Below are 48,591 nucleotides of genomic sequence, written 5' to 3' on the forward strand. Positions count from 1 at the left end.
ATAGTTGAACAGTTTGATGATACGTATATACTTGCAAAAATGAACGATTCTCTGGTAATTATTGATCAACATGCAGCACATGAAAGGATTATTTATGAGCAACTAAAGTTCAATGATAAAATAACATCTCAAGAACTAATTTCCCCTATTACATTAGATTTGACCCCAAAAGAAAAAGAAGTGATTGAAGAGTACATTCCTTATTTAGAAAAGGAAGGTTTTGAAATTATTGAATTTGGTCCTTCTAGCTATGCTGTAAGTTCAGTACCACAGATATCATATGCTCTTGAAGATCCGAAATCTGTTCTTGATATTATATCTGATTTGATTCAAGACGGCATTGTTAATGACGATACTACAATACGTGAAAGTATAATCAAAAAAATGGCATGTAGAGGAGCTATTAAGTCCGGAGCAAAGTGTAATTTTCAACAAATGAAGTCTTTATTATCTCAACTAGCACTAATGAGTGATCCTTTAACATGCCCTCATGGAAGACCAACGATCATAGCATTTGATCGTGATGAAATAGATAAAATGTTTAAAAGAAAATAATTGAATACACTGCATTTATATCTTAAAAGAGGAAACTAGATAGCATGATAGATCCAGTGAATAAATCTGAAATTCCAGATGAGTGGATAGAAATTTCTTCAATGGAGTCAACAAAATTGATTGAAGGTATTAATAAAGGTATTTATGTACTTCTGAGCAATGGTTCAATCTTGAATAGAGGCTATACAACAGGAACCACGGCAGCTATTGCTGCGAAAGCAGCAGTCTTATCACTAAAAAGTGAAGTAAATCATGTATCAGTTCCTACTCCTGTAGGAATTAGAGCTTCTATGGCTGTAAAAAGCACAAATGGCTATGCATCTGTAAAAAAACCATTTAATGACCATGAATCAGACATAACAAAAGAATTGGAGTTTGAGGCTAGAGCCATAGAGACTGATGAGATTCAGGTAGATGCTGGACGTGGAATTGGAATTGTTTATCGTGATGGATTACAAATAGATAAGGGCAATCCTGCAATTAATCCAGTACCCATGAAACAAATAAAGGCTGCAATTAAAGAAGCTGTAGATGAAATTGGAATTTCAGGTGCAAAAGTGACAATTTCTCTTCCCAAAGGTGAAGAAATCGCTAAGAAAACCCTTAATTACAAAGTAGGAATCAAAGGCGGGATATCAATTGCAGGAACAACTGGATTTGTAGAACCATGGAATGACCATTTAGGTGAAATGAAGGTAGATTTAATTAAAGAATCTTCAAAGGTTGTTTTGACTACAGGAAGACTTGGCATTCGCTATTCAAATATTTTATTTCCAGACCACACTGTAGTTTTAGCTGGTAATCGTATTTCTGAAGCGTTGAAAGTAGCCTCTGGCGATGTAATAATCTGCGGATTGCCTGGTTTGATTTTAAAATGGGGGTATCCTGAGATTCTAGAGAATACGCAATATGCATCAGTAGCTGAAATGATTGCAAATGATTTAAAATCTGAACAAATATTAAAAGGATTTCAGCTAACAGCTAAGAAGGCAGAAAATGCTAGAGTTGTAATCGTTAATAGACAAGGAACCATTATATTAGATAGTGAGGAGCTAAAATGATTGTAGTGGGTATTGGTGTGGGACCCGGTATGCTCACAGAAGAAGCCATAGATGCTATAAGAAATGCAAATATAATATATGGATCAAAGCGATCTATCGAAATGGTTCGAGAATATATCACATGTGAATCAAAAGTGATAAAAAACTATAGAAACTTTGAGGATTTACCAAAGGATGCAGTAGTTTTATCTACTGGCGATCCTATGTTTTCAGGGCTTGGAAAATATGCATCTGAAAGTGACTATATAATTCCTGGAATTTCGTCACTTCAAATTACTTGCTGTAGATTAGGTGTAAGTATTGATCAAAAATTCGTTGCTATAACTTCCCATGGACGTAATCCAGCTGCTGCAAAAGAAGCTTTTATTCAAGAGCTAAATCTTGGGAAAACAATATTTTTATTACCTGCAGATAATTTTGGGGTACCTGAGATTGTTAAGATAATTAAGGATTCATCCTCTGATGCAGCTATACATGTATGTGAAAATATTGGTTATACCGATGAAAGAATTGCCTCTGGAACTATAGAGCATCCTCCAGAAGTTAAATCTAAACTCTATAGTATTATGGTAATTCCTAAATAATTCCTCTTTAACTAGAAAAATCTTTTTAACAATTATTAGCTTATTACAGGAATTATTTGCACAATTAAAGCAAATATTAATAAAATAGTAGATATTAAGTAATCATTTCTATTCATACTAAAGGTAACAAATAAATTAGGATTTCCTGTGTAACCTCTAGCAATCATTGATCTATATACTCTTTCTCCTCTATCATAACTTTTTATCAATAACATTCCTATCATATTTCCAATAGCCGAGAAACTATACATGTCAAGTTTAAATTTAAATCCACGAGCATACATAGCAGTTCTAAGAGTTGATAGCTCATCTATTAAAACAAAGATATATCTATAGGAAAAAGAGATAACTTGAACCATTACGTTTGGTATTTTAAGCATATACATTGCTTTTATTATTTCATCGAATTTGCTAGTTGATAACAATAAAAATGCAATCATTAAAGCTGCTAAAGCTCTTAAGAAGATAAGTGCACCTAACTCAACTCCTTGATTGGTAACATTAAGATATTTTAAATCAACAATAATATTACCTTCAACTGTAAATGCCATCACAATAATTATTGTGAAAACAAAAAATGCTGGAAATTTTAAACACTTAGTGACAAAAGATAGGGGAATTCGTGAAATAATCACCAAAAGTATAGAGAATATAACTGCAGTTATTGCTATAATAATTTCAGATATAAAAGCGAATGAAAAAATAAGGACTATTAGTGAAATAATTTTAGCTCGAGGATCAAATTGATGTAATGGAGTTTCTAAATATGAATATTTGTCAATCTTTGGATAACTCATATTTAGACTCCTTGAATCTCAATTATTTTTTCTTCTAGCAGATATTAACATTCCTACTCCTGCAAGGCCAATCAAATACCCAAAACCCGCGAAAACTGCAATAGGGGTTGAGAGTTGACTAGAACCTGGAGAAGTTCCTCCTTCTTTGACATTTATAGTAGCTTCTTCTTGATGTCCCCAATCGTCATATATTTTTATTCTATACTCTTCATAACCGTCTTTTGGGGTAAAGGTATACAAACCATCTTCATCAAGTGTATCTTCAATGTATAATAACTCTTCTCCATTTTCGTCGATTGCATAAACCACAATATTTTCATTTGAAAATATGTCAGTTTCACTATGGTAGCCAAATACTTCAATTTCAACATTTTGGGTTACATCCATATACACAGCATGTCCTGAAACTGGGGTTACAAACCCAATTATGAATATTGAGATAAACAGGAATGTACAAAGTATATTGAATCTATTCATTTAAGATCCTCCTTGATTTTTAATTTCATTGGTAAAAGTTCTGGTTTAACTCTAGCTATATACGCAACTATTGCTCCTGTAAGAATCCCTTCAATTACTATAAGGGGTAAATGTGCAACAAAGGCTACTTGGGCTAGACCATAGAAGTCTTGTCCGGTAGATACTAGCACGACTACTAGTAAAACTGCTGACATTGCTATAGCTAGCCCCCCACAAATGACAGCAAGAAGTTTTAAAGATATTCCTTTGCCATACCCACCCTTAAAGATATAATAAACTATTATAGCTGGTATCCCAACCATTAAAGCATTTACTCCAATTGTAGTTATGCCACCGTGCTGGAACAAAAGCGCTTGCAAGATTAAACCAACAAACATAGAAGCATAAGCTATCGGCCCTAAGATTACACCTATCAATCCATTTAATATTGGGTGGACACTTGTAGGACCTATCGGTAAATGAATCAAAGAAGCAACAAAAAAAGCAGCAGTCATGATAGAAAATTTAGGAATCTCTTCTACAATATCAACTTCTTTCATTCTAATTCTAAAAGTTACAAATATTAATATGATAGTAATAATCCATCCAGCTGCGATCACGGGCTCAGATAATACTCCATCTGATATATGCATATTATTTTACTCCTTTTTAAAGCATTACTGATATAACTAATAAAGTATAAAAAAGTAATATAAAGAGTAACAAACATTACCTTAAAGGGTAATGTCTGAATTTAAAGGTTTACTTTTATTTTCTTCGTGCAAACAATGCAACTGCTAATATTCCAGCTAGAGCAAAAATAGTTTCAAATCCTGGAGCATCCTCTATATTCTCAAACTCAGGTTCAGGTTCAGGTTCAGGAGCGGGTTCAGGTTCTAGTTCATTTTTAATTGTCTCTGCATTATCTCTTATATTCTGTGCAAGATTACGCAGATCACTTCTTGAATCCATCCATTCATCCCTTAAGGTCTCATCATCAGGGTTTTCCTTATATGCTTGGAATGCAGCTTCGAAGTTCTGGAATTCATCTTGCATATCGTGTAGATCGTCATGCATTTCATCTGCAATTGCAGCATGTGATGCAGGTACATCGCCGTAAAGAACATGTACTGGATCACCGAGGTCAATGATATATCCTCTTAGACTTTCCATTCTTTCCTCAGCTTTATTGAAGTCATTTTCATCATCAATATCGTGTCTCATATCATGAGCAGCTCTATCTGCCTTATGAGCTAGTTCGTGAATGTTAGCAGCAACTGACTTAATGTTTCCATCATCTGAATGGCTTGTTTCGTGTCCAAGTTCATCTTTAATTGTCTCTGCATTATCTCTTATATTCTGTGCAAGATTACGCAGATCACTTCTTGAATCCATCCATTCATCCCTTAAGGTCTCATCATCAGGGTTTTCCTTATATGCTTGGAATGCAGCTTCGAAGTTCTGGAATTCATCTTGCATATCGTGTAGATCGTCATGCATTTCATCTGCAATTGCAGCATGTGATGCAGGTACATCGCCGTAAAGAACATGTACTGGATCACCGAGGTCAATGATATATCCTCTTAGACTTTCCATTCTTTCCTCAGCTTTATTGAAGTCATTTTCATCATCAATATCGTGTCTCATATCATGAGCAGCTCTATCAGCCAAATGAGCTAGTTCATGAACATTTCCAGCAACACTTTCAATATTATTATCGTGCGAATGTGCCATTGATGGGGTAGCTGCTAAGACTATCAAAATACAAGTAAATATCAATATATTTCCAATTTTCATTTAGTTACACCTCATACAATTTTTGAATAAGAGCTCTATAGATTTCATTAGAGTAATTTTCCTTATTGTGTTACGGTAGCTAAAAATAATGTTATTAGTTACTTAAGGGTAACTATTTGAATAATACTCATTACCTTTTTAGTTAATAATACTTGATTTAAGGTAAACTTGTGTTGTTAAAAAAAGGATGTAAAATATGCTAAGTTAAATTACCACAATTGCTATATAATATTACAAATAATAATTTAATTTGCTCAAAAATCAAGTAAATTTGTTTAATTTATCCTAAATTCAATTTAAAATTAACTCTGAACTCTAGAGGAAAACTCATGGCACTTTTAGAAACATCTCACCTAACTTATTCATATGCTGATGGTAGCTCTGGTGTTAATAACATCAATATCAAAATCAATAAAAGTAAAAAAGTAGCTTTTGTTGGACATAATGGCTCTGGGAAGTCGACATTGTTCTTGCTTTTAAATGGAACATTTAAACCTGAAAATGGTAATATTTACTATAAAGGAGAAAAAATCAATTATGACTCAAAAACCCTAAGAAACCTTAGAAAGGAAATTGGGATTGTTTTTCAAAATTCAGATGATCAAATTTTTTCTCCATCTGTTTATGAGGATGTTGCTTTTGGGCCAGCAAATCTTGGTTTTTCCAAAGAAAAAACCGAGACTCTCGTAAAAGGGGCTTTAGAATATGTTGGACTAACAAATGTCAAAGATAAAGCACCACATCACTTGAGTGGGGGACAAAAGAAGAGAGTTGCTATCGCGGGTATAATTTCTATGGAGCCAGAGGTGATTATTTTGGATGAACCTCTATCAAATCTCGATCCAATGGGTGCGGATGAGATTATGGACTTGTTGAATGAAATTAATCAGGCAGGAAAAACAATCTTAATATCAACACATGATGTTGATCTTGCATATAGGTGGGCTGATTATGTTTACATTCTTTCTAAAGGAAATATAATTGGAGAAGGTACTCCTCAGGATGTTTTTAATCAACCAGAACTTCTGAAAAAAGCACATTTACGTCAACCAGTTACTTTAGAGACATACCATGAATTAAAACGAAGGGGTTTAGCTGTTGGTGGAGAAGCTCCATCAAGTGTTTTAGAGCTTGTAGGAACACTGAAACCTCCTGAATTAATGTGGGTTGATGTAACCCCAGGAACAAAGGTTGGAGATACTATAAACCTTGGGATAATGTACGGGGAGTTTGCAGAGAATTCTCCTTATGAAGCTGTAAATGGTGAAATCGTTTATATTAATAATGATGGCCGAGCTATTGTTGAAATGAAAAGACACGAAATTAAAGCAGGTGGGATTGTAATTTATGATGTTGAGGACTATGAATCTTCATATGTTCATCAATTAATTAAGAATGCTGAAATTGATATAGTAGGTGCTATGGGTAAAAAAAGTAAGATGTTGGCTGAAACAGATGGAATATATCTAACAATTACTTCAAGTGTCATCGATAAATCTATCTTAACGGCTTTGTGTGGAAAAAGGTGCCTTATATTAACAAATGGTGGAATGGTTGAACATGCAAAGAACCGAATTAAAAACTATGCAGAGACCAGTGGAATTGATTTAAATGTAAGTATACTTAAAAAAAATTCTGAAATTATGAGAGAAAACTTGGGTGATACAAAACTTAATGTAATCACATAAGTAAGTATTAAACATGACCTAAATTTTCATATATTCTTTTTGTAAAAGGAGTGCATCTTGTTCAAGGCTTGGACTCTCACAAATGATTGACCCTTCAACATTGAAATCTTTAAGTGCTTTTAACAAGGATAAATAATCAAAGCTTGAATCTTGTAAGTTTAAATGCTTTTTCTCACCTGCGTCTCCATATTCAATTCCAGATATATGGGCATGTATGTTATGTATTCCTTCATAACCAAGCTGCTCTTCTAAAAAAGAAAAAATTTCATGGAACTTCTCATACCCATTTATTTCTCCTTTACTTCTTGCATAAAGGTGTGAAAAATCTATACAAGGGAGAACACCATCTAAAGATTGACTCAAACTAGTTACCTCTTGTAAAGAACCGAACTGTGACTTTTTTCCTGTGGTTTCTGGCCGTAATATTATATCTAATCCGGTTTGTTTCAAGTTTTCAATAACTGAATCCATGTGAGTTTCAATAGTGTGGAAAACTTTGCTATGGTTTAGATTATGATAGTATCCAGGATGGAACACCAGCGAATGAGCACCACACATAGACCCAATTTTTGCAGCTGTTTGAATTCTTTGAATACTATTTTTAATAGTATTTTGTTTTAATGAATTTAAATTGATAAAATAAGGAGCATGTACACTTAAACATATTTTATTTAAAGATGCAATGGAATTTACTTTAGATGCGGTGGCTTCTTGCATCTTAACGCCTCTGACAAATTCTAGTTCCATGCAACTAAGGCCTACTTGGCTTATGTATTTGATACCTTCAATACTACTTCTTTTTTTAGAATTTAGGGGAATCCCTGCTGTTCCAAATAGAATTTTACTTTGTTTCAACGTTATACAATTCCTATATGAAGTTTTACATCTTTTGCTTTTTTCTCCGATAATCTATCTTTGAAGAGTTCAATTAATGCATCAGTATCTTCAGGATCTAGTGACCTGATATCTTCTTTGTCTTCTAATATAAGATCGACTAAATAGTTTAATTCGTCGTTTGACAAAAAAGATAATCTTTTTTTAAAATCCTCTGATGATTTTGCAATTCTATGCGAAATAGGTCTTAAAATGTATGGATATTGATGACCCATAGGAGATTTTATGTTACCCTTTTCCTCTGGAGCTAACTTATTGAAAATTTGAATATCTGTTGAGTTAAATTGCCTTCCCATAATTAATCATCTACTATTGGTTGAATTAAGTTTTAAGTTTAATTATTCTTTGAGTCAATTAAATGTCTTTTTGATGCTTCTTATATTTAGGTGCAAATGTATAAATTACTATAATTATTATAAAATTAATTTCCCATTAGAATCAATTATACCTTTTTTTATTCGGGTTGAAGAAATAGGTTTTCCATCCTCTGCCAAGATATAATTGATCTGTATGATTTTTATCAAATTAAGCCCATTTTTTTTCCTAAACTCATTAATTTTCAAAGCATTATTATACGTTTCAGGGGAAACTACAATGTAATCATAATCATATTCTATAGCTGGTCCAAATGAATTGTTTAATTCAAATATTCTATAATTAATATTACCAGCATATTTTGTGTTCATGTAATGAATAATGTTATTTTTTCTAATATGATATCCTGAAACATTAATCTTAGAATTGTTGGCCATTTTATCAGATGTCACTCCGATATGAACTTCTCCTCCGCTAGTAGCTAATTCAACTGCTTTTTCAAGAAGTTTTTTATGCCCATAATGAAGGTATTCAAAAGTGCCACCTACAGCTACAGTACTCATCAAATATTGAATGTATTATTATCAGATAAATTTTTGTAACAAAATCCATCTTCATTCTTTAAGTCAATCTAGCAAAAAATCTAATCAGGTACTTTAATAAAATTATAGAACCCCTAATTAATTTCACATTATCTAAAAATACCTATATATATGACTAGATTATTTTAAGATACATATATGAATAAACTTGTATTAAATTGATTTAAAGTAAAAAAAACATCTAAAACTTATATCTTTGTGAAGAACGTATAATAATTAACAATTATTAAAATAAACTTTAAATTTTTTTATTCAATGGAGTTAATGAAATGTCACAAATATCTTTAGAAGATCTGGATCACGTTGGCCCTGCAACAGCTCAAAAGCTAATTGATGCTGGATTTAATACAATTGAAGCAATAGCAGTTGCATCTCCATCCGAAATAGCAACAAGTGCCGATATAGGAGAGTCCACTGCTTCTAAAATAATAAATGCTGCTAGAAAATCTGCAGATATAGGGGGTTTTGAAACAGGTGACTCTGTGCTAGAAAGGAGAAAACTTGTAGGTAAATTAACTACTGGATGTATTGAGTTTGATGAAATGCTTGGTGGTGGAGTTGAAACACAATCAATAACTGAACTTTATGGAGAATTTGGGTCGGGGAAAACTCAAGTAGCACACCAGCTTGCAGTTAATGTTCAACTTCCTAAAGAAAAAGGAGGCTTGAATGGATCTGTAGTGATGATAGATACAGAAAATACATTTAGGCCTGAAAGAATTGCTCAGATGGTCAAAGGAATTTCTGAAAAACATGGTGAGGAGTTTGACCATGAAGAGTTTTTAAAGCATATACATGTAGCTCGTGCATATAATTCAAATCATCAAATATTACTGATTGATTCAGCTTCAGAATTAGCAAATGAACTTAAGGACTCAGAACGTCCAGTTAGACTTATTATAGTCGATTCTTTAACGGCTCATTTCCGTGCTGAATATGTTGGGAGAGGGACATTAGCAGATAGACAACAAAAACTGAATAAACACTTGCATGACCTGCAGAGAGTAGGGGATTTGTTTAATGCAGCTGTTATAGTTACCAATCAAGTAATGTCTAAACCAGATGCTTTTTTTGGTGACCCTACAAAACCTATCGGAGGACATATATTAGGCCATACTGCAACTTTCAGGCTATATTTGAGAAAATCAAAAGGCGATAAGAGAATTATTAGACTTGTTGATTCTCCAAATCTTCCAGATGGCGAAACCATAGTGTCTGTGACTACAGATGGACTACAAGATGCTTAATTTTATTTTTATTGGCTAATATGATATCTAAATTTAAAGCAATAGTTATTGATGTTGATGGAACAATAACCCATCCTGATAGAAGCATTAATTGTGATGCTGTTGAACTAATGAGGACATTAAAAGTTCCGATTATTTTGGCAACAGGAAATATATACTGTTATGCACGTGCAGCCTCTAAGCTCATTGGGCTAGAAGGGGCTGTAATCGCAGAAAATGGGGGAATTTATTCTACATCATATGATGCAAAGCCTAAAATAACTTTGAATGCTATTGCTGAATGCAAGAAGGCCCTAGAATATCTTAAAAAACATATCCATCTTTCATTACTTGATTCTGGGGATAGAAAAACAGAAATAGCTCTGAGAAGGGATTTTGATGTTGATTATGCTAAAAAAATTTTAAGTTCCACGAATTATGATGTTGAAATAGTTGATACAAATTATGCAATTCATATTAAGAATAAAAACATAAATAAAGGAACTGGTTTACTAAACTTATCTAAAGAGCTAAACTTGAATTTAAAAGACTTTATCGCGATTGGGGACTCAGAGAATGACCGAGAGATGTTGCAATCTGCAGGCTTCAGTATTGCTCTCGCAAACGCTGATAAACTTACTAAAGAAAAGGCAGATATTGTCACAACTAGCTCATATGGAGATGGTGCAATTGAAGCAATTCAGTATTTGCTAGATAAGAGTATGATAGATAAAAGTTGATTTATTCAAAAAAGAGATACTATAGTAATTTATAATGTGCAAATTTTGTATAGTATTTTACATTTTTTAAATATCAACTTGTTCATTTTGGGGTGCTTTTTTACCTTTTGCTATAGCTTTATCTATTACTATATAGTCTTTTATTGCACGAACAGACTCAAATGGTAGTATTATATATTCACCTTCCTGTTTATACTTTGAAATATCTAGTGCCATATCTGGCTTTATTACCAAGCTTACAAGCCTACTAGATTTTATATCCATAACGATATTAAACAGGATTCCAACTTCACTTCCATCAGTTGCCATTACTTGTTTATTAGATAAATTCTTTGCAAATATTTTAGCCATTGAAAATCTCCTTTTTTCTTGTTAAATAAAAGTTATCTATAACCCATATATGAAGCTCGCTCTTCAGGAATTGCTCCACCTTTAAATTGTTTTTCAATGTTTTGATAATATTCGAGTAAATTTTCAGATATTGTAGGTCTAACTTTTTTAAGAGCTTCTCTGAAATATTTCATTTCCACTTCACTTGACTCGAAATTATTTCTTAATGAAAGCATGACACCTTCTCTACAAACAGCTTCTATATCTGCTCCCACATATCCTTCAGTCATGTCTGCTAGCTCCTTTATATCCACATCTTTTGCCAAAGGTATATTTTTGGTATGTATTTTGAAAATATTAACTCTCCCACTTTTGCTAGGAGAGCCCACAAGTACCATTCTATCAAATCGGCCTGCACGTAAAAGGGCAGGATCCATTATATCGGGCCTGTTTGTTGCAGCTATAACAACAATTTCTTTTAATGGCTCAAGTCCGTCAAGCTCCGTAAGTAACTGATTGACGACTCTTTCTGCAACTTTACCACCTTCGGTTGTAGCACCTCTAATAGCAGCTATTGAATCAATTTCATCAAAGAAAATCACACACGGTGAAACTTGTTTAGCTTTTTTAAACATTTCTCTAATAGCCTTTTCAGATTCACCAACCCATTTTGAAAGCATTTGAGGTCCTTTTATACTTATAAAATTAGCATTTGATTCACTTGCTACTGCCTGTGCAATCAAAGTTTTACCAGTACCAGGTGGCCCATAAAGTAAAATTCCTTTGGGGGGCTTTATTCCCATTTGGATGAATTTTTCAGGTCTTTTTAAAGGCCATTCTACAGTTTCTACAATTTCCCTTTTAACTTTATCAAGTCCACCAACGTCTGGCCATTTAACTGTAGGCATTTCAACAAAAACTTCTCTTAAAGCAGAAGGTCCTATTTCCTTTAAGGCATTTTCAAAATCTAAAGATGAAACCGATATTTCCTCTAATTTTTCAGTTGGTAATTCTTCATCTAAATTTAAATCTGGGAGAAATCGTCGTAATGCTCTCATTGCAGATTCTTGAACTAATGCCAATAAGTCTGCTCCAACAAAGCCTTGTGTGTGTTTTGCAAGTTCATCTAAATCAACATTTTCTTCAAGAGGCATCCCACGTGTGTGAATCTGTAAAACTTCTAATCTGCCAGAGATGTCAGGAACTCCAATTTCAATCTCTCTGTCAAATCTGCCTGGCCTTCTAAGCGCAGGATCAAGTGCATCCAAACGATTGGTTGCACCAATTACCATTACTTGACCTCTTTCTTCCATCCCGTCAAGCATTGTTAGGAGTTGGGCAACTACACGTCTTTCAACTTCACCAGTAACGTTCTCACGCTTTGGGGCTATTGAGTCAATCTCATCTATGAAAATTATTGAAGGAGCATCAGCAGTTGCATCTTCAAATATGTTCCTGATACGCTCTTCACTTTCTCCATAATATTTACCCATAATTTCGGGTCCTGCTATATAGAGGAAATTAGCGCCGGCCTCGTTAGCAACAGCTTTAGCAATTAAAGTTTTGCCAGTACCAGGTGGGCCATATAAGATTACACCTTTTGGTGGATCTATGTTTAATCTTTGAAAAAGCTCAGGATGCTTCATAGGTAGTTCAATCATTTCTCTAACTCTTTGTATCTCCTCACCAAGACCACCAATGTCTTCATATGCAATTCCTTTAGCAGTTTCATAACCTCTCACTGGTTTTTGTCTAAGCTCTACTTCTGTTGTTTCTGTAATGATCAAGACCGTATCGGAAGGATATGTTTCAATCGCAATCAATGGTATGGCCTGGCCTCCTGCCATTGGGCTTGTCATTGGCTGAGTCATTGAACTTATAATTGGAACGACATCACCTTCAACAACAGGTCTCTTTTGCATATTGTGTTTTATTATTTGACTGGTGTTTTCTCCAAATTCAATAACAACTCCTTCTGGGGGGGCAAGAACGATTTTTTCAGCTGGAGCTACCTTGCTTTTTTTTATTGTAACTCTTTCACCTATGCCAACACCAGCATTTTGTCTGATAAAACCATCAATTCGTGCAATAGCTTGACCCCAATCTTGTCTATCAGCCCTCCAAACTTTAGCAGCTGTTTTTTTCTTCCCATTGATCTCTACTATATCTCCAGGTGATAGCTGAAGGTTTAGTAAAGTATTAGGGTCAAGTCTTATAATTCCTCTACCAAAATCACTGGGGTGAGCCTTTTCAATTTTTAATTGTACTTCATCCATAGAAGTCATCCTAATAGTTTATAATAATTTAATGTCGTAAAAGATATATCTTCTTATTAGTTATTATCGCAAAAAGTAATTTAGTACAGTAATTCATTTCTTAGATATTAAAAAGTTTGGTTAATTAATCAAGTTTTTACCTTGTAGCTCTAAACACTCTTAATTCTAACATTGCTTATATTATCATATGGTAAAAGTTATTTACGCATCAATTGTTATTATTCGTTTAATATAAGTTGCGCTTATTTTATTAACTATAGATTTAATTATATCACAGTACAAGACTGATATGATATAAGGACAAACGACTGATAAAATGAAGGCCTTAATATTTGACCCATTTTCCGGTGCATCTGGCGATATGATTCTAGGAAGCCTAGTTGATATTGGAGTTGAAAAACTGGAGCTAATTGAACTAATGGAATCTGTAGCTGATGTAGATGTAGCCATTAATGAAGTAAAAAAAAAGGGTATAAAATGTGTAGATGTGAATATAAAATCAATTAGTTCAAGCAACATGCTATACTTTGACTTAATCGATTATATTAAATCATGCTCACTGGACAAGTTAGTAGAAGAAAGCGCTTTAGGTATATTTTCTTTACTGGCGGATGCGGAGTCTGAAATTCATGGCATGGAACTTGAAGATTTACATTTTCATGAAGTAGGTCAGCAAGATGCAATTGCAGATATTATTGGCGCTTGTCATGCTCTTAAGAATTTTGAATGTGAAAAAATATTTACAACACCTATTTCGGTAGGCAGTGGATATGTCGAAGCATCACATGGTAGATTACCAGTCCCTGCACCTGTCACATTAAAAATATTAGAAAATTGTGACATGAGATTTTCTGGAGGGGGCTTGGTAGGAGAATATTTAACACCTACTGGAGCAGCTATTTTAGGTTACTTTGCACAATCTGTTAACTCATATCCACAATCAAAACCTATAAAATCAGGATATGGGTCTGGAGACAAAGAGACAAACCATCCAAATCTATTAAGGAGTCTTTTGGTAGAGGTTGAAGACTTTTATTACTATGACCAAGTTGAGTTACTTGAAACAAATGTTGATGATGTTACTGGAGAAGTCCTAGGTCACATGTTAAACAATCTTATAACTATGGGAGCTAAGGATGCTACTTTAACTCCTACAATAATGAAAAAAGGCAGGCCAGGCCATAAATTACAAGTAATTTGTCATAAAGAAGAATCCTTCAAAATTGCTAAATATATAACAGAAGAAATTGGTACTCTTGGTATTAGAGTAGTACCTACATATCATAGGTTTATTTTGAATAGAAAAATAATTAAAATTGATTTAGATATAAAATCTATAAACTATGGCGCTCATGTGAAAATTGCTAGAGATAAGCTAGGTAACCTGGTCAATGTCAGTGCAGAATTTGAAGACTGCAAACATATTGCTTTAATGGCCAATGTGCCTGTAAAAAACATTATGAGGTTAGCTGAAGAAGAAGCATGGAAGGTAGTTCCCAAAAAGGAATATCCAAATTAGAGTTAATTGTGAATGTTTATAACTTATAATTATCTAACTGTAGATTAATTTTAGGACTTTTAATAATATAAAATGGGGTATACCTATAGATACAAGAAAGGTTCAGCAAACAGGTGGATCAACGTATGTAATTTCTTTGCCAAAACAATGGGCAAACAAAACAGGAATAAAAGCGGGTAGCTCTTTGTATTTGCATCCTCAAGAGGATGGAACTCTTTTGATTAATCCCACAAATATAGCTTCGCAACCTACAAAGATAAATGTTGATGTAACCGGCATTTCGGGAGATTCTCTAACACGTACAATAATTGCTGCCTATCTCTCAGGATATGATATTATCCAGATTAATTCAAAAAGAATACTAGCTGAGCAGAAAAAAATAATACGCCAAGTATGTTACAAACTAATGGGTCCCGAAATTATTGAAGAAACGTCTAAAAGCGTAGTTATACAGGACTTATTAAATCCACAAGAGATATCTATTAAAAAAGGCATTAAAAGAATGTTCTTGATTGCGAACAGCATGCATATAGACGCTGTAAAAGCACTCAAAACAAAAGATTTAGACCTTGCCATAGATGTAATTCAACGTGATGATGAAGTGGATAGACTATTTTTACTAATATCTAAACAGTTTAAATCGGTTTTAAGAAGGGGCAGTCTTTTAGGTTCTTCTGACATTTCAATTGATGAATATCATGATTATAGAATGGCTGCTGCTCCATTAGAGCGAATTGCAGACCACGCACAAAAGATTGCAAATATTACAGTTGAAATAGAGTATACAATTCCAGAGAAGACATTTGATATAATAGAAGAAGCTAGCTCTACTTCAAGATATATTGTAGAAAATGCAGTTACCTCCTTGTTCAACTCTGATGTTAAGCTGGCTAATGAAGTTATAAATAAAGTCGAAACTCACAAAGACCAACTAAGGAATTTAAATAAGCTATTACTTAAGATAGACTCGCCTTTGCCAGCTGTTGCTTTAAGAAGTGTAGTTGATAGTATTGATCGTACGGGAGAATATGGCTCAAATATAGCCGAGGTTGCAATAAATTCTTCTATGAATCCATAAAATAATAGATGTTAAATAGATAAAACTAGTATTCATTAGCTATAAAGTAGAAATATTAAGCTAAACATGTGGAATATATATGTTTAAGCTTTATAGTTTTATGATATTGTAGCATGCATAAATTAAATGAAGATTTTTACTCCACGATGGAGGTTACTCATGAGCGTATTTAGAAAGCTAAAAAAGAACTTTTCCGGGATGTTTAAAAAACTATTCAATAAAAAGAACGCTCGTATTGGTATATATGGGCCACCAAATGCAGGAAAAACAACACTTGCCAATAGAATACTCAGAGATTGGACAGGAGATGCAATGGGTTCAGTTTCTTCAATGGCACATGAAACAAGAAGTGCAAGAAGAAGAGAAGGTGTAACAATAAAATCAAATAATCACTCCATTTCATTAGATATAATTGATACACCGGGACTTGCAACAAAGATTGATTTCCATGAATTTATGAAAGAAGGATTAGGGGAAGCTGAATCAAAAAGAAGGGCCAAAGAAGCTACTGAAGGAGTAATTGAGGCCGTAAAGTGGTTAGATAATTTAGATGGTATCATTTTAGTTATGGATGCATGTGAAGATCCATTTACGCAAGTAAATGTTACAGTTATTGGAAACATGGAAGCTAGAAGTCTTCCACTTCTTATTGTTGCTAATAAAGTAGATCTTCCAGAAGCATCTCCCACCACTATAAGAAATGCATTTCCACAACATCCTATGGTTTCAATATCTGCACTGGAAGGAAAAAATATAGATACACTTTATGAAGAAATTGCAAAAAGGTTTGGTTGATAATCATGCAGGGCATTCAAATGGACCTCATCTCTGAGCATAAATTAGCTGAAATGGCACCAATTGAAAAGGTGAAATTTATTATAGGTGAGGTAAAAAAAGGAAAAATACTAGTTTTAGAAAAAGGTTTAAGTCCTTCAGAGGAAGCTAGCTTAATTGAAATGACCATGACTATGATTGATCCGGATGGATTTTCAGGTATTGAGATGGAAAGCTATCCCGCTGAAAATAGTAGTTCTATATTTGAAAAAATTTTTAAGAAAAAAAGACCTCGTACAAGATTAACATTAATTGGCCCTGCAAACCATCTTAAAACTTTAAGAAAAGATAAAAATCTGATAAGCGCCCTTGTATCTTCTAGCAATAATCAGTGAAGTGAAGGTATATGGAAAAGATCAAAAAAAATGACTTAACTACTTCTAACCAGCCTTTATCCTCTATAGAAATGGGAAGAGATGACGTAAATCTAATATGTACATATGGAAAAATTTCTATTTGGTTTGGTAGGAAAGTTCCAGATCTTGTAATCGGTAAAATCCTCATTGCGATATCAAATGTTGATCCAGCTACAATACATGAATATGAGCTAGTTTGCGATTTTGAAAAAATCACTGAATATGAAAGTTTTGGATTTATCCTCGTATCTTATGCAAAGGTTGAAGGAGGTTATCGTGCAACGTTTCATATTCCATTTACAAGTAAAAAGGCCCTTCTACACTTAACAGAGTTAATATGCAATGAACTTAGAGTTAAAAACTTAAATTTAGATTTATATTGGACAGGTGACGATTCAGATATAATCCGTCTTTTTGATGTACTTAGAAAAATCGATAAGTGGAAAATAAAGAGTATTAGCTATAAGGAAGAAAGCCAACTTCAAAGCTTTGAAAAAGATATAGATTAAGTAGATTAATTATTTGAAAATCATGTTTATATCAATGAACTTAAAATTATTATTGCTGAGTGATTAAACAAATAATTTATAATACATGTAAGCTACTTGTGAAAAGCATGATAGACCCAAAAGATACAGAATGTAAGAATCTGGTATTGTCCATAAAGCTCATGGCAAAACATTTAGATGGTATGGCCGATACATTTGAGATAGCAGAAATAAAGAAAATGTTGAATTATATACTTAAAGCTGAAAACATTTTTGTAATGGGAGCGGGAAGGTCTGGGCTTGTAGGTAAAGCATTTGCGATGAGGCTGATGCATTTAGGGTTTAGTGTTTATGTAGTTGGGGAAACCACTACACCAGCTGTTAAAAAAGAAGATGTAGTTATAGGAATATCTGGTTCAGGAGAAACTCGATCAATTGTTGATTTAGGCAAAATCGCTAAAGAAATAGGGTCGACGCTAATTGCAGTAACATCAAATAAGGATTCTACGATAGTAGATATTTCTGATAATGTTGTCTTAATACCTGGTAGGATTAAAGATAACGGTGGAGGATACTTAGAAAGACATATGAGAGGCGACTATAGGAACCTTACTCCTTTAGGAACATCTTTTGAAATTTCTTCACTTGTTTTTTTTGATGCTATGATAGCCGAACTAATTTCGATCATGGGTGTCTCAGAGGATGATTTAAAATCTCGCCACACAACTTTAGAATAAGGTGAATACCATTATGGATCAAAGCAAGTTTTCTACCAAGCTTAAAAAGATTGATATTTCGGGTATAAGGAAAATGTTTGAATCTGCTGGGCCTGAAGCTATTAACTTGGGCTTGGGTCAGCCTGACTTTGATACCCCCGAGCACATAAAAAAAGCAGCAATATCTGCAATAAACGATGGTTTTACAGGTTACACCGAAGGTCAGGGCATTCTTGAGCTAAGGGAAGTTTTAGTCAATAAATTTAAAAGAGACAACAATTTGCTTTTTAATCCAAGTGATATCATTGTAACATCTGGAGCTTCAGAAGCACTACAAATAGCACTAGCCTCATTAATTGATCAAAATGATGAGATTTTGGTACCAAATCCTGGGTTTGTATCTTACAAAGCTCTTACTGATGTATTAGGTGGAAAAAGTGTACCTGTTCCTTTATCGGAAAACTTAACACTCAATCCAGATGAGTTATTGACATACATTACTCCTGAAACAAAAGCCTTCATTATAAACTCACCTTCAAACCCAACAGGTGGAGTTCAAACTAAGAAAGATATTAGAGATTTTGCTCAAATAGCTGATGATTACAATATAACTCTTATATCTGATGAAGTCTATGAACATTTCATCTATGAAGGGGAACATGTGAGTCCTGGTATTTATTCTGACAATGTAATTACAATTAATGCGGTATCAAAAACTTTTTCTATGACAGGATGGAGGCTTGGCTATGTAGCTGCAAATGAAACATACATTAATCAAATGCTAAAAGTGCACCAATATGTCCAAGCATGTGCAAGTTCAATATCCCAAAAAGCGGCAGTTGCTGCAATAAATGGACCAATTGATGATGTAATTAAAATGAGAAAAGAATTTCAAAGAAGACGCGATTTTTTGCTTAAATCTTTAAAATCAATGGGAATTGATTGTGTAGAACCAAAAGGGGCATTTTATGCTTTTCCTTATGTTGGTGATGATTATTTGAATATTGTATCTAATTTACTATCAAAAGGTGTTATAGTTGTACCAGGGTCTGCTTTTGGAGATAAAGGGAAGGGATATATTCGGATATCATATGCTAATAGTGTTGAAAACATAAAACTTGCAATGGAGATTATGAGTGACGTAATTCGTCATTGATGCTAACATCCTCTGTATAAAAAGTATTTTCAATCAACATAAATAATTCATTCAAAGTATCCCTAATTCCTAATCCTTCCTTAGAAGAAATGTTATACGATACAAAAGATAGCTCTTTATGTCCAATATCTGTTTTATTAGCTACTGCAACAATTGGCAAGTCGAACTGTTCTTTTATTTCATAAAAAAGTTTTTCTTGCTCTTCTATTGAATAACCACAAGTTTCACTTGCATCAATCATATAAAGTACAACTGCATCTAGATTTTGAAGCGCAGTGATTGCTTGTAGTTCAATGCTATTTCTTTCAGACATAGGCCTGTCTAGTAATCCTGGAGTATCAATTATTTGATATCTTATCCCACCATTGAAAAGGTGACCAATAGTAATTCCTTTTGTTGTAAAAGGATAAGAAGCAATTTCAGGCTTTGCTTCTGTAACATATGCAACAAAGCTGGACTTACCTACATTTGGATACCCAGCTACAATTATTGTTGGCTCATCATAAATATCAGGTAATTTTCTTAGAATATTTCTACTATTGTTTAGGAAAATGAGCTCATCCTCAATAGATCTTGTAATAGAAGCGATTCTTCCCAAAGCTTCTTTCTTTATATATTCTGGATTGCTTTCAGCTCTGATTTTTCCAATATAATATCTAGAAATATCATGTATTTTATTGCTTGCCCAGTCAACTGATCCAAGAGATTCTCTAAGCTTATCAACCCCTACTAAAATATCTGTAAGCTCATAATAAAAAGTAGGAATTTCATCAAAATTTGGAAAACGTCTGATAACGTTTGCTAAATTATCAGATATAATATTTGATGATGTCATAATCATAGATTCATATGCTTTAGTCACATCTTTTTTATTGCGAGTAACTTTTCCAGACTTTGCTCTTGAAGCTCTCCTGAAAGCTTTGTCGAGTAACTCTTCAGATGTTGGGATGGTATTTATTTTTTCGTAAATCATGATAAGCTTCCATTTACTATGGCAATAACATAATAATATATAATTTTATTCTTGTTAGTATAATTCCAAGTTTTCCAGTTGAAACGGGGAGAATGTTTCAGACCATATTTATATATATATAGCACTTAATCTATATTAGATGAAATGGTGATTGTATGGAGTTAACCCCGATTCAGAAAGATATTCTTATTGCTTTAATCAATTTACAAAGGCAGAAAAATAGAGCAATAAAAGGTGAAGAAATTGCTTACTTGATTAGTAGAAATCCAGGAACAGTGAGAAACCAAATGCAGTCATTGAAAGTTCTTGGTCTTGTTGAAGGAGTTCCTGGTCCAAAAGGTGGCTATAAGATAACAAGTTTAGCTTATGAAGCTTTAAACGTCACATCTGTTGATAATGAAGCAGTTGTGCCTATTTACAGGAATGAAGAGACTGTAAAGGGAGCCACTGCAGCTGAAATAAGTTTTACGACAGTTAGACACCCTGAGCTCTGTAATGGAATGATAAAGGTTTTGGGGAACATAAGAGAATTTGTTGAAGGTGATATTGTTCAAATAGGACCTACTCCTGTCAATAGATTAGTTGTAAGAGGAGAAATTGTTGGAAGAGATGATACTAAGAATGCTTTATTGTTCACCATTACAGAGATGGTATCTTTACCTAAAAAACCTGTTAAATATTATATAAAAGAAAATCCGGTTTTAGTGAGCTCAAATGCTACAATACAGGATGCTTCGAGGATCTTTGTAAAAAACAACATACATGGCGCTCCAGTTGAAGAAAAGGGTAATGTTGTGGGAGTTGTGACGTTTACTGATATTGGGAATGCACTTGCAAGTGGGAAAATATCTTTGAAAGTAAAAGAAATTATGACAAAAGATTTAATAACTATTGATGGGGAAACTCCTCTATATCAATCGGTTAAAATGTTTAATGAGCATAACGTAGGGAGACTTATTGTAACAATAGATGGAGTTCCTAAAGGTATTTTGTCTAAAGCAGATGTTCTTCATGAACTTGCGGTATATTAAAATCTCAATATACCATCATTGTCTATTTTTGAGTTCATCTATTAGCTGATTTAGTTTTATATCTTTTTCAGCTAACATTATCATTAAATGAAACAATAAATCACATGATTCATATACTATTTCATCTGTTCTTCCATTTTTTGCAGCAATGATTGTTTCAGCTGACTCCTCAACAATTTTTTCTAGAATTCGATCAAAACCTTTTTCATGGTTTAGTAAGCTGCAAACATATGAATCATTTCTAGGATTTCGTTTTCTTTCAAGGATTGTTTCATAAATATCATCTAGAACGGCTAAATCAGTTTTTTCCATAAAATACACCATAAAAAAAATCAAATCTTTCGCGGATCTGTAATTTCTCCTTTAAGTGCTGAAGCGGCAGCAGTAGCTGGTGAGCTTAAGTACACAAAAGATTCAGGACTCCCCTCTCTACCTCTGAAGTTACGGTTAGATGTTGCTAATCCAACTTCTCCATCTCCTAAAAGGCCAAAAGATCCACCCATACATGGTCCACAACATGCAGACTGTACAATTGCTCCAGATTCAATCAATTGCTCAATGTACCCTGCTTTTAAAGCTTTTAAATACTCAGTTTTTGAAGCTGGAATAATTAATAGCCGAGTATTTTCAGCAACCTTTTCATCACCAATAATCTTAGCAGCTACTTCAATATCCTCAAATCGGCCGTTGGTGCATGAGCCGATGAAAACTTGATCAAGCTTTGTACCTTCTACATCGGTAACATTTTTAACGTTATCTACATTATGAGGACAAGCTATTTGTGGCTCAAGCTCAGAAATATCATAGTGTCTTATGTTTGAGAAATTAGCATCCTCGTCGGATGACCAGTACTCATCTAAAGTATAATCTAGAATTCTTTCTTGTAAATATTTTTCAGTGGTTCTATCTGGCTCTATAATCCCAGTTTTTGCTCCCATTTCAATTGCCATATTACACATAGCCATTCTTTCATTAATTGACAAGTTCTTTACAGTTTTACCCGAATATTCAGATGCCATATAGGTAGCGCCTTCAATACCCACTTCTCCAATTAGATGGAGTATAATATCCTTTGAATAAACATGTGTTTGGAGCTTTCCTTCTATTTCAAAACGGAAGGTCTCTGGGACTTTGAACCATAATTTACCTGAAGCAAAGACTGCACCCATATCAGTAGAACCAATTCCCGTAGAAAATGCACCTAGAGCTCCATATGAGCACGTATGTGAATCAGACCCTACAATTAAATCTCCTGGTTTTACATGACCTTTTTCCGGCATGACTTGATGGCATATTCCTTCATATACATCATAATTTAAAATACCCTGTTCTTTAGCAAAATTCCTTAACATTATGTGATTTGATGCCGCGTTAATAGAGTCTGCCGGGACTTGATGATCAAAAACAATAACTATTTTAGATGGGTCCCATACTTTTTTTAAATCTTTGCTTTCCATAATTTCATAAAAAGCTTTAATTGCTAATGGGCCAGTTATATCATGGGTCATTGCTTTGTCAATGTTAGCTAGAACAAAATCGCCTGCTTTAACATTCTTACCTGAAGCTTTTGAGAAAATTTTTTCAGATATTGTCATAGAATTATTGTTATTACGAGTCATAATTATCATCGGCTTATAGTTAATATTCTAAATAAAATAGTCACTAAATAGTTCCTTTCTACTTAATTCTACTGCTATTTTTACAAGTATATAGATTTAGTTAATATATGTTAGTAATAAGTACTTTTTCAGAATTTAATTGAATTAAACCTTCATAAATTTTTCCGGGATTATGCACAATAAATCTAATTAATCCTTTAGAGTAGTTTTCATAGAACTTTGACTTTCCACTTTTTGACACAACACGAGTATGAAATCTTGATGCCATTAAAATGAGGTATTTTACCTCTGATATATACCTACTAATTAAATTTGAAGCTAATGAGTAACTATCTTTTAAACTAATATTATGACCAATTCCAGGGCACTTTGAATACATCATTTTTGATTTGTATATGTAAAAAGGATATGTGCTACATATAGATGGTCTAGACTTGTAAATATGGCACTTATTTTCTTTAAGAAATATACAATTACCGCTTTTGCAACGCTTTAGTATCCAACCATCTACATGAAAAAAGCCTTCCGAATCAATGCTTTTAGACATTTCATCAAATTTTTTGCTGACGCAATCAGTCAAGATATCTTCTAAATAAGGCGAAACTATCTCTTCTATATCAATTCTATAGTTTTTAGAGATAGCTTCAATCTCACTCAAAAAAAGATGTACGTAATTATCTCCGAATTTTTTTTTGCAACATTTCCCACATTTGAGGCACCTAAATCCAATCTTTTGAAGTTGGTTAATTAGGAACCTAGTTTCAATAAGATGTGCATGCTTAAGTTCATTTGTCCAGTGTTCTATACTCGCCACTCTCAACCTTTCAATTCTTGTTTCTTCAGTTAAAATATTTGTACTCACCATATATGATACTATTAATTATTCTCAGTTTCTTCTACTCCAACAACATTGAGGAATTTTTTGACAACGGATTCATTAACTAACCTTAGTAAAGTTTGTCTATCTTTAGCCGCACTAAATACTCCTAAAGGTATTTGTGCAGCAGCAGCATTTGCATGTCCTCCTGAATACTCTTGACCAAAAGCTGCTTTCATGACATCACCTAAATTGATCCTAATATCATTAGTTCGTCCAGAAATGTAGATTTTTTCTTCAGAAACTCCAAAAACCACTGTAGTAGCTATTCCTTCTAAATTAAGTAAGTAATCCGCAGCTTGTGGCAAAGCATCTCTATCTCGCACAGATCCTACATTAGAAAGCAAATAACTCCCCAGAACTTGCCTATTATTGATAGCTTCCCCCAAGATATCCAAAGTTTCAATTGACATTGAAGGTCTTTCTAATTGATCAAGCAGTTCATGATCAGACAGTGGATACAAAAAAGATGCAGCTGAGAGATCAGAAGCATCTGTATTTCTCTTAAAGTCTTGTGTATCGGTTCTAATTCCATACAATAATGCAGTTGCAAGCTCTCTTTCTATATTAATGTTTAATTCCTGCAAATATTTTGTTAAAATAGTAGATGTAGAGCCTACATTAGGCCTTAAATCTGCATACTCCGCTTCAATTTCTATTTCTCCAGTTGGATGATGATCAATAACTATACTTATTGGTGTGTCAGGTGGTAATTGATTGTTTGAACCAGGCAATGTACAATCAACAAGTGCAATTTTGTCAAACTCATTGATATTGTAAGTATCCATTTTTTCTAGCTCTATAGCAAGTAGGTTTACAAATGCTTTATTTTCTTGATGTCCAATTTCTCCATGATAAAGTATAGTTGAATCAACATCGAAATTAGTTGCTATTTCTTTTAACGCAACAGCACTTGCTATTGCATCAGGATCAGGATTATCATGGACTACAATAGCAAGTTTTTTGTTAGTAATCTCTTTAAACCATTTAGAAAGCCTATTCCCCCTTTTGAGCGATTCAGCTCTTTCAAGTGACCTTGCTAAAGTAGTTGCAACAATTTTTGAGGGTAGAAAAACATAATCTGCCCCAAGGTTTTCCATTTCATTTTTATTTATAATATCAGATGCTCTTGATACACAATAAACATCAGAAGAAATAATTTTTTTTATATGCTTTAAAGCAGTTTTGTTTATTTCATTGTCGGAAGTCAGTATAAGTACTGCAGTAAGATTCTTTAAATTAATTTGATTTAAAATATCCGAGTTGTTAGCATCACCAACAATCGCTTCATAAGCTTCTTCTCTTAATGTTTCTACTTTTTGCTTATCTTTATCTATCAGCACTAGATCTTTATTTAATTCTCTAAGTTGTTTAGCAAGAGTGAATCCAATACTTCCACTACCTATAATGAGGTAAGTAGGTTTTACTCTAGCTTTTGAAGGTAATTCAGCTATTTTTGAAGGTTTTGAAAGCTTTGTTATAAAGTTCCCTCCTACTAATGTACTATGACATCTTTTGACATTAAGCACTTTTCGGTTAAAATACAGACAAATTAAGTAAACCTTGGGATATATATTTGATAACCTTTAATAAGATTACCTTTTAACTGTATTTTAGTGATGTATTTATGGAATATATTAGCTCTACAAGAATGAAAGTAATAGATTCAAACTGCGAATATTTAGGACTTACGAGTTTACAGCTAATGGAAAATGCAGGAGCTTCTGTAGCAAGAGAGATAAAATCACTTTTTACTGGTGGTAAAGTAACTTTTATAGCAGGCAAAGGCAATAATGGTGGTGATGCATTTGTAGCTGCTCGGCATTTAGCATACTATGATAGCTTTGATGTTCATGTTTTATTGATAGGTAAAAAACATTCAATCAAAACGGATGAAGCTATCAAGAACTTTGAACTTTTAAAATATTGTAACATAAAGGTAAGTGAAATCTTCGACTCATCAAGCGTGGAATTCAGAGAATCTATTAAAGATACAGATATAATAGTAGATGGAATTTTAGGTACTGGATTTCAAGGTGATATAAAGCAACCTGAGTCTAGTCTGATTGATACCATTAATTCTAGTGGAAAGTTCATTATATCCATAGATTCACCCTCTGGACTGAATGTTGATGAGACAAATGTTAAAAAAGCCATTAATGCTAACAAAACGTTTACATTTCATAAACTAAAAAAAAGCTACAAAGACCCATCAGTTAAAAAATTCACTGGCGACATAAAAGTCATAAATTTAGGCATATGTACTGATGCAGAAAAATATGTAGGAAAAGGAAACTTTAAGTCACTTAGTTTGCCAAGAAAAGACAACCATAAAGGTGACGCAGGTAAAATACTTATTGTCGGGGGAGGTGACTATTTTGGAGCCCCATCTTTAGCTGCACTTGGTGCACTAAGAACAGGGGCCGATATTGTGACCATTGCACTACCAAAAAAAATAAAAAATATTGTAGCTACATATTCGCCTAATTTTATTATAAAAGATTTAAGAGGAGATTTTTTGACACTTGATGATGTTCCTTTTATAGTAGAATTGATGTCTTATCATGACGTAATTATCATAGGAAATGGGCTAGGAAAATCGGAAGAAATAATAGAATCAGTTTATAGGATAATAATGCAGTCAAAAAAAGCGGTAGTTGATGCTGATGGCATTGATTCATTAAAAGAGAAAGTTTTAACCAAATCTGATATTATAATAACTCCTCATGCAAATGAATTCTACCGACTTTCAGGAAAACAAGTGTCCAAAGATGTAGCATATAACTGTGATATTGTATCAAAATTTTCAAAGGATAATGATTTAACCACTTTATTAAAAGGACCCACTGATATAATATCAGATGGTAATCAACTTTTCTTAAATAGAACTGGTAATCAAGGAATGACTGTTGGTGGTACGGGGGATGTTTTAGCTGGAATCGTAGGTAGCTTGTTTGCCAATAATTCAGCAATAGATGCTTCTTCCTGTGGAGCATTTATATGTGGTTCTGCAGGAGACTTGGCCTTCAAAGAAAAAAAATATGGACTTCTTGCAACTGATATTATTGAAAACATCCCAATTGTGCTTAAATCTATGGACTAATAAATGAAATTATAGGGCTGTGATATAATGGGTGAAAAATTTACACATATTAAAGAAGGAAAAGCAAACATGGTTGATATAACTGATAAAAAACCAGTTCATAGAAAAGCCGTCTCGACAGGATCAATTTATTTATCACATAAAACCCTTAGTGAAATTAAAAATAAAAAAGTTGAAAAAGGTGATGTTTTTTCAGTTGCTAGGATAGCATCTATTTTAGCTATAAAAAAAACATTCAATCTTATACCAATGTGCCATCAAATTGAAATAACTTCAATTGATGTAGACTTTTCAATAAAAGACACATATATAATGGCAACTGTTATTGTTAAATCTACAGGTAAAACAGGTGTTGAGATGGAAGCTCTAACTGGCGTTTCAATTGCCTTATTAACTATTTGGGATATGGTTAAATCTATAGAAAAAGATAGTAAAGGAAATTACCCTAATACCGAAATAAATGGAATTAAAGTAGAAGAAAAGATAAAAGAATCTTTTTAAAAAGATAGTACGATCAAAGGTAAAATAAAAGAGGGATAAATATTGCAAATAATTGGAGGTCCTGCTTCACAAATGCTTGCTTCTAGAATAGCAAGAGAGTTAAATGTAAATGTATCACTATGTGAATTTACTAAATTCCCAGATGGTGAGTTATATACACGTATTGTGGATGATATAGCAGAAGAAGTAACCATAATTCAAAGCATTGTGAAAGATTCAGATTTAATTAACCTTTTACAGCTAATAGACTCCTGTGAAAGCTCAAAGAGGATTAATGTAGTTATTCCATATATGGGGTATTCTCGCCAAGATAAAAGATTTAAACACGGGGAGCCAATTAGCTCACGGGCAATTGCAAATACTATAAACGCTGACTGTGTTTTTACTGTAAATATTCATGAAAAAAGTACACTTGATTACTTTAGCTGCAAAGCAATTGATATTGATGCATCATCACTAATTGGGGATAAGATAGTATCACTTGATCTAGAAAAACCTTTACTAATTGCGCCGGACGAAGGGGCTTTAGAGTTAGCAAAAAAAGTATCTGAATATATAGATGTTGAATTTGATTATTTAGAAAAAACTAGAATCAGTGGTGATAAAGTTACTATTAAGACTAAAAAAATAGATGTAACAGGAAGAGATATTATTTTGATTGATGATATGATTTCTACTGGAGGCACGATGGCGGAATCAATCAGAATTCTTAGTGAACAACGTGCAAATGATGTTTATTTAATGTGTATTCATCCTGTACTTGCCAAAAACGCTGTATTAAGGCTATTTAATGCGGGTGTAAAAGATATTTTTGCAACTGACTCAATAGAATCTGCCCAAAGTTCTATAAGTTTATCTCCAATACTTTCAAACTATATTTTGTAGAATGACTTTACTTGAGATGTAACTGGCGTAATCTATATGAAAGACTAGAGGTGATGATAGTATATATGCCAATACCTGATAAATGTCCACTAGATAACATATCCGAATGCAAGAAAAAAAAATGTCATCTATTTCATGTTGATTGGAGATCAGGAGATGAAAATTGCTCTATAGGGTATAGCTATACACATAAAGTTCTAAGCCCAAAAAAGAATTTAGTAACTGATACTTATGCAGAAAAGATAAAAGGTAAAAAAAAAGAAAATCAAATAGAAAGTGTTTACTCTATAAATAAGGAGAAAGACCTCAAAAACTCAAGTGAAATTCCAATATCTTTAGATAAAAATGAAACCCTTACTAAAAAAGGTAATAATAAAAAAGCAAATATTGAGGATATTATGGAATTAGACTTGCCTGAAAATTATGAAGATAAATTTTGGGATGGGAAAACTAACTGATTAAAATGAAGTCGTGTGACTTAAAAGATGTTTTTCATAAATTGTTAAATGAATTTGGTCCGCAGGGTTGGTGGCCTGCACATTCAAAATTTGAAATTGTTATTGGTGCGATTCTGACTCAACAAACAAAGTGGACTAATGTAGAAAAGGCCATAGCTCAACTTAAAGCACTTGGGTTATTAGATTGCAAAAAGCTTTCAAAAGCTAATATTCAAGAAATTGAAGAGATTATATATTGCTGTGGATTTTATCGTCAAAAAGCATATAGATTGAAAAAAGCTGCTGAATATTTTGATCAAAGAAATGGTGATATTTTCAAACAAAATATATATGATTTGAGAAGAGAACTTTTATCTTTAGAAGGCATAGGAGAAGAAACTGCCGACTCCATAATTTTATATGCTGCGGAAAAACCCAAGTTCGTGATCGATGCATATACTAAAAGAATGTTATCATGTATGGGTATCGAAGGGGACTACAACTACTTACAGTTATTGTTTGAAGATTCATTACCAACAGATGTAGAAATTTATAAAGAATACCATGCGCTAATAGTTAGATTTGGTAAAGAGTACTGTACAAGAAAAAGATGTAATGAGTGCATGGTAAAAAACTAATTTAATTAAATTTACGCAAAGGAATCTCTTGGAAATAGTCATAAAAATATATTCTTAAATTCTATAAATCAAGTCAACTTATTGAGAAATACTTATTCTATTTATGTTTTTAAGTAGCACTTTTGTATTTATTTTTTATTTCACTCTGATATTTGCTTTTGACCTTAAGTTTTGATAGAAGCACACTAAATCGATAAATAACAGTAAATCAAGTTACAAAAACAAGGGCAGCTATTACTGTTGTCCACTTTCCATTTTGATCCCCTTTAGATGCTTGGCATATATGGCTAGTATCAATTATATGTCCACTAGCTTTATACACGTGCTCTCTTTCATGCCAGGCAGAATCGATATTAAATTCAATACCGAAAGTAGTTGCTAACATTGTTGCTGCAAGATCTTCTGCATAAATACCTGCTGTTTTTTCATCTTCTCCAAATGAATAATGTTCAGATATGTATCCATAATTATTCTCGTTTACTGGAATTGCATTTCCGATGGCAGCTGCTAAAGTTCTATATGGCTCATTAGTTTCACATTTTGCAAGAACACAATGAACAATTTCTCCAGGCTCTAATTCTTTAATTCCTTGTTCTTTAGGGATTATTTTACAATTAGGTGGCAAAATACTGGAAACACTAACAAGGTTATATTTTTCAATACCTGCATCTCTTAAAGCAAGCTCAAAAGACGCTAACTTGTCATTATGCACTCCAAGTCCTTTTGTTAAAAAAGCTTTCTTTGGAACCATAGTCATTACATAAACTCTAATATGAATTAAATAGTTTGCTTTCTTATTTCATTTGATTAGAATTAAGTCATATATGGTATGTAAAAGCTAAGAATAAATCCAAATATGTTTTTTGCATTAGATAAATATATTAAATGCTTAATTTATGTGAATTAAAGACTGAGATATGAATTTAAATTTATTCAATTATTTTGTACGATAAGGTGAAATAAATGGCAGAAGTTACCCACTGGGCAGATATTGTGGCTGATGAAGTTTCAAATAAACATGAAAAGAATGTAGTTGCTACCGGCATAACTCCATCTGGACATATACATATTGGTAATATGAGGGAGGTTGTAACTGCGGATGCAGTATATAAGGCGCTAAATGACAATATGCATGAAAGCACTCTAATTTATCTTGCAGATAATTTTGACCCTCTAAGAAAAGTTTACCCTTTTTTACCTGAACATTATTCAAAGTATGTGGGAAATCCGATTTCAGAAATACCTTGTCCTTGTGGAAAATGTTCTAACTATGCTGAGCACTTTGTAAAGCCATTTTTGGTTTCTATGGAAAAACTAGGCATAGAACCTAAAGTCTATAGAGCTGATGAATTATACAAAAGTGGTTATTATACTGAAGCTATAAAAGATGCACTTGTTAACAAAGATAAAATTGCAAAAATTCTAACTGAAACATCTGGTAGAGAACCTACAGATGAATGGAGTCCCTTTAATGCCATCTGTAGAGCTTGCGGGAAAATGACATCTACAAAGGTAATTAGTTTTGACGTGGACAAAGAAACGGTTGACTACATATGCGAATGTGGATTTTCAGGATCAGTTTCAATGCAAGGAGGAGGAAAACTTAATTGGAGAGTTGACTGGCCTGCAAGATGGAAAATTTTAGGTGTGACAGTAGAACCCTTTGGAAAAGACCATGCTTCAAGAGGTGGATCATATGATACCGGGAAAAGAATTGCTAAAGAGATTTTTAACTATGAACCACCCTATCCAATAGTTTACGAGTGGATAATGCTTGCTAATAAAGGTGCAATGTCCTCTTCAACGGGAATTGTTGTTTCTATAGATGATATGCTAAAAGTGGTGCCTCCCGAAGTTTTAAGGTACTTGATTATCAAAACAAAACCAGAAAAACACATAAACTTTGATCCTTCAATCCCATTACTAACATTAATCGATGAATATGAAAAGTTAAAAACAATGGAAATTGAGAAAATTTCAACATATAATAAAAGATTACTAGATTTATCTAAAGCAACTGGGATTTGTCACACAGATATTCCTTTCAAACACATGGTTACAATATATCAAGTTGCACATGGTGATTTTGAAAAAATACTGGAAATTTTGGAACGTGTAGGGTATGAGACTGATAATCGCAGATGCATCCAAGAACTTATAACTAATGTACAAAATTGGCTTGAAATGTATGCTCCTCCATACGCTAAATTCAGTGTCAAAGAAACATTACCATCTAAAGCTTCAAATTTGAATAAGGTTCAAAGAGCATTCTTGTGCTCATTGGCTAAGATAATCTCAACTAAGGAAGAGCTTAGTGGTGAACAGTACCATAATTTAGTTTATCAAGCAAAGGAAAAAGAATCGGTTGTCTATAAAGACATTGTTCAGATTTTAAATATACATGAAGATGAATTAGCTATCAACCCAAAAGACCTGTTTAAAGCTATATACATAGCTACACTTGGAACAGATTCAGGACCTAAAGCAGGGTGGTTTTTATCATCTCTTGATAGAAATTTCTTGATAAGTAGGTTCAATGAAGCAGCTGGTGATATGTGCAATGAAGGATAGAAGTCTTGCTATTAATCAAATAAATGCTTGGGATGAAGAATATATTTCACTAAAGTGGGGTGGGCCAAGATCAATAAAAAGAATAAAGGAAAAGCTGTCTCAAGGCTCCATACTGCTTGACGCAGGCTGTGGAAATGGAAGGTACACTATACCTCTTGCAAGCGATTTTGATGTTTTTGGTGTAGATTTTTCAATGAGAGGGATACATGAAACCAAATATAATCTAATAAAAAATAACTGCTCTCCTAAATGTGCAGTTTCAAATGTAATTTGTTTACCCTTTAAAGGTAATACATTTGATGGAGTGATTTTATATGGAGTCTTACAGCACCTACTTAAAGAAGATCGATATAAATGCGCTATAGAAGTTCAAAGGGTAATTAAAAAACAAGGTTTTCTTTTTATAGAAGTATTTGGCATTGATGATATGAGATATGGCGGAATTGAAGTAGAGGCTAACACTTTTAAAAGAAAGAATGAAATAATATACCACTATTTCACAACAGATGAATTAAAAAAGCTATTTTCATCTTTTAAATCAATAAATGTATGGGAAGAAAAAAAAATAAAATATTTTAAAGGTTCTACTTATTTAAGACATAAAATATATGCAATCATATCCGCTTATTAAAAAGCAATACCTAATATATTCAATAAAATAATCAAAAGTGCTCCAAAGATGCCTCCAAGCGCACATATAACTATGACTACCCAAGTATAGGCAATTTCTAGGCTAAATATTAAATTAGCTGCAACTAATACCAATAGTCCTACTATAGCATTAATGACTAAAGACTTCACTGTTTTCAAAAGTTTATACAATACGATTGCAACTAGAATTGCCACCAGAATAGTTATAATTTCTGCTAGACCTATCATATTTATTCACTTATCTATTAACTTGAAAGTATTTAATAGTTATCAATTAAATTAAAAGGCATTTATAGAACGCCTCGAAAATAATTGCCTCGAGTATATTCCTTTTTTCCATTTACTGGTGATTTAATTTCATTAGTATGGTTATCGATTAGTTTTCTATAAGCTCTTAATGTTGTTCCTAGACTGAGAGCATTTTCATGTCTTGCATCTATAATTATTCCTGTTACTCCAGTTTCTTTAATCAAAGGAATATATTCTAGCATAGAAATTTTTTTTGAGTTGAATATAGTCATTCTACAGTTATTTTCTGCTTTTAATGGAAAAGAATATCCTTTATCATCCATTAGCTTCAAATCTTTACTATTACATAGATTCCCACATTTATCTTTTCCAAAAATGTCTTGCAGGATACATCTTTCTGAATGTATAACAGGTAGCTTTGAGTCTACTAAAAGTTCTAAATTAATAGGCTTGTTCAAGTTTTTTATTTCATTTAGAGTTAGTTCTGGGGAAATAATTGCGGAGTCTACACCCATTTGATAAAGATAATTTAATGTAAAGTCATTATAAATGTTCCAATGATAATTGGCTATAGTGCGGAACTTTAGTTTTTTAGATATCATAAAAGATGAAATATTTGAGGCGACAACGCCGTCAAACCCTATTTTTTTTGATAATTCTAGAATTTTATGAATAGACTCAAGTTCATGATTTTTGGAAATAACCGGTGTTTGTATGTATACTTTAATACCTGAATTGTGACATATTTCCATAACTCTTTTTAGAATACTCTCAGTGTTCTTATCACATTTGTTGATATCAAAATATACTTTATCAGCATTATTATCTACTGCAACTTTTAATGCCTCTAAGTCAGATAAAACGACTGAAATATTTATATGAATATAGACTTGAGACGTAACTGACTTATTTTCTATAGCTCTTACTTTACTATAATACTCAGCAATAATGTCATTTGATTCTCTCCTATGGATTGAAATCTTCTTTTCGATTAAAGACTTGAGCCCTAAGTTTCTTATTTCTTTCAGTTTTTTTATTGGGATAAAGACATTGAAGTCAGAATCAATATTAATCTTTCTTACTTCAAAAAAAGTATTCCCAATGCTAGAAAGTATATTGGTGATTTGCTTATTAGTTGTGGGACTTTTTTTAGCACTTTCAACTATATATTCAGAGTTGTGAATAACTCTTGTCCCTTTTAAATCGGCTACTTCTATTGTTAAAGGCTCATTAACTTTTGCATTAATACTGAGGTCAATAGGTTCTTTTATAGCATATTTATGTTTCTGGTAAGACTCGTTTAAATTTTTCATTAGCAAAGAGTCTGAAGTTTTATATACACTCCCTTCATTTATGCCAGCTTTAACAGGGATTTCAATATAAGAATCCTTGTTAGCACTTTTAACATATTTTCCATCTAGAGACATCTTGTTAACAACAAAGCCAAGATTATTAGACTTGCTTTCAATATAGATGCCATCATTTAGTCTCAACGAGGAATATAATTTTATTTTTATAGTTGATCTACTTTTATTGTAACCAACAATTGTTCCAATAAGTGAGCCTGAACTATGTGGCTTTTCAGGATTAATTAATATATTTTTAGGCTTTAAATATCCATTTGTATATGTTCTGTTGTATAAGTTCTTCAATGTCAGGATTTCTGATTCAAGTAGATCAAATGTAGCTGGATTTTCAATGTATCTATCTATAAGACCCCTATAAACCTGTACAACACCAGCTACATACTCAGCTCTTTTCATTCTACCTTCGATTTTAAAGGAATCGATATTAGCTTTAATCAACTCAGGGATAATATTAGCAGTACAAAGGTCCTTGGGACTTAGCAGAAAACGGCCATCTAAAGGAATGCTATTTTTATGATTAATCAATTTATAGCGATGTCTGCATGGCTGGGCGCAATATCCACGATTTCCACTTCTTCCACCTATCATACTACTCATTAGACACTGTCCAGAATAACATAAACAAATCGAACCATGTATAAAAACCTCAAGCTCAATGTCTGTACATTTTCTTATTTCTTTAACTTCTTCTAAACTAAGCTCTCTAGCAAGTATTATTCTGTCAATACCAATGTCTTCAAAATATTCCACACCTAACTTATTGTGAACTGTCAATTGAGTGCTCACATGTAATCGAAAAGTAGGAATTTTTTCTTTCAAAAAAAGTAAAAAACCCAAATCCTGAACAATAAGTGCATCTACACCTTGAACATATAGCTCATGAGCTATCTGAAGTGCAACCTTAAACTCGTCTTTTTTTATTAAAGTATTCAAAGCAACATACACTTTCACATTCCTTGAATGTGCATAATCTATATTATTCTTGACTTCCTGTAGCGAAAAATTGCTAGCATAATTTCTTGCGCTAAATCCTTGGATCCCAATATATATAGCATCTGCTCCGTTTTCAATTGCTGCATAAAATGCTTCTGAGTTACCTGCAGGTGCTAATAGTTCTACTGTTTCATTAATAAGAGACAAAAATTATCAAGCCCAATGTACTAATTTCTCACAGCAATTCCTTTTTCGGAAAGATATTTTTTCACTTGTGGAATTGTGTATTCTCCAAAATGAAATATACTAGCAGCTAGTGCAGCATCAGCTTTACCTTTTGTAAACCCTTCATATATATGCTTTAAGTTACCTACACCTCCTGAGGCTATGATTGGAACATCTAATGTTTCCGATAATTTTTTTGTAATAGGGATATCAAAGCCATCATAGGTTCCATCACGATCCATACTAGTAAGCAATACTTCTCCAGCTCCCATTTCTTGTACTTGTGTGGCCCACTTTACTGCATCTATACCTGTTCTTTTTCTTCCACCATAGATTACAACTTCATACCATGCAAGCTTACCGTCTTCTAGCTGCATAACCGTTTTATCATTATTAGTGTTAACATCATAGTTCCTTTTGCAATCAATAGCAATAACGATACACTGTGATCCAAAAATGTCTGCAGATTCTCTTATAATCTCAGGATTCTTTACAGCTGTGGTGTTTATAGCAACTTTATCAGCACCTGCTCTTAGAATCTGACGTATGTTAGAAATTGAATTAATTCCTCCACCAACAGTAAGCGGTATAAATACTTCATCAGCTGTTCTTTCGATTACATCTATCATAGTATCCCGCTTTTCATGGGAAGCTGTAATGTCTAAAAAGACGAGTTCATCTGCACCCTGCTCATTGTAACGTTTAGCTAACTCTACAGGATCTCCAGCTTTTTTTAAGTCAATAAATTCAACTCCTTTAACAACTGATCCACCTGTATCATCTAGTATGACGTCTAAGCAAGGAATAATTCTTTTTGTAAGCATATATAATCCTCTAACTTTTTACATACAAATGTTTAATTCTTTTGATTAAAATCTTCGAACCCATACTTCCCAATTAATGGAACAAAGAGTACACTTTCTTTACGCTCCTTGAAAATTTTACCCTTATCATCCTTTTTAACCACAAAAAGGTGCTGAGTGTTATTGCCAACAGGAATTACAAGTATGCCATTATTAGAAAGCTGCCCTAGAATTATTTCTGGAATTTTTGGGGCTGCAGAAGTAACGCATATTTTATCATATGGTGCATAAGCGGGTTCTCCACATGAACCATCTTTATGCAATAGTGTAATATTTGAATAATTTGCTTTATCCAAGTTGCTCTTAGCAAAATGCATTAAAGCTTTAATTCTTTCAATTGTGTAAACATGACCATGATATCCAACTAATTCAGATATTACTGCAGCATTATAGCCGGAACCAGTTCCAATTTCAAGAACCTTGTCTCCTTCTTTTAGCTCAAGTAAATCGCACATGATTGCAACCATATGAGGAGCTGAGATTGTTTGTCCACAACCAATCGAAAGAGCGGTGTCATAATATGCTTTGTCTTTATCTTCTGGCAACACAAAATCATGTCTATTGATTTTATTCATAGCTTCCAAAACATTGTGGCTAATTCCTAAAGATTTTAATCTATTAATTAGTTCATATTGTTTTTCACTCGAGTCCATGATGTAGCTTCTCCCCAATTTCGACTTATTTTTTTAGCAAAAATCCTTTTTATATGTTTTGCTTCCGCTATTTGACCTTTTCTAGAAAGTAGTTTTCCGTCACGAATTTTGATATGAGTTATCTGGAAAAACATGCCTCCGATTTTGTCTTGAGAACCTACAGTGAATTCAAAATCTCCAAGAACCCTTTTAGTCAAAGGAATTGTTTCGGTACCAGAATGTATAGAGAACTTCACATCTACCTCTCCAATATCTCTACACCAAATTGTTTCAATATTTTCCACCTGAGACTCTTTTACCCTTTTACCATCTGATTCTATGGAGGTTATTAACACAAGATAAGCTTCCTGAGAAGCCTCATCATCTATAATAATTTCATCATTCAATCTTATACTTTCAGATGAATCTAACACCGTATTTAATGAAAATGTTGTTTCTCCCGAGCTGATAATAGCTTTAATAGTGCTTTCTTTTGTAGCTTCTACTTTAATTGGATGAATAAAACCACAAGTATTGCATTTGACTAATGGATTCTGTCCATTTTTTATAAAATGATGCATTACAGGCCACTCTTTTGAGCAAGAGGGGCACTTCGTCTCAATTTCCTCATATTTATTGTTCATATTGTATCAAAAAGTAGCTCACCATTATTTAATTAAACGCTATAAATTAACAGAATTTATACTGGCTATGAAATATTTCCACATATTTTGAATAATAATTATCAACTATGTTGAGATTATATTTACATGCTTATGACACTTTTGAATCTACTTATTTCATGCCAATGATTCATTTAAGCAAATTAGCTGATGCATGAGATGCAATAAATTCTCGCATTATTTTAGTTCCAAGAAGAGCAGTTTCCCCATAATCATAATTGGGTGAAATTTCAACAATGTCAAAGCCAATACAATCTGGTGCAATTCTATGGACAAGCTCTTTAACATCAAAACTGTTTAACCCAAAAGGCTCAGGCGTTCCGAGTCCTGGCGCATAACTTGGATCTAGTACATCCATATCTAAAGATAAATAATACATATCAGCGTTCAAATACTCAATAGACTCTTTTACTACTGTACTAATCCCTAATTCATGTACATCTTCTGATGTATAGTGCTTTATCTGATTTTGTTCAGCGTATTCCCATTCTTCCTGAGATCCACTTCTAACACCAATGGATACATAATTATCGGTAATCTCTTCAATAATGTGTCTTGAAACACAGGCATGGTTATACTTTGTACCGGAATATTCTTCTCTTAAGTCTAAGTGCGCATCTAGTACAATGACACCAAGTTTAGAACTTATATTTTTATCACATGCTTTGATACAAGGAAAGCTTAATGAATGTTCCCCACCGAGCATAATTGGTAATTTGTTATCATTTACAACTACGCTGATAGCTGAAAATAAATCATGAATATTGTTCTCAATAGAAGATTCAATTTCAAAGTTACCTGCGTCGTGTATGGGAATATCATTTAAGTTTACATTGTAATATTGGTTATAGCTCTCAAAATTAAGAGACGCTTGTCGCATAGCATCAGGAGCCCATCTGCTACCAGATCTAAATGATGATGTCCCATCAAAGGGAGCTCCAAAAATGAAATACTTTGAAGACTCGTAATCAAAATTTGCATCCATCATTGTAGGTTTATAGTACATAGACTCTTTACCTAATATCTATTTTCATCTTTCCCATTGAAGTTATGTAACTGATTTCTTCTCCTTCTTTTACTTTATCCTTTAGGTCAGCAGGAATTTCAAGTTCAAAAGTAGTATAGTCATCCATGTCCATGAGCTGTGCTATGTCGTCTGTTATTGAAAGTACCTGTGCACTTTTTCTTTCAACAATTGGAGCAAAAATCTTGGATGAAACAGAACCTATTAATGAACGTTTTTGATTATCAAAAATCCCTACAGCTTCAACTCTAGCTTTTGCAGATCCATGTTTTCCAGGTTTTGATTTTGAAATACTTTTCACAACGCAAGGCTCATCATCAAGGATTACATATCGTCCTTCTTTTAATTCTTTTACATCAATTTGCTCTTTCATAATATGTCTCCAAATAAAGTTTTGTTATTATATATTTCTTGTAAAGACGAATTTATAAGTGGCTATTACTTCTTTTAGATATATATGAATTTAACGTAATGTGATAAAAAACACATTAATTTAAAGTTACTATTCAAAGTGAAATTGTCCTTATTTTGATTGTATTTGCAATCTTACGATTAAATAATATTTTCAAGTCTAAGCAATTTTTGTTTGAAGTGTAAATTAAACTCATTCTTTTTTCCAAAATATCCACCAAAATTTGTTTGTGAAATCACTCTATGACATGGAATAATCACAGGAGCAGGATTTTTTGAAAGGGCTGTTCCAACAGCTCGATAAGATTTTCCATTTCCAACTAGGCAAGCCAGCTCTTTATAAGTGATAGTAGTTCCATAAGGTACCTTTCTTACTTCTGATAATACTTTTTGTTGAAAATGAGTAAGAGTGCTTAAATCTACGTTGTACTCTAAAAAATCAATATACTCTCCGGTGAAATATTTTTCTAACTCATAAATAATCTTTTTGTTGTATTCTATCAAAATTCCACCAAAATTTAATGTTATTTATTCCATGTTATTTTATTAGACTCACTTGAAATAGTTTTAATACTGCAAATCTAAAAGGACTTTAGCTATTATTTATATATTTTAAAAATTAAGAATATAGGCATATCATTTATTATCTTATAGACTTTATATAATTATTGATGGGTAAAATAGCTGTAGTTTTTGATAGTTCTGGCACTTTAATGAAAATGTATCGTGTAGTAAAGAACCTTTCAAATGATCAACTTTACGAAAATGTTGATACAATCACTTTAGTAGCTAAAAACCCCTATAGAGCTCTGCTGTTAATAGATACAAATCCCAAAAATATTGTTGAAGAATGTGATAGCTTTTGTATATCGTCTTATATACATAATAAGGAAATTCCTATAGAAATAAGCTATTCTACAATTTACTTTTCCAAAGCTGAAGCCAACAAAATTTTAAAACTCAATAAAGATTTAAGTATAAAAGAACTTAAAGAAGTCATCTTAAATGTAAAAAACAGATGTAAAGATTCATTTTACATCGGATCTGGGCTGATTTTGAATAAAAAGATGATGTCTATTGAGTTTACAGTGTGCACAGGTGGAATAATCAATCACAACGTTCAAGCCGTGATAAACCATCTACAAGATAAAAAAGTTTGTATATATATTGCATCTGGCGACAGTATGAACAACTTGACTAGCTTGGCACGCAATATAGATATTCCAATAAATAATGTACTCGGACTTGCCGGGGTGAATAAAAAAGAAGAGTTCATAAATAAATTAAAGGATCGATATGAAAAGGTTCTAATGGTGGGCGATGGGTGTAATGACGTAAATGCTCTCAAATCTGCAGATCTGGGAATATTGATTAGAAAAAAAAGTAATCAAACTCCGATTGCACTTAGTCAAGCATCAGATTACATAGTTTCAGATATAATTGAGATATTGCCTATTGTTGATTCTCTATAATTTCTTTGCTTGTTAACATTGCTAATTATATACGACATGTTTATGTATCACAGAATCTATGAAAATATTGAATTAAATTAACCTACAATAAAAATGGCTTTTGTGTAAAGTCAATAAAGTACTTCTAATATCAAATGATATAATATTAATAAAAAGGTTCAAGTTTTAACTCCTTATTATCAACTATGTCTTCCTGAGGAGGGTATCTATGTCACTGTTTATAGAAATAAATGATTTAAATTTAAATTTTGGGGAAACAAAAGTACTAAAGAACATAAATTTAACAATAAATGAAGGTGAAGTTGTTGGAATCCTTGGTAAAAGCGGTTCAGGTAAAACGGTATTGATGCATGTTTTAAGAGGTTTTGAAGAGTATTCCGATGTTTCAGGTGAAGTAATCTATCATCTAGCAAAATGTGATTCATGTGATTATATAGATGCACCAAGTAAAACAGATGAGAAATGTCATCTTTGTTCCGGTGTATTTAAACATTTCAAGGCAGACTTTGTAAAGCTTCCACTATATGATCCTTTAAGACGGAAAATAACAAAAAGAGTTGCAATAATGCTACAAAGAACATTTGCCCTTTATGGCGATGAAAAGGTTATTGCAAACGTAACCAATGCATTAAATGAAATTGGATATACTGGAAGTGATACACTTTCAAAAGCTATAGACATATTAGATCAAGTTCAATTATCTCATAGAATTACCCATGTTGCAAGAGATTTAAGTGGGGGTGAAAAACAAAGAGTTGTCTTAGCGAGACAACTTGTAAAACATCCTATGCTTCTGTTAGCAGATGAACCAACTGGCACATTAGATCCAAATACTTCTGGCATTGTTCATGAGATTATAATGGAAACAGTAAAAGAATATAATATGACGATGATAATAACGTCTCATTGGCCAGATGTAATAAGTGATATTTCCGACAAAGCAATCTTTCTTGATGATGGAAAAATTATTGGCCAAGGTAAACCGGAGGAAGTGGCCAATGATTTTCTGAAATATGTGGGAACTGTCGAAAAGGAGTCTAGACCATCAGCAGGTGAACCAATAATTAAAGTAAAAAACTTGTCTAAAAAATACATTTCAGTTAATAGAGGAGTGGTCTATGCTATAAACGACCTATCCTTTGAAGTTAAAGAAGGAGAAATCTTTGGAATTGCAGGTGTCAGTGGGGCTGGTAAGACAACTACATCTAAAATTCTTATAGGAAACATTCAGCCAACTACCGGTGAAGTCTTTGTGCGTGTAGGTGAAGAATGGATTGATATGAAAGTACCAGGGCCTTTGAATAGGGGACGTGCAAACCAGTATATGGGTATTCTTCATCAAGAATATGGGCTGTATATCCAAAGATCTGTAATAGATAACCTTACAGAATCAATTGGACTTGATTTACCTTATGAACTAGCAGTAAAAAAAGCAATTGATACTCTTAATGCTACAGGCTTTAGTAAAAAGAAAGCAGAAAATATTTTATCGAAGTTAGCAGAAGAATTAAGTGAAGGAGAAAAGCATCGCGTTGCACTAGCTCAAGTTTTGATAAGGGAACCAAATATTGTAATTATGGATGAGCCAACTGGAACAATGGATCCCATTACTAAAAATGATGTAGCATCATCAATTTTGAATGCAAGAGATAACATGGCAGATACTTTCATTATCGTATCTCATGACATGGACTTCTTGGAAAACGTATGTGATCGTGTTGCTTTAATGAGAGATGGAAAAATAGTTGATATTGGTGAACCCAAAAAAGTGTTGTCACAACTAACAGGAAAAGAGAAAATTGAAGCTGATAAATGTTAAGTTCATGATTTTGAGGGGAGATTTTCATTTCAGATAGAATACATGTAAAAGTAAACGGGTTAGAAGCTGAACTGGACGTTGGCACAACGGTTGGGGATGTTATAGATATTTTGGAAGCACCATACAAAGCAGGTACTTCTTATGGAATATTGAAAAATTCTAATGGTTATGAAGAAAAAGAAGTATCTAGCTATAATTTAAAAACGAATAAAGGTGAAATTAAGATAGAGCTTAATAATGCAAATAAATATTCAGTTAACTTATGGCTGAATAATTTCAAAAAGTTTGAAGATGTAACCTTAAAGTGGGCTGGAATAGAATCACTTGCCTTTGGGTCAGTTCCAACAGATATTGAATTCACACGAGAATCTTTATCTTTTGAAAAGTTTGATGTCTTACTAGCTGCAGGGGGGTATGATTCAAATAGCACTCAACTAGTTTTTATAAAGGAAGGACATACGGGAGAATATGGACACTCATTTGAAGGGCCATTTGCAAGGGTAGTTGGTGGAAAGAACATAATCTCTAAGATTAGTAAAGGCGATAAAATTTTAAAAATTGAGCCTGTTCTAAAATGGGAAGATCAAGGAGAAGTCATTTTCACACCTGATTTATCTAAAACCTTGGAAAATGGCGATAACTTATTTACATTTGTTAATGTAGAGATGTCTCCTAATTCCCCACTTGGAGCAAAACACTTTTACACTCTTATTAAAGGAGGAGACTTGAAAGTTGATTTGACTGCTGGTGCTTATATATGTGATACTACTTTACATGGAGAAGAGTGCACGTACGAAAATTTCGAACCTCGTACAGAAGGGGCTGTTTTTGTTAGGACTGTGGGCTATGGTACTGGTAAAGTTTTTATATCTAAGGTGAACATGCCGGCAACATTAATGCACTCAGTTGTGGGGAATGTAACAAGTGGAATTGAGCTCGTTAAAATGGCTTCAATTGGGCACACATTAACTGTATTTGCAAATCCTCAGCAGATAATGCTTCAGGGAAAATATATTCACGAAATAAAAAAACTTCTGAGTGAATCTGAAATTGAGCTGGAAATAGTAGGAAGTAAAGATGATAATTCATTAGTAGTTTCACAAGACCCTGAAACAACTTTAGATATACTCAAAGAAAAAAAGGTGAAAGTAGTATCTATTCCCGAAACAAATTTAGTAAAAGTGAAATTGTACTATGATAATGCACCAAAAACTGTAGATTATTTTAAGAGTTCTATAGGCCTTCATTTTAATTTGGTAGGATCTTTAAAAGTTAGTATGGCTTACGATACTACATATTTGTTTGAGCCCCAAAAAAATATGAAATTGGTTAAAGAAATATTTCCTGAAAATACTCCTTCTTCTAAAGTAAATAAAGGTGACATTGGAATAACAAACCAGGCTTCTAAGCGAATGGGTACAATTGGAATAAAGACAGAGAATGATAATTTATTTGGACCAACTGGAGAGAAATTTGGAAATACTAATGTCGTGGGGAAAGTTCTTGAACCTGAAAAACTTAAACATTTGAAGAAGGGAGATTTAATGTATATAATTGAAGCCGAAGAGGGTGATTAAAATTTCTTCAGAAGATGAGAAAAAAAAAGACAATATAACTCGTATAATCGTCACTAACTCAGAAAGTATGCTTCCTTCAGATGTTATGATGAAGGTTTATCATTCTTCTTCAGATGTGACAGCAAAAGAAACCTGCTTTGGAACTATGATTAATGGACCTATAGAGTCTGTAAATAAAGTTGTTGAAGACGTTGTCTCAATGGATCCAAATCATATTTTTGTAAAAGACCGTGGATTTTTGCCAGGCGATGAAAGAAGGTGTCGAAGTAGTAGAGGGGGTGGTCCCAGGCCAGGATTTCATTTTTTAAGAGAAGAAGTAAATACCCTTCCACTAATCAGTAAAGGTTTAGAAGCATACTATAAAGGGGAATCTCCATCAAGTGGATTCGAGGCAAAACAAAAGCTAGATGCATTTAAACTAAAATATATAATTGAATCTGAAGAAATGTGAGTTGATAACTTGGCACAAATTATCATATATCCAACTACTAGCCTTATATTATCAGACCTTGTAAGAAGATTTGGTCATGAACCTTTAGTTATGATGGAGCAAATCAGAGAAAAAATCAATACAGTTGGAATCGACTCTCCTCCTCTTAATATTACTGGGCAAGAACCAAAAAAAGGTTTGAAATATGCAGCCGTTGAAGTTCCTGCAGGAGTACGTGGTAGAATGGCACTTGTAGGTCCACTTATAGACTCAGCTGAAGCCGGAATAATTGTTGATGAACCAGATATTGCGTTTGGTTGTATGGGCTGTGCTAGAACTAATGAACTCACAAAATATCTAATCAGGCAACGAGATATTCCACTTTTAGAGATATATTACCCAAGAACTGAGGATGAAGGAAAAGAATTTGTTAAACAGATTGCAACATTTTTAAAGGAATTAAACAATAACTCAAAAAACTCAGAATCTGAGGAGGAAGCTAATTGAGCGATGAACAAAATAGTACTGATCTTCCAATTTATGATGCTCAAAAAAGAAGAGTTGATAGGGCATCAAAAGAAAAATCGGTAAAAATTGCATTACTTTCATGTGGCTCAGAATATGCTGGCGTTCAAGCTGAAATTGAATCTGCTGCTAAAGATGTAAATGCTCAATTAGTTTATCCTGAGATTCCAGTAGATGAATTGGAAAATATTGGACGTGATTTTGGATTAGAAGTAGCGAGTCCTGACCTGAAACTATTAATGGCGCGTGCAAAATCAATCATAAAAGGAGACGTTAAAGTTGATGCAGTACTCATCACAACTTGCTTTAGATGTGCAGAAGCTGCTATTGTCCGAAATGAAGTAAGAAGATACATTCATAATAATATAAACCTGCCTGTTATTAGTTATTCTTTTACTGAAAGAACTAAAGCAGCAACACTTTTGACCAGAATGGAGGCCTTAACAACAGTAGCAAGGCGTAAAACTCTTTTATCCAGGGAAAAACAAAAAGGTCTTACTGTAGGCATTGATTCTGGGTCAACTACAACAAAAGCAGTTGTAATGAGAAATGATGAAATTATTGGTGAAGGGTGGGTTCCGACAGTAAAAGTTATTGATAGTGCAGAAAATGCTTTAAGAGATGCACTTGAGGAAGCTAAGGTCTCTAAAGAAGATATTCAAGCGATAGGGGCTACTGGTTATGGTCGCTTTTTAGTAGGGGATCATTTCAACGCACAAGTTGTTCAAGAAGAAATCACTGTAAATTCTAAAGGTGCTGTATACCTTGCAGATCGTCAAAAAGGTCCAGCTACTGTAATTGATATTGGGGGTATGGATAATAAAGCAATTTCAGTAGATGATGGCATTCCAGGAATTTTTACTATGGGAGGTATTTGCGCTGGAGCTTCCGGAAGATTCCTTGAAATGACCAGCAAAAGACTTGGAGTGGATATTACGGAACTTGGTGCACTTGCCGTGAAAGGTATGAAGGAAAATGTTGAAATGAACAGCTATTGTATTGTTTTTGGAATACAGTCTCTTGTAAACTCTCTTGCAAAAGGAGCTTCACCTGAAGATGTTGCTGCAGCTGCATGTTATAGTGTGGTGGAGCAAATATTTGAACAACAACTTCAAGAAATTGAGGTTAATGAACCTTTGATTTTGGTTGGGGGCTCTTCACTTATAGAGGGTATTCCACTAGCTCTTGGAGAATTTCTTAATGTTGATGTGCTTGTTCCACCGAATGCACATCTAATTGGAGCTGTAGGTTCTGCTTTACTTGCCTCTGGTTACGTTGAGGAGTAAGATATCATGGAACCTCTTGAAAAATTTATAGTCGAATCCGAAGTCGATTCTGAAGCTCAAAGCTATAAGATGGTAATGGAAGATATCATATCTGACCTAAATGTTTTAAGTTCTATTGGAAGGATATACGTTTCCGTAAGGCCAAAGGAATCTGTATTTGTGATGGCAATAATTCTTAGAAAAAGTTTTTCTCCTATCGAATTGCAGGATTTCGCAGAGGTAAATATTGAATTGTCTGATAAAAAGAAAATAGTCTTAAGTGTAAAATCTGAAAAATATTTACCGAAGACATTAGAGTTATTATGGAGCAGGTATGGGAAACATAATATTCTGCAACCAGATAGAAGGACTATAAAAATTATTTGTGAAGACCCGCATAAAGAAATTGAATATATCAAAAGTTTAGTAATTGATGACCCACAAACAACACTTAAGTCAAAACTATTAGAGTTATCAATAAGAGCAGCACCTGAAGGATTTCGGGTAAGAAACCAACAATTCTTTGACAGTAAATTTTTATTTGTAGCAAGCGAAGAAAATATAGAAACTCATTGGATTGAAGAAGCTAAAGAAATGCTAAAAAAATTGGAGGAAGCTTGAATGTCTCAAGTCCTTGAACCATATATTTACGAGGGAGGTATTCATAAACATGGACTTATCCTTGAACTTCTTGAAGATATTGGAGGATATTTAGTACAAAAGACACCAGCTGCAACAGAGGTAACATTGATCATGTTAATCCCAAAAGACGATGTACCACTTGTAGAAGATTTAGCAAAAAAATTACTTGGCAAGGTCACTCGTGCTCCTCTTACTGGAGTTGAGATTGCAGTGGTGTCACCAACTTTAGCTTATCATCATTTACCTCACTCAGCATGCGACATTGCAGAACATCTTAGGCGTGATGGTGCAAATACTAATATGATAGGATTAGCACGAGGTATGGGGAGAAGAGTTGCTAATTTAAATAATTATGAGGGCCGTTTAATCAATGAACACGATATTGCTCTTTACTCATTTGGTATTTTTCGTGACTGCATAAAAACGAAAAAAATGAAATTATTTGAAGGGATAAATATTCCAATAATTGTAACAGGTGGACCAGAAATTGCAACAGAAGAGGTACCAGGATCAGATTTATATATTGGAAATATAGGCCGAATACCTCATAGAATGAGAAAAAGCGATGAGCTGGATGCACTTGATACAATGAATAAGAAAGTAGGCGAACTAATTGATTCTATCAGGGATGATTTATCAAAAGATCCACTAGTAACAATTCCTGCGAGAGTTATGAAAGAAGTTCATGAGCAAGTACCAGCTATTAATAAAGTTTTAACGCCTTCTCCTATTACACTTCAGCTAGATGGTCTAAGAATAAAACTCCCATATGATGAATACAAAAGCAAGATACATCATATAGAGTTTGATGAAGGTTTTATACTAGGCGATATTGCTAATATTAGTCCCTCAAACATGAAAAATTATATATTAGTTAAAATAAAAAGGGAATCTGATATAGGCTTTTCAATCTAAATACTGGTTCAATGTTGGTGCTACAAAATGGAAATAAATAAAATAAGTGCAATTCTTGGAGAAAAACCAGAAGTAACCGCATCTAAACTATTAGAAGATGTAGAGAAGTATTACGGTGAAATTCCTTATATACTAAATTTCATGAAAGATCAACCTGAGATCTTAATCCCAAAGATACTTTATGATAACTCTATAATGCGTGAATTCAAGAATATAGATCCAAAAACGGTTGAAATGATTTGTATTGGAGTCTCAGCTGCGCTTAAGTGTGAACACTGCCTAAAAATGCATATCAAAACGGCTAAAAAGCTGGGTGTCGAAAAAAATGAAATATTTGATGCAATACTTATTGCTGGTACTTTATCTAATGCAGCTGTACTTGCAGAGGGAACTAGATCAATTGACTCTGTTTTGAATTCGGAAGACGACAACTCATGTGATGATACTTGTGAAGTTTGTAATATTTCAGAAAGCAATTTTAAGAAATCTTGATTGATAATTTTGATTTTCGAGTATAATAGCTTTCTTTGAACATATACTCTTTGCTATTTATCTATTTAGCTCATTCATTTAGTAGTTAAATCTATACAACTTTGAGATAAAGAGAGCTATTGAACTTCCCCCTCCAAATTTTATTTATAACACTTCCTTTAATAAATAACTGTTTTAACTATAATTATTGCACTGTACATAAATTTATATTCTTATTACCTAAGTTTGCCAGTTTAAACTATTTTTGATTAAATATTACTAATTTTTGTCGGAAAATGAGTTTGCCAGTTCAGCTAATTTTGTTGATTTTACT

The 48,591-nt window shown here is 33.1% G+C and carries 53 protein-coding genes (1 of these 53 cut by a window edge); 30 read left to right on the plus strand and 23 right to left on the minus strand.

The features are described from left to right. The 3 genes in view from mutL to J2T59_RS05200 are tightly spaced (at most 44 nt apart) and all read left to right on the plus strand, a layout consistent with a single transcriptional unit that may run on beyond the window. Window positions 1-555, plus strand: partial view of a DNA mismatch repair endonuclease MutL gene (mutL, locus tag J2T59_RS05190; RefSeq protein WP_259134660.1) — the 3' end only. The gene continues 1,212 nt to the left of window position 1, outside the view; the window shows 555 of its 1,767 coding nt (coding positions 1,213-1,767); its start codon lies off the left edge, out of view; it ends in the stop codon at window positions 553-555. Between the two features lie 44 nt (window positions 556-599). After that, window positions 600-1,616, plus strand: a complete 1,017-nt coding sequence (locus J2T59_RS05195; RefSeq protein WP_259134661.1) for a cobalt-precorrin-5B (C(1))-methyltransferase — start codon at window positions 600-602, stop codon at window positions 1,614-1,616. Continuing rightward, the gene (locus J2T59_RS05200; RefSeq protein ID WP_259134662.1) at window positions 1,613-2,200 is read left to right on the plus strand and encodes a cobalt-precorrin-7 (C(5))-methyltransferase; all 588 of its coding nucleotides are present in this window, start codon (window positions 1,613-1,615) and stop codon (window positions 2,198-2,200) included. The genes J2T59_RS05195 and J2T59_RS05200 overlap by 4 nt, the downstream gene beginning before the upstream one ends. Window positions 2,201-2,235: 35 nt before the next feature. Here J2T59_RS05200 and cbiQ read toward each other — a convergent pair whose 3' ends face one another. From cbiQ to J2T59_RS05220, 4 genes are all read right to left on the minus strand, one after another. Further along, the gene (gene cbiQ, locus J2T59_RS05205; RefSeq protein WP_259134663.1) at window positions 2,236-2,997 is read right to left on the minus strand and encodes a cobalt ECF transporter T component CbiQ; all 762 of its coding nucleotides are present in this window, start codon (window positions 2,995-2,997) and stop codon (window positions 2,236-2,238) included. An 18-nt stretch (window positions 2,998-3,015) separates the two neighbouring features. Further along, window positions 3,016-3,474 carry a hypothetical protein gene (locus tag J2T59_RS05210; RefSeq protein WP_259134664.1) on the minus strand — a complete coding sequence of 153 codons (459 nt, stop codon included), beginning with the start codon at window positions 3,472-3,474 and terminating at the stop codon, window positions 3,016-3,018. After that, window positions 3,471-4,106, minus strand: a complete 636-nt coding sequence (gene cbiM / locus J2T59_RS05215) for a cobalt transporter CbiM (protein ID WP_259134666.1) — start codon at window positions 4,104-4,106, stop codon at window positions 3,471-3,473. The genes J2T59_RS05210 and cbiM overlap by 4 nt, the downstream gene beginning before the upstream one ends. A gap of 115 nt (window positions 4,107-4,221) precedes the next feature. Continuing rightward, on the minus strand, window positions 4,222-5,250 hold the full coding sequence (locus J2T59_RS05220; protein ID WP_259134668.1) for a PGF-CTERM sorting domain-containing protein: 1,029 nt from the start codon (window positions 5,248-5,250) through the stop codon (window positions 4,222-4,224). A 329-nt stretch (window positions 5,251-5,579) separates the two neighbouring features. Here J2T59_RS05220 and J2T59_RS05225 point away from each other — a divergent pair, with 329 nt between their 5' ends. Then, window positions 5,580-6,938 (plus strand): energy-coupling factor ABC transporter ATP-binding protein, encoded by a 1,359-nt coding sequence (locus tag J2T59_RS05225; RefSeq protein WP_259134669.1) that lies wholly within the window; start codon window positions 5,580-5,582, stop codon window positions 6,936-6,938. A gap of 18 nt (window positions 6,939-6,956) precedes the next feature. Here J2T59_RS05225 and J2T59_RS05230 read toward each other — a convergent pair whose 3' ends face one another. From J2T59_RS05230 to J2T59_RS05240, 3 genes are all read right to left on the minus strand, one after another. Next, entirely contained in the window at window positions 6,957-7,793 is an 837-nt protein-coding gene (locus J2T59_RS05230; RefSeq protein WP_259134670.1) for a TIM barrel protein, read from the minus strand. 2 nt (window positions 7,794-7,795) lie between these two features. Next, window positions 7,796-8,128 carry a hypothetical protein gene (locus J2T59_RS05235; RefSeq protein WP_259134671.1) on the minus strand — a complete coding sequence of 111 codons (333 nt, stop codon included), beginning with the start codon at window positions 8,126-8,128 and terminating at the stop codon, window positions 7,796-7,798. A gap of 117 nt (window positions 8,129-8,245) precedes the next feature. Further along, window positions 8,246-8,710: a phosphopantetheine adenylyltransferase gene (locus J2T59_RS05240; protein ID WP_259134672.1), complete on the minus strand. Its 465-nt coding sequence runs from the start codon at window positions 8,708-8,710 to the stop codon at window positions 8,246-8,248. A 308-nt stretch (window positions 8,711-9,018) separates the two neighbouring features. Here J2T59_RS05240 and radA point away from each other — a divergent pair, with 308 nt between their 5' ends. Together radA and J2T59_RS05250 are read left to right on the plus strand one after the other, a co-directional pair. Further along, window positions 9,019-9,996: a DNA repair and recombination protein RadA gene (gene radA / locus J2T59_RS05245; RefSeq protein ID WP_259134673.1), complete on the plus strand. Its 978-nt coding sequence runs from the start codon at window positions 9,019-9,021 to the stop codon at window positions 9,994-9,996. 20 nt (window positions 9,997-10,016) lie between these two features. Continuing rightward, window positions 10,017-10,715, plus strand: a complete 699-nt coding sequence (locus J2T59_RS05250) for a phosphoglycolate phosphatase (RefSeq protein ID WP_259134674.1) — start codon at window positions 10,017-10,019, stop codon at window positions 10,713-10,715. 66 nt (window positions 10,716-10,781) lie between these two features. On the opposite strand, the gene J2T59_RS05255 is transcribed toward J2T59_RS05250, so the two are convergent. Both J2T59_RS05255 and J2T59_RS05260 read right to left on the minus strand, forming a co-directional pair. Then, entirely contained in the window at window positions 10,782-11,066 is a 285-nt protein-coding gene (locus J2T59_RS05255) for a PRC-barrel domain-containing protein (protein WP_259134675.1), read from the minus strand. A 32-nt stretch (window positions 11,067-11,098) separates the two neighbouring features. Beyond that, complete coding sequence (locus tag J2T59_RS05260; RefSeq protein WP_259134676.1) at window positions 11,099-13,321, minus strand: CDC48 family AAA ATPase; 2,223 nt, start codon at window positions 13,319-13,321, stop codon at window positions 11,099-11,101. 316 nt (window positions 13,322-13,637) lie between these two features. Here J2T59_RS05260 and larC point away from each other — a divergent pair, with 316 nt between their 5' ends. The 7 genes from larC (at window position 13,638) to J2T59_RS05295 (ending at window position 19,468) form a co-directional block, all read left to right on the plus strand. After that, window positions 13,638-14,840, plus strand: coding sequence for a nickel pincer cofactor biosynthesis protein LarC (gene larC / locus J2T59_RS05265; protein WP_259134678.1), 1,203 nt, complete (start codon window positions 13,638-13,640; stop codon window positions 14,838-14,840). Window positions 14,841-14,925: 85 nt separating this feature from the next. Next, entirely contained in the window at window positions 14,926-15,918 is a 993-nt protein-coding gene (locus J2T59_RS05270) for a phosphate signaling complex PhoU family protein (protein ID WP_259134731.1), read from the plus strand. A 159-nt stretch (window positions 15,919-16,077) separates the two neighbouring features. Then, a complete protein-coding gene (dipA, locus tag J2T59_RS05275; protein ID WP_259134679.1) occupies window positions 16,078-16,713 on the plus strand; it encodes a divisome-positioning GTPase DipA in 636 nt (211 codons plus the stop codon). A gap of 5 nt (window positions 16,714-16,718) precedes the next feature. After that, a complete protein-coding gene (gene dipB / locus J2T59_RS05280) occupies window positions 16,719-17,087 on the plus strand; it encodes a divisome-positioning protein B (protein WP_259134681.1) in 369 nt (122 codons plus the stop codon). Window positions 17,088-17,098: 11 nt separating this feature from the next. Further along, on the plus strand, window positions 17,099-17,617 hold the full coding sequence (locus tag J2T59_RS05285; RefSeq protein ID WP_259134683.1) for a hypothetical protein: 519 nt from the start codon (window positions 17,099-17,101) through the stop codon (window positions 17,615-17,617). A 107-nt stretch (window positions 17,618-17,724) separates the two neighbouring features. Then, the gene (gene hxlB, locus J2T59_RS05290; RefSeq protein WP_259134685.1) at window positions 17,725-18,333 is read left to right on the plus strand and encodes a 6-phospho-3-hexuloisomerase; all 609 of its coding nucleotides are present in this window, start codon (window positions 17,725-17,727) and stop codon (window positions 18,331-18,333) included. Window positions 18,334-18,346: 13 nt separating this feature from the next. Further along, complete coding sequence (locus J2T59_RS05295; protein ID WP_259134687.1) at window positions 18,347-19,468, plus strand: pyridoxal phosphate-dependent aminotransferase; 1,122 nt, start codon at window positions 18,347-18,349, stop codon at window positions 19,466-19,468. Here the strand turns inward: J2T59_RS05295 and J2T59_RS05300 are convergent. Next, window positions 19,443-20,441, minus strand: coding sequence for an NOG1 family protein (locus J2T59_RS05300; RefSeq protein WP_259134689.1), 999 nt, complete (start codon window positions 20,439-20,441; stop codon window positions 19,443-19,445). The genes J2T59_RS05295 and J2T59_RS05300 overlap by 26 nt on opposite strands. A gap of 155 nt (window positions 20,442-20,596) precedes the next feature. On the opposite strand from J2T59_RS05300, the gene J2T59_RS05305 reads away from it, so the two are divergent. Beyond that, complete coding sequence (locus tag J2T59_RS05305; protein ID WP_259134691.1) at window positions 20,597-21,472, plus strand: CBS domain-containing protein; 876 nt, start codon at window positions 20,597-20,599, stop codon at window positions 21,470-21,472. 15 nt (window positions 21,473-21,487) lie between these two features. On the opposite strand, the gene hisE is transcribed toward J2T59_RS05305, so the two are convergent. The 4 genes from hisE to J2T59_RS05325 form a co-directional block, all read right to left on the minus strand. Then, window positions 21,488-21,784, minus strand: coding sequence for a phosphoribosyl-ATP diphosphatase (gene hisE / locus J2T59_RS05310; RefSeq protein WP_259134693.1), 297 nt, complete (start codon window positions 21,782-21,784; stop codon window positions 21,488-21,490). 20 nt (window positions 21,785-21,804) lie between these two features. Further along, window positions 21,805-23,091 (minus strand): 3-isopropylmalate dehydratase large subunit, encoded by a 1,287-nt coding sequence (locus J2T59_RS05315; protein WP_259134733.1) that lies wholly within the window; start codon window positions 23,089-23,091, stop codon window positions 21,805-21,807. A 100-nt stretch (window positions 23,092-23,191) separates the two neighbouring features. Beyond that, window positions 23,192-23,956, minus strand: a complete 765-nt coding sequence (locus J2T59_RS05320) for a YkgJ family cysteine cluster protein (RefSeq protein ID WP_259134695.1) — start codon at window positions 23,954-23,956, stop codon at window positions 23,192-23,194. 11 nt (window positions 23,957-23,967) lie between these two features. Beyond that, window positions 23,968-25,449 carry a DHH family phosphoesterase gene (locus J2T59_RS05325; protein ID WP_374761079.1) on the minus strand — a complete coding sequence of 494 codons (1,482 nt, stop codon included), beginning with the start codon at window positions 25,447-25,449 and terminating at the stop codon, window positions 23,968-23,970. Window positions 25,450-25,595: 146 nt separating this feature from the next. Between J2T59_RS05325 and J2T59_RS05330 the strand changes: the two genes are divergently transcribed. Genes J2T59_RS05330 through J2T59_RS05350 form a run of 5 tightly spaced genes read left to right on the plus strand, consistent with a single transcriptional unit; the run spans window position 25,596 to window position 29,532 of the window. After that, entirely contained in the window at window positions 25,596-27,071 is a 1,476-nt protein-coding gene (locus tag J2T59_RS05330; protein ID WP_259134699.1) for an NAD(P)H-hydrate dehydratase, read from the plus strand. 27 nt (window positions 27,072-27,098) lie between these two features. Next, a complete protein-coding gene (gene moaC, locus J2T59_RS05335; protein WP_259134701.1) occupies window positions 27,099-27,572 on the plus strand; it encodes a cyclic pyranopterin monophosphate synthase MoaC in 474 nt (157 codons plus the stop codon). Between the two features lie 42 nt (window positions 27,573-27,614). Beyond that, window positions 27,615-28,457 carry a ribose-phosphate diphosphokinase gene (locus tag J2T59_RS05340; RefSeq protein ID WP_259134702.1) on the plus strand — a complete coding sequence of 281 codons (843 nt, stop codon included), beginning with the start codon at window positions 27,615-27,617 and terminating at the stop codon, window positions 28,455-28,457. Between the two features lie 53 nt (window positions 28,458-28,510). Next, window positions 28,511-28,915 (plus strand): hypothetical protein, encoded by a 405-nt coding sequence (locus J2T59_RS05345; RefSeq protein ID WP_259134703.1) that lies wholly within the window; start codon window positions 28,511-28,513, stop codon window positions 28,913-28,915. Window positions 28,916-28,920: 5 nt separating this feature from the next. Next, the gene (locus J2T59_RS05350; protein ID WP_259134704.1) at window positions 28,921-29,532 is read left to right on the plus strand and encodes an endonuclease III domain-containing protein; all 612 of its coding nucleotides are present in this window, start codon (window positions 28,921-28,923) and stop codon (window positions 29,530-29,532) included. Window positions 29,533-29,740: 208 nt separating this feature from the next. On the opposite strand, the gene J2T59_RS05355 is transcribed toward J2T59_RS05350, so the two are convergent. Next, window positions 29,741-30,283: a pyruvoyl-dependent arginine decarboxylase gene (locus tag J2T59_RS05355; RefSeq protein WP_259134735.1), complete on the minus strand. Its 543-nt coding sequence runs from the start codon at window positions 30,281-30,283 to the stop codon at window positions 29,741-29,743. A gap of 212 nt (window positions 30,284-30,495) precedes the next feature. Here J2T59_RS05355 and lysS point away from each other — a divergent pair, with 212 nt between their 5' ends. Further along, window positions 30,496-32,103 (plus strand): lysine--tRNA ligase, encoded by a 1,608-nt coding sequence (lysS, locus tag J2T59_RS05360; protein WP_259134705.1) that lies wholly within the window; start codon window positions 30,496-30,498, stop codon window positions 32,101-32,103. Continuing rightward, window positions 32,093-32,734 carry a class I SAM-dependent methyltransferase gene (locus tag J2T59_RS05365; RefSeq protein ID WP_259134706.1) on the plus strand — a complete coding sequence of 214 codons (642 nt, stop codon included), beginning with the start codon at window positions 32,093-32,095 and terminating at the stop codon, window positions 32,732-32,734. Before lysS ends, J2T59_RS05365 begins: the two co-directional genes overlap by 11 nt. Here the strand turns inward: J2T59_RS05365 and J2T59_RS05370 are convergent. The 8 genes from J2T59_RS05370 to J2T59_RS05405 form a co-directional block, all read right to left on the minus strand. Further along, the gene (locus J2T59_RS05370; protein WP_259134707.1) at window positions 32,731-32,982 is read right to left on the minus strand and encodes a pro-sigmaK processing inhibitor BofA family protein; all 252 of its coding nucleotides are present in this window, start codon (window positions 32,980-32,982) and stop codon (window positions 32,731-32,733) included. The two genes, J2T59_RS05365 and J2T59_RS05370, sit on opposite strands and share 4 nt — an antisense overlap. Before the next feature lie 62 nt (window positions 32,983-33,044). Then, a complete protein-coding gene (locus J2T59_RS05375; protein WP_259134709.1) occupies window positions 33,045-35,510 on the minus strand; it encodes a U32 family peptidase in 2,466 nt (821 codons plus the stop codon). A gap of 20 nt (window positions 35,511-35,530) precedes the next feature. Then, on the minus strand, window positions 35,531-36,352 hold the full coding sequence (gene hisF, locus J2T59_RS05380; protein ID WP_259134711.1) for an imidazole glycerol phosphate synthase subunit HisF: 822 nt from the start codon (window positions 36,350-36,352) through the stop codon (window positions 35,531-35,533). 32 nt (window positions 36,353-36,384) lie between these two features. Further along, on the minus strand, window positions 36,385-37,044 hold the full coding sequence (locus J2T59_RS05385; RefSeq protein ID WP_259134713.1) for a protein-L-isoaspartate O-methyltransferase: 660 nt from the start codon (window positions 37,042-37,044) through the stop codon (window positions 36,385-36,387). Continuing rightward, entirely contained in the window at window positions 37,014-37,667 is a 654-nt protein-coding gene (locus J2T59_RS05390) for an HVO_0476 family zinc finger protein (RefSeq protein ID WP_259134714.1), read from the minus strand. Before J2T59_RS05390 ends, J2T59_RS05385 begins: the two co-directional genes overlap by 31 nt. A 169-nt stretch (window positions 37,668-37,836) precedes the next feature. Continuing rightward, window positions 37,837-38,712 (minus strand): agmatinase, encoded by an 876-nt coding sequence (gene speB / locus J2T59_RS05395; protein WP_259134715.1) that lies wholly within the window; start codon window positions 38,710-38,712, stop codon window positions 37,837-37,839. Window positions 38,713-38,719: 7 nt separating this feature from the next. After that, complete coding sequence (locus J2T59_RS05400; RefSeq protein ID WP_259134716.1) at window positions 38,720-39,103, minus strand: translation initiation factor IF-5A; 384 nt, start codon at window positions 39,101-39,103, stop codon at window positions 38,720-38,722. A 179-nt stretch (window positions 39,104-39,282) separates the two neighbouring features. After that, the gene (locus J2T59_RS05405) at window positions 39,283-39,645 is read right to left on the minus strand and encodes a methylated-DNA--[protein]-cysteine S-methyltransferase (RefSeq protein WP_259134717.1); all 363 of its coding nucleotides are present in this window, start codon (window positions 39,643-39,645) and stop codon (window positions 39,283-39,285) included. A 167-nt stretch (window positions 39,646-39,812) separates the two neighbouring features. On the opposite strand from J2T59_RS05405, the gene J2T59_RS05410 reads away from it, so the two are divergent. The 9 genes from J2T59_RS05410 to J2T59_RS05450 all read left to right on the plus strand — a co-directional run bounded on the left by J2T59_RS05410 (window position 39,813) and on the right by J2T59_RS05450 (window position 48,278). Then, on the plus strand, window positions 39,813-40,613 hold the full coding sequence (locus tag J2T59_RS05410; RefSeq protein ID WP_259134718.1) for an HAD family hydrolase: 801 nt from the start codon (window positions 39,813-39,815) through the stop codon (window positions 40,611-40,613). A 208-nt stretch (window positions 40,614-40,821) separates the two neighbouring features. Continuing rightward, window positions 40,822-42,432, plus strand: coding sequence for a methyl coenzyme M reductase system, component A2 (gene atwA / locus J2T59_RS05415; protein WP_259134719.1), 1,611 nt, complete (start codon window positions 40,822-40,824; stop codon window positions 42,430-42,432). 71 nt (window positions 42,433-42,503) lie between these two features. Continuing rightward, a complete protein-coding gene (gene mmp3, locus J2T59_RS05420; RefSeq protein WP_259134737.1) occupies window positions 42,504-44,009 on the plus strand; it encodes a methyl-coenzyme M reductase-associated protein Mmp3 in 1,506 nt (501 codons plus the stop codon). Further along, complete coding sequence (locus J2T59_RS05425) at window positions 43,987-44,460, plus strand: methanogenesis marker 6 protein (protein ID WP_259134720.1); 474 nt, start codon at window positions 43,987-43,989, stop codon at window positions 44,458-44,460. The genes mmp3 and J2T59_RS05425 overlap by 23 nt, the downstream gene beginning before the upstream one ends. A 9-nt stretch (window positions 44,461-44,469) precedes the next feature. Further along, window positions 44,470-44,946, plus strand: a complete 477-nt coding sequence (locus J2T59_RS05430; RefSeq protein WP_259134721.1) for a methanogenesis marker 5 protein — start codon at window positions 44,470-44,472, stop codon at window positions 44,944-44,946. Window positions 44,947-44,975: 29 nt separating this feature from the next. Beyond that, window positions 44,976-46,250 (plus strand): methanogenesis marker 15 protein, encoded by a 1,275-nt coding sequence (locus J2T59_RS05435; RefSeq protein ID WP_259134739.1) that lies wholly within the window; start codon window positions 44,976-44,978, stop codon window positions 46,248-46,250. 6 nt (window positions 46,251-46,256) lie between these two features. Further along, complete coding sequence (locus J2T59_RS05440; RefSeq protein WP_259134723.1) at window positions 46,257-46,850, plus strand: methanogenesis marker 17 protein; 594 nt, start codon at window positions 46,257-46,259, stop codon at window positions 46,848-46,850. Beyond that, on the plus strand, window positions 46,851-47,786 hold the full coding sequence (locus J2T59_RS05445; RefSeq protein ID WP_259134725.1) for a methanogenesis marker 7 protein: 936 nt from the start codon (window positions 46,851-46,853) through the stop codon (window positions 47,784-47,786). 27 nt (window positions 47,787-47,813) lie between these two features. Then, window positions 47,814-48,278 carry a carboxymuconolactone decarboxylase family protein gene (locus tag J2T59_RS05450; protein WP_259134727.1) on the plus strand — a complete coding sequence of 155 codons (465 nt, stop codon included), beginning with the start codon at window positions 47,814-47,816 and terminating at the stop codon, window positions 48,276-48,278. Window positions 48,279-48,591 lie beyond the last annotated feature (313 nt).

Origin of the sequence: Methanosalsum natronophilum (genome assembly GCF_024808815.1) — an archaeon.
GTDB classification, from domain to species: Archaea; Halobacteriota; Methanosarcinia; order Methanosarcinales; family Methanosarcinaceae; genus Methanosalsum; species Methanosalsum natronophilum.

Coding starts and splice junctions, on each gene's coding strand:
- cbiQ (WP_259134663.1), bottom strand. CDS start 2,997: ATGAGTTATCCAAAGATTGACAAATATTCATATTTAGAAACTCCATTA.
- dipA (WP_259134679.1), top strand. CDS start 16,078: ATGAGCGTATTTAGAAAGCTAAAAAAGAACTTTTCCGGGATGTTTAAA.
- J2T59_RS05345 (WP_259134703.1), top strand. CDS start 28,511: ATGATAGTATATATGCCAATACCTGATAAATGTCCACTAGATAACATA.
- J2T59_RS05320 (WP_259134695.1), bottom strand. CDS start 23,956: ATGGTGAGTACAAATATTTTAACTGAAGAAACAAGAATTGAAAGGTTG.
- radA (WP_259134673.1), top strand. CDS start 9,019: ATGTCACAAATATCTTTAGAAGATCTGGATCACGTTGGCCCTGCAACA.
- J2T59_RS05450 (WP_259134727.1), top strand. CDS start 47,814: ATGGAAATAAATAAAATAAGTGCAATTCTTGGAGAAAAACCAGAAGTA.
- J2T59_RS05285 (WP_259134683.1), top strand. CDS start 17,099: ATGGAAAAGATCAAAAAAAATGACTTAACTACTTCTAACCAGCCTTTA.
- J2T59_RS05365 (WP_259134706.1), top strand. CDS start 32,093: ATGAAGGATAGAAGTCTTGCTATTAATCAAATAAATGCTTGGGATGAA.
- J2T59_RS05225 (WP_259134669.1), top strand. CDS start 5,580: ATGGCACTTTTAGAAACATCTCACCTAACTTATTCATATGCTGATGGT.
- J2T59_RS05200 (WP_259134662.1), top strand. CDS start 1,613: ATGATTGTAGTGGGTATTGGTGTGGGACCCGGTATGCTCACAGAAGAA.
- J2T59_RS05445 (WP_259134725.1), top strand. CDS start 46,851: ATGTCTCAAGTCCTTGAACCATATATTTACGAGGGAGGTATTCATAAA.
- J2T59_RS05330 (WP_259134699.1), top strand. CDS start 25,596: ATGGAATATATTAGCTCTACAAGAATGAAAGTAATAGATTCAAACTGC.
- J2T59_RS05235 (WP_259134671.1), bottom strand. CDS start 8,128: ATGGGAAGGCAATTTAACTCAACAGATATTCAAATTTTCAATAAGTTA.
- hisF (WP_259134711.1), bottom strand. CDS start 36,352: ATGCTTACAAAAAGAATTATTCCTTGCTTAGACGTCATACTAGATGAT.
- J2T59_RS05295 (WP_259134687.1), top strand. CDS start 18,347: ATGGATCAAAGCAAGTTTTCTACCAAGCTTAAAAAGATTGATATTTCG.
- larC (WP_259134678.1), top strand. CDS start 13,638: ATGAAGGCCTTAATATTTGACCCATTTTCCGGTGCATCTGGCGATATG.
- speB (WP_259134715.1), bottom strand. CDS start 38,712: ATGTACTATAAACCTACAATGATGGATGCAAATTTTGATTACGAGTCT.
- J2T59_RS05355 (WP_259134735.1), bottom strand. CDS start 30,283: ATGGTTCCAAAGAAAGCTTTTTTAACAAAAGGACTTGGAGTGCATAAT.
- lysS (WP_259134705.1), top strand. CDS start 30,496: ATGGCAGAAGTTACCCACTGGGCAGATATTGTGGCTGATGAAGTTTCA.
- J2T59_RS05260 (WP_259134676.1), bottom strand. CDS start 13,321: ATGGATGAAGTACAATTAAAAATTGAAAAGGCTCACCCCAGTGATTTT.
- J2T59_RS05240 (WP_259134672.1), bottom strand. CDS start 8,710: ATGAGTACTGTAGCTGTAGGTGGCACTTTTGAATACCTTCATTATGGG.
- J2T59_RS05370 (WP_259134707.1), bottom strand. CDS start 32,982: ATGATAGGTCTAGCAGAAATTATAACTATTCTGGTGGCAATTCTAGTT.
- J2T59_RS05255 (WP_259134675.1), bottom strand. CDS start 11,066: ATGGCTAAAATATTTGCAAAGAATTTATCTAATAAACAAGTAATGGCA.
- J2T59_RS05315 (WP_259134733.1), bottom strand. CDS start 23,091: ATGACTCGTAATAACAATAATTCTATGACAATATCTGAAAAAATTTTC.
- J2T59_RS05195 (WP_259134661.1), top strand. CDS start 600: ATGATAGATCCAGTGAATAAATCTGAAATTCCAGATGAGTGGATAGAA.
- J2T59_RS05220 (WP_259134668.1), bottom strand. CDS start 5,250: ATGAAAATTGGAAATATATTGATATTTACTTGTATTTTGATAGTCTTA.
- cbiM (WP_259134666.1), bottom strand. CDS start 4,106: ATGCATATATCAGATGGAGTATTATCTGAGCCCGTGATCGCAGCTGGA.
- hisE (WP_259134693.1), bottom strand. CDS start 21,784: ATGGAAAAAACTGATTTAGCCGTTCTAGATGATATTTATGAAACAATC.
- J2T59_RS05400 (WP_259134716.1), bottom strand. CDS start 39,103: ATGAAAGAGCAAATTGATGTAAAAGAATTAAAAGAAGGACGATATGTA.
- hxlB (WP_259134685.1), top strand. CDS start 17,725: ATGATAGACCCAAAAGATACAGAATGTAAGAATCTGGTATTGTCCATA.
- J2T59_RS05300 (WP_259134689.1), bottom strand. CDS start 20,441: ATGATTTACGAAAAAATAAATACCATCCCAACATCTGAAGAGTTACTC.
- J2T59_RS05385 (WP_259134713.1), bottom strand. CDS start 37,044: ATGGACTCGAGTGAAAAACAATATGAACTAATTAATAGATTAAAATCT.
- J2T59_RS05305 (WP_259134691.1), top strand. CDS start 20,597: ATGGAGTTAACCCCGATTCAGAAAGATATTCTTATTGCTTTAATCAAT.
- dipB (WP_259134681.1), top strand. CDS start 16,719: ATGCAGGGCATTCAAATGGACCTCATCTCTGAGCATAAATTAGCTGAA.
- J2T59_RS05250 (WP_259134674.1), top strand. CDS start 10,017: ATGATATCTAAATTTAAAGCAATAGTTATTGATGTTGATGGAACAATA.
- J2T59_RS05390 (WP_259134714.1), bottom strand. CDS start 37,667: ATGAACAATAAATATGAGGAAATTGAGACGAAGTGCCCCTCTTGCTCA.
- moaC (WP_259134701.1), top strand. CDS start 27,099: ATGGGTGAAAAATTTACACATATTAAAGAAGGAAAAGCAAACATGGTT.
- atwA (WP_259134719.1), top strand. CDS start 40,822: ATGTCACTGTTTATAGAAATAAATGATTTAAATTTAAATTTTGGGGAA.
- J2T59_RS05410 (WP_259134718.1), top strand. CDS start 39,813: ATGGGTAAAATAGCTGTAGTTTTTGATAGTTCTGGCACTTTAATGAAA.
- J2T59_RS05210 (WP_259134664.1), bottom strand. CDS start 3,474: ATGAATAGATTCAATATACTTTGTACATTCCTGTTTATCTCAATATTC.
- J2T59_RS05440 (WP_259134723.1), top strand. CDS start 46,257: ATGGAACCTCTTGAAAAATTTATAGTCGAATCCGAAGTCGATTCTGAA.
- J2T59_RS05350 (WP_259134704.1), top strand. CDS start 28,921: ATGAAGTCGTGTGACTTAAAAGATGTTTTTCATAAATTGTTAAATGAA.